50 protein-coding genes, 1 tRNA gene and 1 pseudogene (2 of these 52 only partly in view) are annotated in these 56,419 nt (G+C 68.2%); 27 read left to right on the forward strand and 25 right to left on the reverse strand.

Annotated features, from left to right (window positions below; all coding sequences use genetic code 11):
- A protein-coding gene (locus MYA_RS10520; RefSeq protein WP_014723428.1) for a chromate transporter crosses the window boundary here: on the forward strand, positions 1-554 show its final stretch. It extends 655 nt beyond the left edge of the window; the window shows 554 of its 1,209 coding nt (coding positions 656-1,209); its start codon lies beyond the left edge, outside the window; its stop codon occupies positions 552-554.
- A 43-nt stretch (positions 555-597) separates the two neighbouring features.
- Here the strand turns inward: MYA_RS10520 and MYA_RS10525 are convergent, their stop codons facing one another.
- Positions 598-1,044, reverse strand: a complete 447-nt coding sequence (locus MYA_RS10525) for a multidrug/biocide efflux PACE transporter (RefSeq protein WP_011885638.1) — start codon at positions 1,042-1,044, stop codon at positions 598-600.
- Between the two features lie 113 nt (positions 1,045-1,157).
- Here MYA_RS10525 and MYA_RS10530 point away from each other — a divergent pair, with 113 nt between their 5' ends.
- Positions 1,158-2,042, forward strand: a complete 885-nt coding sequence (locus tag MYA_RS10530; RefSeq protein WP_014723430.1) for a LysR family transcriptional regulator — start codon at positions 1,158-1,160, stop codon at positions 2,040-2,042.
- Positions 2,043-2,117: 75 nt separating this feature from the next.
- On the opposite strand, the gene MYA_RS10535 is transcribed toward MYA_RS10530, so the two are convergent.
- From MYA_RS10535 to MYA_RS10555, 5 genes are all read right to left on the reverse strand, one after another.
- Positions 2,118-2,576, reverse strand: a complete 459-nt coding sequence (locus tag MYA_RS10535) for a CopD family protein (protein WP_011885640.1) — start codon at positions 2,574-2,576, stop codon at positions 2,118-2,120.
- Between the two features lie 259 nt (positions 2,577-2,835).
- Positions 2,836-5,157, reverse strand: coding sequence for a DNA topoisomerase IV subunit A (parC, locus tag MYA_RS10540; protein ID WP_014723431.1), 2,322 nt, complete (start codon positions 5,155-5,157; stop codon positions 2,836-2,838).
- Positions 5,158-5,225: 68 nt separating this feature from the next.
- Positions 5,226-7,208 carry a DNA topoisomerase IV subunit B gene (locus tag MYA_RS10545; RefSeq protein WP_011885642.1) on the reverse strand — a complete coding sequence of 661 codons (1,983 nt, stop codon included), beginning with the start codon at positions 7,206-7,208 and terminating at the stop codon, positions 5,226-5,228.
- 238 nt (positions 7,209-7,446) lie between these two features.
- Positions 7,447-9,396, reverse strand: coding sequence for an ATP-binding cassette domain-containing protein (locus tag MYA_RS10550; protein WP_041493872.1), 1,950 nt, complete (start codon positions 9,394-9,396; stop codon positions 7,447-7,449).
- A 245-nt stretch (positions 9,397-9,641) separates the two neighbouring features.
- Positions 9,642-10,046, reverse strand: coding sequence for a DUF4399 domain-containing protein (locus MYA_RS10555; RefSeq protein ID WP_011885644.1), 405 nt, complete (start codon positions 10,044-10,046; stop codon positions 9,642-9,644).
- Between the two features lie 195 nt (positions 10,047-10,241).
- Here MYA_RS10555 and MYA_RS10560 point away from each other — a divergent pair, with 195 nt between their 5' ends.
- The 3 genes and pseudogenes from MYA_RS10560 to MYA_RS10570 form a co-directional block, all read left to right on the forward strand.
- Positions 10,242-10,424 carry a rubredoxin gene (locus MYA_RS10560; RefSeq protein ID WP_011885645.1) on the forward strand — a complete coding sequence of 61 codons (183 nt, stop codon included), beginning with the start codon at positions 10,242-10,244 and terminating at the stop codon, positions 10,422-10,424.
- A 150-nt stretch (positions 10,425-10,574) separates the two neighbouring features.
- Positions 10,575-10,649: transfer RNA gene (locus MYA_RS10565), tRNA-Arg, on the forward strand.
- 165 nt (positions 10,650-10,814) lie between these two features.
- Positions 10,815-10,976 (forward strand): annotated as a pseudogene (locus MYA_RS10570) (Arm DNA-binding domain-containing protein); the annotation flags it as partial.
- A 1,215-nt stretch (positions 10,977-12,191) separates the two neighbouring features.
- On the opposite strand, the gene eco reads toward MYA_RS10570, so the two are convergent.
- Positions 12,192-12,692 (reverse strand): serine protease inhibitor ecotin, encoded by a 501-nt coding sequence (eco, locus tag MYA_RS10580; RefSeq protein WP_014723434.1) that lies wholly within the window; start codon positions 12,690-12,692, stop codon positions 12,192-12,194.
- Positions 12,693-12,835: 143 nt separating this feature from the next.
- Between eco and MYA_RS10585 the strand changes: the two genes are divergently transcribed.
- Positions 12,836-13,165, forward strand: coding sequence for a hypothetical protein (locus tag MYA_RS10585; protein WP_011885670.1), 330 nt, complete (start codon positions 12,836-12,838; stop codon positions 13,163-13,165).
- A gap of 172 nt (positions 13,166-13,337) precedes the next feature.
- Here the strand turns inward: MYA_RS10585 and MYA_RS10590 are convergent, their stop codons facing one another.
- Positions 13,338-13,739 carry a hypothetical protein gene (locus MYA_RS10590; RefSeq protein WP_011885671.1) on the reverse strand — a complete coding sequence of 134 codons (402 nt, stop codon included), beginning with the start codon at positions 13,737-13,739 and terminating at the stop codon, positions 13,338-13,340.
- 118 nt (positions 13,740-13,857) lie between these two features.
- On the opposite strand from MYA_RS10590, the gene MYA_RS10595 reads away from it, so the two are divergent.
- Together MYA_RS10595 and MYA_RS10600 are read left to right on the forward strand one after the other, a co-directional pair.
- Complete coding sequence (locus MYA_RS10595; RefSeq protein WP_014723435.1) at positions 13,858-14,238, forward strand: DUF5594 family protein; 381 nt, start codon at positions 13,858-13,860, stop codon at positions 14,236-14,238.
- Positions 14,239-14,423: 185 nt separating this feature from the next.
- Positions 14,424-15,791 (forward strand): MFS transporter, encoded by a 1,368-nt coding sequence (locus tag MYA_RS10600; RefSeq protein WP_041493874.1) that lies wholly within the window; start codon positions 14,424-14,426, stop codon positions 15,789-15,791.
- Positions 15,792-15,816: 25 nt separating this feature from the next.
- On the opposite strand, the gene MYA_RS10605 is transcribed toward MYA_RS10600, so the two are convergent.
- The 3 genes from MYA_RS10605 to MYA_RS10615 all read right to left on the reverse strand — a co-directional run bounded on the left by MYA_RS10605 (position 15,817) and on the right by MYA_RS10615 (position 18,142).
- Positions 15,817-16,395, reverse strand: coding sequence for an AAA family ATPase (locus MYA_RS10605; protein WP_014723437.1), 579 nt, complete (start codon positions 16,393-16,395; stop codon positions 15,817-15,819).
- Positions 16,388-17,809: an alpha,alpha-trehalose-phosphate synthase (UDP-forming) gene (gene otsA, locus MYA_RS10610; RefSeq protein WP_014723438.1), complete on the reverse strand. Its 1,422-nt coding sequence runs from the start codon at positions 17,807-17,809 to the stop codon at positions 16,388-16,390. Before otsA ends, MYA_RS10605 begins: the two co-directional genes overlap by 8 nt.
- 135 nt (positions 17,810-17,944) lie before the next feature.
- Entirely contained in the window at positions 17,945-18,142 is a 198-nt protein-coding gene (locus tag MYA_RS10615; RefSeq protein ID WP_014723439.1) for a hypothetical protein, read from the reverse strand.
- A gap of 248 nt (positions 18,143-18,390) precedes the next feature.
- Between MYA_RS10615 and MYA_RS10620 the strand changes: the two genes are divergently transcribed.
- Entirely contained in the window at positions 18,391-18,981 is a 591-nt protein-coding gene (locus MYA_RS10620; RefSeq protein WP_224020498.1) for a hypothetical protein, read from the forward strand.
- Positions 18,978-19,475, forward strand: a complete 498-nt coding sequence (locus tag MYA_RS10625) for a hypothetical protein (protein ID WP_011885677.1) — start codon at positions 18,978-18,980, stop codon at positions 19,473-19,475. Before MYA_RS10620 ends, MYA_RS10625 begins: the two co-directional genes overlap by 4 nt.
- A 70-nt stretch (positions 19,476-19,545) precedes the next feature.
- Here MYA_RS10625 and MYA_RS10630 read toward each other — a convergent pair whose 3' ends face one another.
- Both MYA_RS10630 and MYA_RS10635 read right to left on the reverse strand, forming a co-directional pair.
- On the reverse strand, positions 19,546-20,892 hold the full coding sequence (locus MYA_RS10630) for an ABC transporter ATP-binding protein (RefSeq protein ID WP_014723441.1): 1,347 nt from the start codon (positions 20,890-20,892) through the stop codon (positions 19,546-19,548).
- Positions 20,893-20,904: 12 nt separating this feature from the next.
- Complete coding sequence (locus MYA_RS10635; RefSeq protein ID WP_011885679.1) at positions 20,905-22,662, reverse strand: ABC transporter permease; 1,758 nt, start codon at positions 22,660-22,662, stop codon at positions 20,905-20,907.
- Positions 22,663-23,166: 504 nt separating this feature from the next.
- Here MYA_RS10635 and MYA_RS10640 point away from each other — a divergent pair.
- Positions 23,167-23,433: a double-stranded DNA-specific endonuclease gene (locus MYA_RS10640; protein ID WP_011885680.1), complete on the forward strand. Its 267-nt coding sequence runs from the start codon at positions 23,167-23,169 to the stop codon at positions 23,431-23,433.
- A 40-nt stretch (positions 23,434-23,473) separates the two neighbouring features.
- Here MYA_RS10640 and MYA_RS10645 read toward each other — a convergent pair whose 3' ends face one another.
- Both MYA_RS10645 and MYA_RS10650 read right to left on the reverse strand, forming a co-directional pair.
- Positions 23,474-24,790 (reverse strand): ATP-binding protein, encoded by a 1,317-nt coding sequence (locus MYA_RS10645; protein ID WP_011885681.1) that lies wholly within the window; start codon positions 24,788-24,790, stop codon positions 23,474-23,476.
- Positions 24,774-25,499, reverse strand: coding sequence for a response regulator (locus MYA_RS10650; RefSeq protein ID WP_009693256.1), 726 nt, complete (start codon positions 25,497-25,499; stop codon positions 24,774-24,776). The genes MYA_RS10645 and MYA_RS10650 overlap by 17 nt, the downstream gene beginning before the upstream one ends.
- Before the next feature lie 226 nt (positions 25,500-25,725).
- On the opposite strand from MYA_RS10650, the gene MYA_RS10655 reads away from it, so the two are divergent.
- The 5 genes from MYA_RS10655 (at position 25,726) to MYA_RS10675 (ending at position 29,979) form a co-directional block, all read left to right on the forward strand.
- Positions 25,726-26,274, forward strand: coding sequence for a periplasmic heavy metal sensor (locus tag MYA_RS10655; protein WP_011885682.1), 549 nt, complete (start codon positions 25,726-25,728; stop codon positions 26,272-26,274).
- 491 nt (positions 26,275-26,765) lie between these two features.
- Positions 26,766-27,542, forward strand: coding sequence for an ABC transporter substrate-binding protein (locus MYA_RS10660; protein WP_034192590.1), 777 nt, complete (start codon positions 26,766-26,768; stop codon positions 27,540-27,542).
- Between the two features lie 239 nt (positions 27,543-27,781).
- A complete protein-coding gene (locus tag MYA_RS10665; protein ID WP_014723444.1) occupies positions 27,782-28,471 on the forward strand; it encodes an ABC transporter permease in 690 nt (229 codons plus the stop codon).
- Complete coding sequence (locus MYA_RS10670) at positions 28,468-29,181, forward strand: ABC transporter permease (RefSeq protein ID WP_011885685.1); 714 nt, start codon at positions 28,468-28,470, stop codon at positions 29,179-29,181. The genes MYA_RS10665 and MYA_RS10670 overlap by 4 nt, the downstream gene beginning before the upstream one ends.
- 18 nt (positions 29,182-29,199) lie before the next feature.
- Complete coding sequence (locus MYA_RS10675) at positions 29,200-29,979, forward strand: ABC transporter ATP-binding protein (protein WP_011885686.1); 780 nt, start codon at positions 29,200-29,202, stop codon at positions 29,977-29,979.
- Positions 29,980-30,036: 57 nt separating this feature from the next.
- On the opposite strand, the gene MYA_RS10680 is transcribed toward MYA_RS10675, so the two are convergent.
- On the reverse strand, positions 30,037-30,534 hold the full coding sequence (locus MYA_RS10680) for a GNAT family N-acetyltransferase (RefSeq protein ID WP_014723445.1): 498 nt from the start codon (positions 30,532-30,534) through the stop codon (positions 30,037-30,039).
- A 136-nt stretch (positions 30,535-30,670) separates the two neighbouring features.
- Between MYA_RS10680 and MYA_RS10685 the strand changes: the two genes are divergently transcribed.
- Both MYA_RS10685 and MYA_RS10690 read left to right on the forward strand, forming a co-directional pair.
- Entirely contained in the window at positions 30,671-31,597 is a 927-nt protein-coding gene (locus MYA_RS10685; protein WP_041493980.1) for a LysR family transcriptional regulator, read from the forward strand.
- A 583-nt stretch (positions 31,598-32,180) separates the two neighbouring features.
- Entirely contained in the window at positions 32,181-33,266 is a 1,086-nt protein-coding gene (locus MYA_RS10690) for a porin (protein ID WP_011885689.1), read from the forward strand.
- Positions 33,267-33,426: 160 nt separating this feature from the next.
- On the opposite strand, the gene MYA_RS10695 is transcribed toward MYA_RS10690, so the two are convergent.
- The gene (locus tag MYA_RS10695) at positions 33,427-33,765 is read right to left on the reverse strand and encodes a P-II family nitrogen regulator (RefSeq protein ID WP_006398637.1); all 339 of its coding nucleotides are present in this window, start codon (positions 33,763-33,765) and stop codon (positions 33,427-33,429) included.
- A gap of 105 nt (positions 33,766-33,870) precedes the next feature.
- Positions 33,871-35,583 (reverse strand): NAD+ synthase, encoded by a 1,713-nt coding sequence (locus tag MYA_RS10700; protein WP_014723447.1) that lies wholly within the window; start codon positions 35,581-35,583, stop codon positions 33,871-33,873.
- Between the two features lie 108 nt (positions 35,584-35,691).
- Here MYA_RS10700 and MYA_RS10705 point away from each other — a divergent pair, with 108 nt between their 5' ends.
- A complete protein-coding gene (locus tag MYA_RS10705; protein WP_011885691.1) occupies positions 35,692-36,870 on the forward strand; it encodes a GNAT family N-acetyltransferase in 1,179 nt (392 codons plus the stop codon).
- 80 nt (positions 36,871-36,950) lie between these two features.
- Entirely contained in the window at positions 36,951-37,736 is a 786-nt protein-coding gene (locus MYA_RS29640) for a GIY-YIG nuclease family protein (protein ID WP_014723449.1), read from the forward strand.
- 56 nt (positions 37,737-37,792) lie between these two features.
- Here MYA_RS29640 and ppa read toward each other — a convergent pair whose 3' ends face one another.
- Positions 37,793-38,320, reverse strand: coding sequence for an inorganic diphosphatase (gene ppa / locus MYA_RS10715; protein ID WP_011885693.1), 528 nt, complete (start codon positions 38,318-38,320; stop codon positions 37,793-37,795).
- A 239-nt stretch (positions 38,321-38,559) separates the two neighbouring features.
- On the opposite strand from ppa, the gene MYA_RS10720 reads away from it, so the two are divergent.
- The 3 genes from MYA_RS10720 to MYA_RS10730 all read left to right on the forward strand — a co-directional run bounded on the left by MYA_RS10720 (position 38,560) and on the right by MYA_RS10730 (position 42,274).
- The gene (locus MYA_RS10720; protein WP_011885694.1) at positions 38,560-39,999 is read left to right on the forward strand and encodes an aldehyde dehydrogenase family protein; all 1,440 of its coding nucleotides are present in this window, start codon (positions 38,560-38,562) and stop codon (positions 39,997-39,999) included.
- 69 nt (positions 40,000-40,068) lie between these two features.
- Positions 40,069-40,827, forward strand: coding sequence for an SDR family oxidoreductase (locus MYA_RS10725; protein WP_014723451.1), 759 nt, complete (start codon positions 40,069-40,071; stop codon positions 40,825-40,827).
- A gap of 142 nt (positions 40,828-40,969) precedes the next feature.
- Entirely contained in the window at positions 40,970-42,274 is a 1,305-nt protein-coding gene (locus MYA_RS10730) for an MFS transporter (protein ID WP_014723453.1), read from the forward strand.
- A gap of 117 nt (positions 42,275-42,391) precedes the next feature.
- On the opposite strand, the gene MYA_RS10735 is transcribed toward MYA_RS10730, so the two are convergent.
- The 3 genes from MYA_RS10735 to hemC are packed head-to-tail and all read right to left on the reverse strand — an operon-like array spanning position 42,392 to position 46,580.
- Complete coding sequence (locus MYA_RS10735) at positions 42,392-43,579, reverse strand: heme biosynthesis protein HemY (RefSeq protein WP_014723454.1); 1,188 nt, start codon at positions 43,577-43,579, stop codon at positions 42,392-42,394.
- A 2-nt stretch (positions 43,580-43,581) separates the two neighbouring features.
- A complete protein-coding gene (gene hemDX, locus MYA_RS10740) occupies positions 43,582-45,579 on the reverse strand; it encodes a fused uroporphyrinogen-III synthase HemD/membrane protein HemX (RefSeq protein WP_014723455.1) in 1,998 nt (665 codons plus the stop codon).
- Complete coding sequence (hemC, locus tag MYA_RS10745; RefSeq protein ID WP_011885699.1) at positions 45,579-46,580, reverse strand: hydroxymethylbilane synthase; 1,002 nt, start codon at positions 46,578-46,580, stop codon at positions 45,579-45,581. The genes hemDX and hemC overlap by 1 nt, the downstream gene beginning before the upstream one ends.
- Positions 46,581-46,781: 201 nt before the next feature.
- Between hemC and ppc the strand changes: the two genes are divergently transcribed.
- Entirely contained in the window at positions 46,782-49,775 is a 2,994-nt protein-coding gene (gene ppc / locus MYA_RS10750) for a phosphoenolpyruvate carboxylase (RefSeq protein WP_014723456.1), read from the forward strand.
- A gap of 220 nt (positions 49,776-49,995) precedes the next feature.
- On the opposite strand, the gene MYA_RS10755 is transcribed toward ppc, so the two are convergent.
- Entirely contained in the window at positions 49,996-50,748 is a 753-nt protein-coding gene (locus tag MYA_RS10755; RefSeq protein ID WP_011885701.1) for a class I SAM-dependent methyltransferase, read from the reverse strand.
- Between the two features lie 185 nt (positions 50,749-50,933).
- Here MYA_RS10755 and MYA_RS10760 point away from each other — a divergent pair, with 185 nt between their 5' ends.
- The 3 genes from MYA_RS10760 (at position 50,934) to MYA_RS10770 (ending at position 54,282) form a co-directional block, all read left to right on the forward strand.
- The gene (locus MYA_RS10760) at positions 50,934-51,743 is read left to right on the forward strand and encodes a helix-turn-helix transcriptional regulator (RefSeq protein ID WP_011885702.1); all 810 of its coding nucleotides are present in this window, start codon (positions 50,934-50,936) and stop codon (positions 51,741-51,743) included.
- A 342-nt stretch (positions 51,744-52,085) separates the two neighbouring features.
- Positions 52,086-53,495, forward strand: coding sequence for an argininosuccinate lyase (gene argH, locus MYA_RS10765; protein WP_014723457.1), 1,410 nt, complete (start codon positions 52,086-52,088; stop codon positions 53,493-53,495).
- A 103-nt stretch (positions 53,496-53,598) separates the two neighbouring features.
- Positions 53,599-54,282 (forward strand): HAD family hydrolase, encoded by a 684-nt coding sequence (locus MYA_RS10770; RefSeq protein ID WP_014723458.1) that lies wholly within the window; start codon positions 53,599-53,601, stop codon positions 54,280-54,282.
- Positions 54,283-54,385: 103 nt separating this feature from the next.
- On the opposite strand, the gene MYA_RS10775 is transcribed toward MYA_RS10770, so the two are convergent.
- Positions 54,386-55,204: a lysozyme inhibitor LprI family protein gene (locus tag MYA_RS10775; protein ID WP_041493875.1), complete on the reverse strand. Its 819-nt coding sequence runs from the start codon at positions 55,202-55,204 to the stop codon at positions 54,386-54,388.
- Positions 55,204-56,419 carry the 3' portion of an arginine/lysine/ornithine decarboxylase gene (locus tag MYA_RS10780; RefSeq protein ID WP_011885706.1) on the reverse strand. Its footprint extends 1,064 nt past the window's final position, so the window shows 1,216 of its 2,280 coding nt (coding positions 1,065-2,280); its start codon lies beyond the right edge, outside the window; it ends in the stop codon at positions 55,204-55,206. Before MYA_RS10780 ends, MYA_RS10775 begins: the two co-directional genes overlap by 1 nt.

Raw genomic sequence — 56,419 nt, forward strand, 5'->3', positions numbered from 1 at the left:
TCGCCGTGCCGCTGCCGGGCGACTACCAGGCGACGCTGTTGTGGCCGCGGCTCGCCGGCGCCGGCATGACGCTGTTCGGCGGCGGCTTCTCCGCGCTGCCGGTGCTCAAGACGCTGTTCGTGTCGCCCGCGACCGGCATCTCCGATCACGACTTCACGCTCGCGTTCGCGCTGTCGCCGGTCTCGCCCGGCCCGTTGCTGAACGTCGTGCCGTTTCTCGGCTATCTGACCGACGGCTGGCTCGGCGCGCTGCTCGCGACGACCGCGCTGTTCGTGCCGTCCGGGTGTCTGGTCGTGTTCGCGCAGAACCACCTGTCGCGGCTCAAGCGCCATTCGCGCTTCGAGCACGGAATGCGGCTGCTGCGTGCGGCAACCACCGGCTTTCTCGTCGTCGCCGTCGTCAAGATCCTGCATCGCGAGCCGGCCGATCCCGTTTATTGGCTCACCGGCGCGTTCGCGACGCTGTGCTTCGCGCGCTTCAAGGCGCCCGTGTATGCGGTGTACGGGGCGGTCGCGATCGCGTGCGGCGCGTGGCTGTGGGCCGCCGCGCACTGACTTACTGACGCCGCGCCGTGCGCCGTGCGCCGCCGGCGCTCGGTCAGCCCGCCTGCGCGGCGACGCGGCGCGCGACGATGCGGGCGCGCAGCGCGTCGTACGCGAGGTTGAAGCCGAACGTGTACGGCAGAAAGAACAGCACGATGCCGAGATCCAGCAGCAGCGCGTCGACGATGCCGACGTTCAGCCACCATGCGGCGAGCGGCACCACCATCGCGACGAGGCCGAGCTCGAACGCCACCGCATGCACGACGCGCATGCGCAGCGTACGCGCGACGCGCGCCCGGCGCTCGAAGCGGTCGAACAGCGCGTTGAACGCGATGTTCCACGCCATCGCGATCAACGACACCATCACCGTCAACGCGCCCACGTGCGACACCGGCATGTCGAGCAGCCACGCGCCGAGCGGCGCGCACAGCGCGATCGCCACGAGTTCGAACGTCAGCGCGTGAACGAAGCGCTCCATCAGCGTCTTGCTGGTCTGTTGCATGATTCCCTCCGATGCGTTGGTTTCAACCGATGCGGCCATTCTGATCGGTCCGACGACGCTCATCCAGTTTGATACCATCGGTTTTGCCGATATAACGAGATGAGACCCGCCGCATGCGCCACGCTCCCGAAGCCCTGCTCGCCTTTGCCGAAGCCGCCCAGCTCGGCTCGTTCTCGGCCGCCGCGCGCAAGCTCGGAAAGCGCCAGTCGACGGTATCCGAAGCGATCGCGAACCTCGAGATCGACCTCGGCGTGCGGCTGTTCGACCGAGCGACGCGCACGCCGACGCTGACCGATGCCGGCCGCGCGCTGCTGCCGCAGGTGCAGCGCGCGCTGGAGGCCGGCGCGGCGATCGACCGCATCGCCGCGCGGCTCGCGCACGGCGAGGAAGCGCGCCTGACGCTGGTCGTGTCGGACACCTACCAGTCGAAGCGTTACGAGGAAACCTTGATGGCGCTCGAGCGGCGTTTTCCGGCGCTCGAGCTCGAATGCCAGATCGCCGAGCACGACGACGTGCTCGACCTGATCCAGCAAGGCCGCGCGCAGCTCGGGCTGATGGCGGCGCGGGCCGTCTACCCGGCCGATATCGGCGCGGCGACGGTCGCGGAGGAATCGGAGATCGGCCTGTTCGTCGGGCGCATGCATGCATTGGCCGCCTACGGCGACGTCGAGGTGCCGCATGCGGCGCTGCGCGACGCGCGCGAGTTGCGCCTGAACACGTACGTGAAACCGGAGGACCAGCGCGCGGAGGACCGGATCGTCGTCGGCACGCAGCGCTGGCTCGCGCCGAGCTACCTGATGCTGCTGGAAATGGCGGTGCTGGGGTTCGGCTGGGCCGAACTGCCGCGCTGGATGGTCGAGCACTTCGCGCGCGACCGGCTGTGTGAATTGCGTGCGCGCGGCTGGCCACGCCGGGTCCGCGTCGATGCGGTGTGGTCGCGCAACCGGCCGCTCGGCCCGGCCGGCGCGTGGCTGCTCGATGCGATGCTGGCCGCGTAGCGGCGCGCCGCTCTGCCCGCGTCGGCGCCAGCGCCGGGCCGCGCCGAGCGGCACGAACCCGTCAGCCGGCCCCGCTCAGAAGCCGCGCGCCAACACGGCCACGCCGATCGTCACGACGCCGAGCACCAGGTTGACGACGACCAGCAGCCGCACCGCATTCACCGCGCGCGCGCCGTCCGGCCAGTTCTGCGCCTGCACCGCGCGGCGGATACGGGGAAACAGCGCGAAGCGGATGTGACCGAAGATCAGCATCATCACGACGCCAAGCCCGGCCATCGCATGCAGCGGCCAGGTCGCGTGCGCGCCGCCGAACGCCGTGAGCAGGAAGCCGCCCGACAGCAGGATCACGAGCACCGCGCCCGACACCCAGTTGAAAAACCGGCCGAACACGCCCTCGATCAACGGCAGCCGCAACTGCGGCGTCAGATCGGACAGCGCCGGGCGCAGGCAGAAGTGCGCGAACACCATTCCGCCCACCCACACGGCGACGGCCAGCAGATGAAGAAACAGGGCGACGGCAACGGCGTGGGACATGGTGACGATCCTGGGGTAGCGGGTTCAGTGCAACGAACGACCGCATCACACGCGGTCTCGAGCGACGTTCGACCTGCCGACCAGCGCTCGGTTCAGGCGCATGGCCGCATTTGACAATATTTTGCAACTTCCGCGCGACGACGCCAGCGCCGCGCCGTCGCCCATTCTTCGCACATTCGTCGCCACAAAAGCACGGGCCGCACCGGCGCCGAAGCGCGGGTGCGGCCCGTCGTGCCGGCTCGCGCCGGCGGATGCGTCGTCAGCCGAGCAGCGGGCGCAGCTCGTTGACGACCTTCAGCTTCGTGTCGGGCGCGCGGCCCTTGCGTGCGCGCTTGCCGACGTGCGGCGCGAGCCCCGCGTACGACAGCGTTTCGTCCTGCACCTTGCCGCCGCGGCCGGTGCCGATCAGCACGACGCCGGCCGGGTCGATCGCGAGCGCCTGCACGAGCGTTTCCTTGTCGTCGAGCGCCATCAGCGTCACGCCGCGGCCGCCGCCGGACAGCGTCTTCATCTCGTCCATCGCGAACACCAGCAGCCGGCCGCCGCTCGACAGACACGCGACCTGCGTCGCGTTCGGCAGCACGGGCATCGGCGCGAGCGGCACCGCGCCTGCGTCGATCGTCATGAACGACTTGCCGGCCTTCACGCGGCTCACCATGTCGCCGACCTTCGCGAGGAAGCCGAAGCCGTTGCTCGACGCCAGCAGCAGTTGCTGATCGGCCGGCGCGGCGTAGTAGTGCATCAGATGCGAGCCCGATTCGAGCTCGATCAGCGACGTGACCGGCACGCCGTCGCCGCGTCCGCCCGGCAGCACCGACACGTCGACCGAATAGACGCGTCCGCTGCTGCCCCAGGCGATCAGCCGATCGGGCGTGCGGCACTGGAACGCCGCGTACAGGCCGTCGCCGGCCTTGAACGAGAAGCCGGCCGGGTCGAGCCCGTGGCCCTTAAGCGCACGCACCCAGCCCTTTTGCGAGACGACCACCGTCACCGGCTCGTCGACGACCTTCGCCTCGAACGTCGCGCGCTTTTCCTGCTGGATCAGCGTGCGGCGATCGTCGCCGTACTGCTTCGCGTCGGCTTCGATCTCCTTGATCATCAGCCGCTTCATCGCGCTTTCGTTCGCGAGCAGCTCCTCGAGCTTCGCCTTCTCGTCGCGCAGCGCGTCGAGTTCCTTCTCGATCTTGATCTTCTCGAGCCGCGCGAGCTGACGCAGGCGGATCTCGAGGATGTCTTCCGCCTGGCGCTCGGTCAGGCCGAACGCGCTCATCAGCGCGCTCTTCGGCTCGTCCGACTCGCGGATGATGCGAATCACCTCGTCGATGTTCAGGAAGACGATCATCCGCCCTTCGAGGATGTGGATGCGGTCGTCGACCTTCGCGAGACGATGGCGGCAGCGCCGCGTCATCGTCGACTGGCGGTACTTCACCCATTCATCGAGGATCGTCAGCAGGCCCTTCTGGCCCGGCCGGCCGTCGGCGCCGATCATCACGAGGTTCAGCGTCGCGTTCGATTCGAGGCTCGTGTAGGCGAGCAGCGTGTTGACGAATTCCGTCTGGTCGATCGTGCGCGACTTCGGCTCGAACACGAGCCGCACCGCCGCTTCCTTGCCCGACTCGTCGCGCACCGCGTCGAGCAGGTCGAGCATCGCCTTCTTCGTGTTGAGCTGCTCGGGCGTGAGCGTCTTCTTGCCGAGCTTGAGCTTCGGGTTGGTCAGCTCCTCGATTTCCTCGAGCACCTTCTGGCCCGACGTGTTCGGCGGCAGCTCGGTGACGACCAGCTGCCACTGGCCGCGCGCCAGATCCTCGATCTTCCACTTCGCGCGCACCTTCAGGCTGCCGCGGCCGGTTTCGTACGCCGCCGAGATTTCAGCGTCGCTCGAGATGATCTGACCGCCGCCGGGGAAGTCCGGGCCGGGGATCAGGTTCATCAGCTCCGCGTGCGTGAGCTTCGGATTGCGGATCAACGCGACCGCGGCGGCCGCGACTTCGCGCAGGTTGTGCGACGGGATTTCCGTCGCGAGGCCCACCGCGATGCCCGACGCGCCGTTCAGCAGCACGAACGGCATGCGGCTCGGCAGCGTCTTCGGCTCCTCGAACGAGCCGTCGTAGTTCGGCATGAAGTCGACCGTGCCCTGGTCGATCTCGTCGAGCAGCAGCTTCGAGATCGGCGTGAGGCGCGCTTCGGTGTACCGCATCGCCGCCGCGCCGTCGCCGTCGCGCGAGCCGAAGTTGCCCTGCCCGTCGATCAGCGGATAGCGCAGCGAGAAATCCTGCGCGAGGCGCACGAGCGCGTCGTACGCCGACTGGTCGCCGTGCGGGTGGTATTTACCGAGCACGTCGCCCACCACGCGCGCCGACTTCACCGGCTTCGCGTCGGGACCGAGACCCATTTCGTTCATCGCGAACAGGATGCGGCGCTGCACCGGCTTCTGGCCGTCGCAGACGTCCGGCAGCGCGCGGCTCTTCACGACGCTGACCGCGTAGCTGAGGTACGCCTGCTCGGCGTAGTTGCCGAGCGTCAGCGCATCGGTATCCGGTGCGTCGGGGCCGGCAAAGAGATCGGCAGTGTTGTCGTCCATCTGAATTCCGTATTCTTAACTGACATGAGGCGGGCCGGGCGCGCGGCCCGGCCGTGCGGATGCCCGGCTTAGATATCCGCTTCGACGTCGTTGCCCTTTTCCTCGAGCCAGCCGCGCCGCGCGGCTGCCTCGCCCTTGCCCATCAGCATCGTCATCCGCGCGACGGTCGCCTCGTAGTCGAGCTCGCCGAGCTTGACCGGCATCAGGCGGCGCGTGTCGGGGTTCATCGTCGTGTCCCACAGCTGCTCGGCGCTCATTTCGCCGAGGCCCTTGAAGCGGCTGATGCTCCACTGCGTGTCGCGCACGCCGTCCTTGCGCAGCTTGTCGAGCGTCGCTTCGAGCTCCCCTTCGTCGAGCGCGTAGAGCTTCTGCGCGGGCTTCTTGCCGCGCGCCGGCGCGTCGACGCGGAACAGCGGCGGGCGCGCGACGTACACGTGGCCGCGCTCGATCAGCTGCGGGAAGTGCTTGAAGAACAGCGTGAGCAGCAGCACCTGGATGTGCGAGCCGTCGACGTCCGCGTCCGACAGGATGCAGATCTTGCCGTAGCGCAGGTTCGACAGGTCGACGGTATCGTCCGGGCTGTGCGGATCGACGCCGATCGCGACCGAGATGTCGTGCACCTCGTTGTTCGCGAACAGGCGGTCGCGCTCGGTTTCCCACGTGTTCAGCACCTTGCCGCGCAGCGGCAGGATCGCCTGGTATTCCTTGTCGCGGCCCATCTTCGCGGAGCCGCCCGCCGAGTCGCCCTCGACGAGGAACAGCTCGTTGCGCGCGATGTCTTCCGTCTCGCAGTCGGTCAGCTTGCCCGGCAGCACCGCGACGCCCGAGCTCTTGCGCTTCTCGACCTTCTGGCCGGCGCGCGTGCGCGCCTGCGCCTGCTTGATCACGAGCTCGGCGAGCTTCTTGCCGTGCTCGACGTGCTGGTTCAGCCACAGTTCGAGCGCCGGACGCGAGAACGACGACACCAGCTTGACCGCGTCGCGGCTGTTCAGCCGCTCCTTGATCTGCCCCTGGAACTGCGGATCGAGCACCTTCGCGGACAGCACGAACGATACGCGCGCGAACACGTCTTCCGCCAGCAGCTTCACGCCCTTCGGCTGCAGGTTGTGCAGTTCGACGAAGCTCTTCACCGCCTGGTAGAGCCCGTCGCGCAGGCCCGACTCGTGCGTGCCGCCGGCCGGCGTCGGGATCAGGTTCACGTACGATTCGCGCACGAGCGAGCCTTCCTCGCTCCATGCGACGACCCACGACGCGCCCTCGCCTTCGGCGAAGGTGTCGTCGGTCGAACGCGCATCGGCGAAACGCTCGCCTTCGAACAGCGGAATCAGCAGCTCGCTGCCGTTCATCTCGTCGAGCAGGTAGCCGCGCAGGCCGTCTTCGTATTTCCACGCCTGGCGCTCGCCCGTCTTCTCGTTGACGAGCACGACCTCGACGCCCGGCAGCAGCACGGCCTTCGAGCGCAGCAGGCGCTGCAGCTCGCCGAGCGGCAGGTTCGGCGAATCGAAGTACTTCGGATTCGGCCACACCTGCACGCGCGTGCCGGACTTCTTCTCGCCGCGGCCGGCCGCCTGCGTCGCGAGCGGCTTCACCACGTCGCCGTCGGCGAAGCCGAGGCTGGCGATCTTGCCTTCGCGCCAGACCGTCACGTCCAGACGCGTCGCGAGCGCGTTGGTCACCGACACGCCGACGCCGTGCAGACCGCCCGAGAACGTGTATGCGCCGCCGGCGGCCTTGTCGAACTTGCCGCCCGCGTGCAGGCGCGTGAACACGATCTCGACGACCGGCACGCGTTCTTCCGGGTGCATCCCGAACGGAATGCCGCGGCCGTCGTCCTCGACCGACACCGACTGATCGGCGTGCAGCGTGACCGTGATCTGCTTGCCGTAGCCGCCGAGCGCTTCGTCGGACGCGTTGTCGATCACTTCCTGGATGATGTGCAGCGGATTTTCGGTACGGGTGTACATGCCGGGCCGCTGCTTGACCGGCTCGAGACCCTTGAGCACCTTGATCGATGCTTCGCTATAGGCCGCGCTGGGCTTCTTCGTTGACATAGATGCTGAATTTCGTCATTCATCGGGACGTTGTCCACATCTCGTGTGGATAACGTCGTGGACAAAACGTTGAGTTCCGTAAAAAAGCGAATCGAAACAACGGTGTGCTCGGACTGCTCCGAAAGCGGGCGCGACATGCGCGGCCCGGGACGCGCGGTATTTTACTGGTTCCGCGCGACGGCCCGGTTGCGATGACGGCGGCCGGCCGATGCCGGCCGCGGCGCGCCGCGGCGGCCCGTCACACCGGCTTGCGCTTCGCCTCGAGCGTTTCCCACCGCTCGAGCGCGGCGAGGAGTTCATCGTCGATCGCCGCGAACCGCTCGGTCAGGCGCGTGCCTTCCTGCGGATCCTTCGCGAAGATCGAGCCGTCCTCGAGCTGCGCATTGATCGTTTTCTGTTCCGCTTCGAGCGCCGCGATTTTTTCCGGCAGCGCATCGAGCTCGCGCTGCTCGTTGAACGACAGCTTCACCGTGCGTTGCGCATTACGGCCGGCCGCGCTCTTTGCCGCATCCTCCTTGAGCGGCGCGGCCTCCTTCACCGCGCGCTTCGCCGCTTCCTGTTGCGCCAGTTGCTGAGAGCGCTCGCTCTGGATCTGCCAGTCGGTGAAGCCGCCGACGTATTCGCGCCACTTTCCGTCGCCCTCGGCCGCGATCACCGACGTCACGACGTTGTCGAGGAACGCGCGATCGTGGCTGACCAGCAGCACCGTGCCGTCGTAATCGGCCAGCAGTTCTTCGAGCAGTTCGAGCGTCGGGATGTCGAGGTCGTTGGTCGGTTCGTCGAGCACCAGCACGTTCGCCGGACGCGCGAACAGGCGCGCGAGCAGCAGCCGGTTGCGTTCGCCGCCCGACAGCGACTTCACCGGCGAGCGGGCGCGCTCCGGCGCGAACAGGAAGTCGCCGAGATAGCTCATCACGTGCTTGCGCACGCCGCCGATCTCGATCCATTCGCTGCCCGGGCTGATCGTGTCGGCAAGGCTCTTTTCCTGGTCGAGCTGCGCGCGCATCTGGTCGAAGTACGCGACCTGCAGGTTCGTGCCGATGCGCACCGTGCCGCCGTCGGGCTTCAGCTCGCCGAGGATCAGCTTGAGCAGCGTCGTCTTGCCGGCGCCGTTCGGACCGACGAAACCGATCTTGTCGCCGCGCATGACCGTCGTCGAGAACCTGTCGACGACCGTGCGTTCGCCGTAGCGCTTCGTCACGTCGGTCAGCTCCGCGACGATCTTGCCGGACTTCTCGCCCTGCGCGACGTCGAGCTTCACGTTGCCCTGCGCGTTGCGACGCTCGGCGCGTTCGTTGCGCATCTGCACGAGCCGCGCGACGCGGCCCACGCTGCGCGTGCGGCGCGCCTCGACGCCCTTGCGGATCCACACTTCTTCCTGCGCGAGCAGCTTGTCGAACTTCTCGTTTTCCACGCGCTCGACTTCGAGCTGCTGCGCCTTGCGCGTCTGGTAGGCCGAGAAATTGCCCGGATAGGACAGCAGCCGGCCGCGATCGAGCTCGACGATGCGCGTGGCGACACGGTCGAGGAACGCGCGATCGTGCGTGATGAACAGCAGGCCGGCGCGCTGCGCGACGAGCAGCTCTTCCAGCCAGCGGATGCCGTCGAAGTCGAGATGGTTGGTCGGCTCGTCGAGCAGCAGCACGTCCGGCTGCAGCACCAGCGCGCGCGCCAGCGCGACGCGTTTTTGCATGCCGCCCGAGAGCGCGTCGACGGGCGCGTCGCCGTCGGTCAGGCCGATCTGCGCGAGCGTCATCGATACGCGCGTGCGCCAGTTCCATGCGTCGTGCGTATCGAGCGACGACTGCAGCGCGTTCATCCGCGCGAGCAGCGCGTCGTGCTTGGCGCCTTCGGGCGTTTCAGCGAGGCGGTGGGCGATCGAATCGTATTCTTCGAGCACTTCGCGCGTGTGCGTGAGCCCCGACGCGACGGCATCGAATACGGTCGCGCCCGGCTCGAATTCGGGCTCCTGCGGCACGTAGACGGTCACGAGCTCCTGCTGGCGCGTGATCAGCCCGTCGTCCGGCTTCGCGAGCCCCGCGACGATCTTCAGCAGCGACGACTTGCCCGCACCGTTGCGACCGATCAGACCGACGCGCTCGCCGGCCTCCAGCGAGAAGTCCGCGTGATCGAGCAACGCGACGTGACCGAACGCGAGTTGCGCACCGGTAATGGAATAAAGCGACATGGGCAGACGGCGAAGAGAGAAATCGGAAGCGCCCATTGTACCGGTGGCGCACGCGTGCGCCGGGATGGCCGGATGGACGATGGCGGTGAGCGGCTTTTTGGGTATCGGCCGGCGCTGACGGCGGCAGCGTGTCGGCACGCCGCGGCGCCGGCACCGTGCGAACGATGCGGCGGGCGGCCGGCCGCCGCTTGACGGCCGCTTCCTGGTAGCCGCTTAGCAGCCGGGCGCCCGCTTGTGGGACGCGTTTACTTCACGTTGATCGTGATCGTCGAGCTCATCTCCGGCCCGTACGAGCGGTGCGCACCGTCGCCGAGTTGCAGCGTCAGCGTGTGCTGGCCGGACGGCAGCTTGACGTCGGTTTCGGTCTGGCCCTTGCCGAAGTGCAGCGAATGGTCGGTGGCGGGAATCACGTCGCCTTTCGGCACCGGCTTGCCGTCGATCAGCAGGTGATGGTGGCCGGTGTCGGGCGTCATGTCGCCGGCCGGCTTCAGGTCCATGCCTTCGAGACCGAACTTGACGTGCACCGGGCTCGATACCGTCGCGCCGTCCTGCGGCTCGACGAAGAACACGCGCGCCTCGGCCCGCGCGAGCGTCGACACGGCCAGTGCCGCGACACAAACCGCACCCGCGATCCACTTCTTGTTGAGCATGTTTTCTCCTTCGGATTGAAAGGTTCACGAAGCATACACTGCGCGTCCCGGCCGCGCGACGGCGGACGTGGTTCGCGATGTGCACGCTTGAACGACGTTGCGCGGGCGTTCGGCGGAATTCCGGTACCATTGCGCCTCTCGTCCGCTGGCCGCGCCGCGGACGACATCAGCGACTTTCATCCTCCCGAGCACCACATGAGCGAAGTAACCGAATACCAGAGCTGGGTCTGCCTGATTTGCGGGTGGGTCTACAACGAAGCGGAAGGCCTGCCGGACGACGGCATCCCCGCCGGCACGCGTTTCGCCGATATCCCCGCCGACTGGCGATGCCCGCTGTGCGATGTGGGCAAGGAAGATTTCGTGGTTGTCGATTTCTGAGGCGGGGTTTCTGAGGCGCAGCTTCTGACGCGATCGCGCGGAGCGAATCGTATTCGCTCCGCCGGCGCGCCGCGCGTTTGCTATACTCTGCGCGCTGTCCACCTTGCCGTCCCGGTCGCGTCTTGAGCACGCGATATCGCGGACATGGCCCTCCCCGTAGTTCAATGGATAGAACAAGCGCCTCCTAAGCGCTAGATACAGGTTCGATTCCTGTCGGGGGGACCAGTCGACTTCAAACCATTCCCAAGATTCACAAGAAGTCCATCGCTCAAGCCCGTCTGGCGGACCTCCAGCTCCCATCGTTACCCAACGTTGCTCAGTAACAGCCGGAGAAAGTGTTGGTATCTGTGTTGTTGGTATCAGCAGATACCAACAACACAGATACCAACGATGCCTCTCACTGACATACAGGTACGGAACGCGAAGGCCGGCGCGGCCCCGTACAAACTCACGGACGGCAATGGAATGTCCTTGCTCGTCCACCCGAACGGCGCGAAGTTCTGGCGCTTCTCATACCGCTTCCTTGGCAAGCAGAAGACGCTCGCCCCCGGGGCCGAGATAGTCCATATCGCGTAAGCCGATAGCGACTCCGCTCCATCAAGGCATCAATAAGTTGGCCATCCGTTAAACCGCGGTTGGAGGAGCGGTGTAAGCGTGCGCGATGTCGCCGTTCACAATCCTCGCGAGTACGCCAATTATTTTCTCGTATCCGAGGAATTGGACTTCGCCGGATTGTGGGGTGCCCCGGAGCAGCATCCCAGCGAACCACTGTTTTCCCTCTTGCGTATGATCCGCCGACACTTGAAACACCGGTGCCCCGCTCATTCCGTCAAAAGACTCTATCTGGCTCGCGCAGTGGACTCGGAGTCGGTGCATCTCTGCAGTCTTGCAAGGACCTACGTACTCTGCGTCCATTAGCATTGCGCTAGAGATGATGGACTCGCATTCTGTATCGCACTCGAACTCCCGTAAGTGCGTCGGATACCCTTGGATAGCAAAGATTGAATCCCTGCCAAAAGCCGGCCGCGCACCTAAGTCGGGCAAACTGTAAGGGAGATAGTTTCCGAACAGCGATGAGTCCAACCGCGCACCGTCGGCTCCATGAACGACGATATCGTACTGGTCTGTATCGGACGCGCTGCCGCCGTGAATAACGTACCAGTGCGATGTCACAATAACTTCTGGTGCGTTGGGATGATATTGGACGCGCGTATCAGCAAGATTAAAGTTGGCACCTGCATGACGACTCGTTATTGCGAATAATCTATCGCAGTAGCGAACGACGAAGCCCGACCCACAAACGGAGAATGGAAAGCTAGGGTGACCGGTCCGAAATAGTATTGGTCGAGCGCAGCGGAACATCGACGCTGTCACCACGGGTTTGACCATCGCTGCCTCACCGCAATTTGGAAAGTTATTCTGATCGAGCGAGATCCTCTCAGCAACTCGCGCGTCTACGGAAGGTCGACAATGGGTCATTAGCGACGTCCGCATCTGAGTAGTCTGTTTCAGGCAACCTCACCCGATGAACGCGAGGCTTGGGCCGCGATTCAGTATGAAGAGGTCGAGAACTGCCTTAGGCAGAGCGCTCCGACACGGTGCGGCAAACGGTAATCGCAATGCGCGAGTAGCCGATTGCCTCGCTACGTCCCCGGCTCGGCGACGGCATAGTGCCCCTCGCATTCTCCGCCCACGCGGACCTCATCAATGCCTGAGGCCCCATGCGCAAGCCCATCACCGCGCAGAACACGGCCGCGCATCATCGCCTCACTGCATCCCAGCCTGCCCCACATCCTTCGCCGCATGCCAGACGCGATACCGCACCTCAAACCCTTCCGGCACATACACGACCAACGGCAACCGGCTGTTGTACCGCAGCAGCTGACCATCGCCGCGCACCTGCACGAAGTGTTGCTGCGGCGCTTGAGCCGGGCATGCCATCAGCGTCGACGCCGGTCCCTTCACGTCGGTGAGCCGATAGTAGGTATAGCCCCAGCCCTTCACGTCCTCGGCGGTAAGCTCGCCGCCGAACCACTGCTGATTGCAGTCGGTCGGCAGTGTCTTGCCGATCATCAGCTCGACGCGCGCGTCGGCCTCGTTGTCGAGCGCGGGCAGCGCGATCACCGCGCGCTGCTGGCCGGCGGCCAGTTGCGGGAACATCTTGATCGACTCGGCCGACACGGCAGGCGCCGATGCCGGCCCCGCCGCCCACGCACCGGCGGTCGTCACGCAAAAGGCGGCCAAAGCGGCCCGGATCGCGTATTTCATCGATGTGCTCCTGTCTGACAAATAGGCTCCCGATGCTAACGCTTTCACCTCAAGACCTTACGGCACCGTAATTTCGCGACACAATTGCAAACAGCCGCCGATCTCCGCCCGCGGTATTCATAGCGGAACCAACGGAGATCATCATGCTGAAGCTCATTGCCACCGCCAGCGTCGCCACGCTGCTCGCCGGTTGCGTCGTCGCCCCGGACGCCGGATACAGCTACGGGCAGCCGTACTATTCCGATCCCGGCTATGCCTACGGGCCGGCCTACGGCGCCGCGCCGGTCTACGGCACCGTCAATATCTGGGGCGGCGGCGGCGACTGGGATCGCGGACACCGCGACAACCGCCACTGGGACCGCGACCGCGGCGGCTGGGGCAACCGTGGCGGCTGGGGCCGCGGCGGCGGACGTCGGGGCGACTGGAACGACGGCGGACGCGGTCCCGGCGACGGCGGCGGCCACCGCCACTGATCGTCGCGCCGCGCAATTGCAACCGTTTGTATCCTCACACCGGCCGCCCGCGCTCCTCCAGCCCCCCATCAAATGACGAAAGGCCCTCGCATCGTGCGAGGGCCTTTCGCCTTCCGTGACGTGATGCTGCACGCCGCGCCCCGCTCGGCGCCGCGTGCAGCGGTGAAATCGCTCACCATCCGCCCGGCTGCGCATACCCGCCCGACACCGGCGCGCCGCACACATACGCGCGCTGATACCGGTCGTAGCAATAGTTCGGTCCGTCGTCCTGATACTGCGCCTGCTGATAGGCCGGATAAGCGGGCTGTTGATACGCCGGCGCCTGGTAGTAGGTCGGCGGCTGGTAAGCCGGCGCCTGATACACGGGCGCCTGATACGCGACGGGCGGATTCATCGCCGACGTCACGATCGCCCCGAGCACCGCGCCGCCGATCAACGCGCCGATCACTGCACCGCCGTCGCGGCCGTGCGCGGAGGCCGGCCCCGCCGCGACGAGCGAACCGGCGAGCACACATACTGCGGCAATCTTCTTCATGATGGACTCCCACGCGAAGTGGTACTGAATGCGATGCATTGTGGCTGCGCCCGCCCGTAATAGATGCAGCAAGTGGTAACGCGCGATTACCGGGCACGCGCCCAGCGAAACGCTGCGCTGCCGTGCTACGATTTTCGGCATACAGGAGACGCCCCGCATGCAGCCCGAAACCGCCCGCCGTTTCGATACCGAATTCGCGCCGCGCATCGCGCACGCGATCGCCGCTTTCTTCGCCGAACACGTGCACGCCGACGTCGTCCCGTATGGCGGCCACGGCCAACCGACCCGCGTACACATCAGCAGCGCACCGCACGAGCACGTCAGCGGCTTCGCCTATCCGCTGAACCTCGAACTGACCTGGGACACCGACGAAATCGAACGGCTGATGGAGCCCGACGGCGCGGCGCGCTTCGAACATTACCTGAGCGCGCTGCCGAAGAAGCTGAATGCCTGGGAAAGCGCACGCGACATCGATCTCGCGTCGCGCACGCAGGCGGAACCGCTGGTACGGCTCGGCGGGCTCGACTTCGAAGGCTGAGTGCGCGCGCCGGCAAGCGGCTCGGTACGCCGGCGTCGCGCAACGCGGCCCGGTGATACACTCGACCGGCCCCGCTTCGGCGCCGTCGTGCCGGCCGGGTCATTCCCCATCGCCAGCGCCCGCGAGCATGGTTGCGCACGCAACCGGCGCCCGGGCGCGCGGACAACCACGCTTTCGCTCCCGACATGAACGCCGATACCGGCCTGCCGCTTCCGCAACGCTACTGGGCGATCGTCTGCGTCGCACTGGGCATCACGCTCGCCGTGCTCGACGGCGCGATCGCGAACGTCGCGCTGCCGACGATCGCGCGCGACCTGCACGCCTCCGACGCCGCATCGATCTGGATCGTCAACGCCTATCAGCTCGCCGTCACGATCACGCTGCTGCCGCTCGCGTCGCTGGGCGAGCGCATCGGTTATCGCCGCGTCTACATCTCCGGGCTGGCGGTTTTCACCGCGGCGTCGCTCGGCTGCGCGCTGTCCGGCTCGCTGCCGACGCTCGCCGTGATGCGCGTGATCCAGGGCTTCGGTGCGGCCGGCATCATGAGCGTGAACGCGGCGCTCGTGCGGATGATCTACCCGTCGTCGATGCTCGGACGCGGGCTCTCGATCAACGCGATGGTGGTCGCGCTGTCGTCGGCGATCGGGCCGACGGTCGCCTCCGCAATCCTGTCGTTCGCGTCGTGGCCGTGGCTGTTCGCGGTCAACGTGCCGATCGGCATCGCGGCAGTGTTCGGCAGCGTGCGCGCGTTGCCGGCGAACCCGCTACACGACGCACCGTACGACTTTGCGAGCGCGCTGATGAACGCGTGCGTGTTCGGGCTGCTGATCATGGCCGTCGACGGGCTCGGCCACGGCGAAAGCCGCGCATACGTCGCGGCCGAACTCGCGGTCGCGCTCGGCATCGGCTACTTCTTCGTGAAGCGCCAGTTGTCGCAGCCGGCGCCGCTGCTGCCGGTCGACCTGATGCGCATTCCGATGTTCGCGCTGTCGATCGGCACGTCGGTCGCATCCTTCACGTCGCAGATGCTCGCGTTCGTCGCGCTGCCGTTCTGGCTGCAGCATTCGCTCGGCTTCTCGCAGGTCGAAACCGGGCTGTACATGACACCGTGGCCGCTCGTGATCGTGTTCGCCGCGCCGCTCGCGGGCGTGCTGTCCGATCGCTACTCGGCCGGCATCCTCGGCGGCATCGGGCTCGCGCTGTTCGCGGCCGGCCTGCTGTCGCTGGCGACGATCGGCGCGCATCCGGGCACCGTCGACATCGTGTGGCGGATGGCGCTGTGCGGCGCGGGCTTCGGGCTGTTCCAGTCGCCGAACAATCGCGCGATGCTGTCGTCGGCGCCGCGCGAGCGCAGCGGCGGCGCAGGCGGGATGCTCAGTACCGCACGGCTGACCGGCCAGACGCTCGGCGCCGCGCTGGTCGCATTGATTTTCGGCGTGGCGCCGCAGCACGGGCCGACCATCGCGCTCTATGCCGCGGCGGCCTTCGCAGCCGTCGCCGCGGTGGTCAGCACGCTACGCATCGCGTCGCCGCGGGCCGATACCGCGGCGTGACGCCGCCGCTCGCCGCTCGCGCCGCTCACGCGGCGTCGAGCGCGTCCATCACGAACCGCACGCGCGCCTTCACGCTCGCGCGCGGCAGCTCGATCGGCCGATAGCCATACGCCGTATAGCAGGCGACCATCACGTCGAAGGTGCGCACGGCCTCGTCGAAATCCTGCCGCCGTTCGGCGTCCTGCGTGTAGATCTCGCGCCACGGCGGCGCGACGAACACGCGCCGGTGATAGCGAAACCGCCGCGCCGCGGCCTCCGCGTGCGCGGGCACCGCGAGGCCCGTCAGCCGCAGGTAGCCGAGCACGTCCGGCACGCCGCGATCGAAGAACACCGGCCCGCGTGCGCGTCGCGCAAGATCGTACGAACGCAGCTCCCAGTTCAGCATCAACTCGGCGAACGCGGCGCGGTCGCGCCACGGCAGCGCCGGGCCGTCGATCGCCATCTGGTCGCGAATCACGCCGCGCCCGGCCTCGTGCGAGCGCGCGAAGCCGCTGCGCTCCAGCGCATCGAGCAAGGTGGTCTTGCCGGAGCCCGGGCCGCCCGTGACGACGAAGAAGCGCGCGCACGCCTGGTCGAGGCTTTCGCCGTCGACGCGCTCAGACATGCGCGGTCCGCCGGCCCGCGCGCTGGGTGACCGAGGCGGCGGCTGCAACGCTGCGCAGATCGGCGACGAACGTGTCGCGCCACACCGACAGGTCGTTGTTGCGCAGCTGGGCGAGGTTCTCCTCATGGCGCGCCTGCCGCTCGGCGAGCGGCATCGCCAGCGCGCGCGCGAGCGCATCGGCCATCTGCGCGTGGTCGTACGGATTGACGAGCAACGCGCCGCCCAGCTCGGCGGCCGCGCCGGCGAATTCCGACAGCACGAGTACGCCGGGATCGGCCGGGTCCTGCGATGCGACGTATTCCTTCGCGACCAGGTTCATCCCGTCGCGCAGCGGCGTCACGTAGCCGACCTGCGACATCCGGAAGAACGCCATCAGCAGATTGCGTTCGTACTTGCGGTTCAGATACTGGATCGGCGTCCAGTCGAGTTGCGCGAAGCGTCCGTTGATGCGGCCGGCCTCGCGTTCGAGCGTCTCGCGAATGCGCTGGTAGGTCTGCACGTCGGAGCGCGTCGGCGGCGCGATCTGCACGAACGACACGCGCCCCTGCCAGTCCGGCGCGCCGGCGAGCATACGCTCGAACGACTGGAAACGTTCGACCAGCCCCTTCGAATAGTCGAGCCGGTCGACGCTCATCACGAGCTTGCGGCCGCCGAGCGCATCGCGCAGCATCTTCACCGGCTTGCGGCCGCCGTACTGGACGGCCGCCTCGGCAATCGCGTCCGGATACACGCCGATCGGATAGGCCGCGACCTTCACGACCCGGCCGTGCGCATGCAGCATCCCGTCGTCGCTCGCCGTGCCGATCCCGCGCCGCTCGATGTAGTCGGTGAACGCGCGCTTGTCGGCGTCGGTCTGGAACCCCGCGATGTCGTACGCGCACATGAACTTCACCAGCTCGTCGTGCGGCGGCACGACGCGCAGCATGTCGGGCGACGGAAACGGGATGTGCAGGAAGAAGCCGATCGGGTTCTTCACGCCGAGCTCGCGCAGGCAATGCGCGAACGGCAGCAGATGATAGTCGTGCACCCAGATCAGATCGTCGGGCCGCAACAGCGCGGCGAGCTGCCGGGCGAGCATCGCGTTCACGCGCAGATAGCCCGCGTACTCCTGCCGGTCGAAGCGCGCGAGATCGCTTCGGTAGTGGAATACCGGCCACAGCGTCGCGTTCGAGAAGCCGCGATAGTACTGATCGTAGTCGCGCCGGGTGAGGCCGAGCGTCGCATACGTGACGTTGCCGTCGCGCCGCACCGCGGGCGCGGCGTCGGGCGTCCCGACGATCTCGCCGTTCCAGCCGAACCACACGCCGCCGGTTTGCTTCAGCGCGTCCATCACGCCGACCGCCAGGCCGCCGGCGCTCGGGCGCGTGTCCTCGCCGGCGGCGACACGGTTCGATACCACGATCAATCTGCTCATGCGACTTCCCTCCTCGATTCGATAGGTCGCCGCGCAGCGCAAGCCGCGGCGGACGCCGGCCGCCCGCAGGCGGACGCGCGGCGATTCAGTTGCGGGAAATGCCGGGAACTACGGCAGTGGAATGCGCCGACGAAATCAAGCGTCCTGCTCGTGGCCGAGGTCGCGCTGATAGTCGAGCCCTTCCGGGCGGGCGCCGCCCTGGTTGTGATCGCCGTCGGTGGGCGCATCGTCGGGCGCGCCGGCCGGCGGCGCCGCTGGCCCGTCCGGCTGCGGCGGCGGGCGCTCGGCGCCCGTATCGGACGACCGAGGTGAAAACCGTTTCGAACGGTGCATGGCTGGGTGTCTCATGGTCGGCGCGGCTCGAAGCCGTCGTTGAAACATTCCACAGACAATGAGTCTAGGTCGCTTCATTGCGAGCGAAGGTAACAATTACCTTCAATTTGTAACGATTCGACCCTGCGCCGGCGGCCTGTCCGACAATAGCGCCGCGCGTCCGCGCGCGAGCCGTCGCACCGCGATTTGTCAAAGCTTTGCAGTTTTCGTATGACAATTGCGAAACAATGATGCGGCACGGGGCGCGCATGCGGCGCCGCCCATCCAGACAGGACTTGCACTCAGGGATGAAGATTCGTTTCGAACCGCGGCGCCCGGTCATGCCGGCGCGCGTCGCACTGGCCGCGCTCGCCGCGGCCGCACTACTGTCCGGCTGCAACTCGCTGTACAGCGAAGGCGCGACGGCCAGCGCCGGTATCGCGGGCGCCGCAATCGCGTCCAAGGTCACCAACAACGCGGCCGTCGCGACGGGCATCGGCCTCGGCGCCGTGGCCGGCGCGCGTGCGGGCGTGCAGTACACGCAGCGCGTCGCGCACCGCTACACGCAGGAGCAGATCGCGAAGGCTGCCGGCCCGCTCGAGGTCGGCGGCGTCGCGCCATGGTCGACGCACCATTCGTTTCCGATCGAAGACGACGAACAAGGCCGCGTGACGGTCAGCCGGATGATCAGCGTCGGCCCGCTCGACTGCAAGGAGATCGTGTTCGCCGTCGACACGCCGGCCAAGGCCGACAAGGCTGCGCAATCGGCGTTCTACGTCGCCACGATCTGCCGCGACGGGCCGGTGTGGAAATGGGCGTCGGCGGAGCCCGCCACCGGACGCTGGGGCGCGCTGCAATGAGCGTCCCGATCCGTATCGCGGCGCTCGGCCTGCTGTGCGCGGCGGCGAGCGCGGCGTTGTCGGGCTGCGGCTCGGTCGGCGCGGCGAGCGGCGCGCTCGCCGGTGCGGCCACGGGCCTCGTGACCGCGAACCCGGCCGTCGGCATCGGCGTCGGCATCGCGGTGCAGGCGGCGACCGACGAAGCCGTCAATCGCACGATGAAGCAGCTTCATCAGAACCAGCAGGACGCGATCGCGAACGCGGCCGGCAGCCTGGCCGTCGGCGAAGCGAAGCCGTGGAAGGTCAGCAACACGCTGCCGCTCGAGAACGGCGAAGGCGAAGTGCGCGTGACGCGCGCCTATTCGACGGCGCTCGCGCTGTGCAAGGAGTTCGCGTTCTCGGTGAAGGATGGCGACAAGGCCGACTGGTATTTCGCGAACGCGTGCCAGCAAGGCAAGCAATGGAAATGGGCGTCGGCCGAACCGGCCGTGGACCGCTGGGGCGCGCTGCAGTGATGCTGCGCGGCGCGGCGGTCGGACGCCGCCGCGCGGCGGTGTGCCGGGCCGCGCGGCCCGGCCTGGCGAATCAGGACTCGACGTCCTCGAGACTGAAGATTTCGGTCTGGTCGTTGTACGAGAAGATCTCGCCGTAACGCCCCCAGTCGATCACCGCGTCGAGCGTTTCCTCGGCCGCGCCGTCGGACAGGAAATCCTCCAGCTCCTGCTCGAAGCGCACGCGCGGCGCGCGATGGCCCGGCCGTTCGTTCAGCACCTTCTTGATCCGCGCGGCGAGCGGCACGTGCTTGAGCAAATGATCGGCGAACATCAGCTTGCGTTCCTGTGTGCCGAATTCGGCGAACACGCGGCCCGGCGGCGTCAGGAACACGTCGCCTTCGCGCACGTCGGCAAAGCCGAGGTACTGCAGCACTTCGGCGATCGGGAACAGATCGTCGACCTCCAGATGCAGCGTGCGCGCGATTTCGGGCATGTCGGCGCGGCCGTGGTACGGCGCCATCGCGAGCGTTTCGATCAAACCGGCCATCAGGTTGGTCGACACCTGCGGCAGCCAGCTGCCGAGCTCGAGCCCCTTCTTGGTCGCCTCGCCGGTCTGGCGCGCGGTCATCTTCGCGTAGATGTCGTCGACCAGCTTGCGGAACGCCGGGTCCAGCCGGTTGCGCGGATGCTTGAACGGCACCTTGATCTCGGCGATCACGCGTCCCGGATTCGACGACAGCACCAGAATCCGGTCGCACATGAACACCGCTTCCTCGATGTTGTGCGTGACGATCAGCACCGACTTGATCGGCATGCGGCCTTGCGTCCACAGGTCGAGCAGGTCGGTACGCAGCGTCTCGGCCGTCAGCACGTCGAGCGCGGAGAACGGCTCGTCCATCAGCAGGATGGTCGGATCGACGACGAGCGCGCGCGCGAAGCCCACGCGCTGACGCATGCCGCCCGACAGCTCGCGCGGGTACGCGTTTTCGAAGCCGTCCAGGCCGATCAGGTCGATCGCGGCCAGCGCGCGCTCGCGACGCTCGCGCGCGCCCACGCCGAGCGCTTCGAGGCCGGCCTCGACGTTCTGCAGCACGGTCAGCCACGGGAACAGCGCGAAGGTCTGGAACACCATCGCGACGCCCTCGGCCGGTCCGGTCAGCGGCTTGCCGAGATAGGTCACTTCGCCGCCGGTCGGCTCGATCAGCCCGGCGATGATCCGCAGCAACGTGGACTTGCCCGAGCCCGAACGGCCGAGCAGCCCGACGATTTCGCCTTCACGCAGCGACAGGTTCGCGTCGTCGAGCACGAGCAATTCGCCCTGCGTCTTGTTGAAGCCGCGGCTCACGTGGTCGACGCGCAGGATTTCGGCGCCGGGCCGCGGCGGCTGAAGCGGCTGGGACGTCTGGACGGGGGCGTTTACAGCATTCGGATTGTGCATCGCGTTTCGCTCTCAATCGAGCCGCAGCTTCGCTTCGGCAAAGGCATACAGCGGGCGCCACAGCAGGCGGTTGAACAGGGTAACGAACAGGGACATCACGGCGATACCCAGGATGATCTTCGGAAAGTCGCCCGCGGCGGTGGTCTGCGCGATGTACGCGCCGAGGCCGTGCGCCTCGATCCTCGTCGTGCCCCACTGCACCGCTTCGGACACGATGCTCGCGTTCCACGCGCCGCCCGAGGCCGTGATCGCGCCCGTCACGTAGTACGGGAAGATGCCGGGCAGAATGGCCTGGCGCCACCACTGCCAGCCGCGGATGCGGAAATTCGTCGCGGCTTCGCGATAGTCGTTCGGATAGGACGTCGCGCCCGCGATCACGTTGAACAGGATATACCACTGCGTGCCGAGCACGATCAGCGGCGACAGCCAGATGTCGGGGTTCAGGTGAAAGCGCGCGATCACGATCACGAACACCGGGAACAGCAGGTTGGCCGGGAACGCGGCGAGGAACTGCGCGAGCGGCTGCAGCTTCTCGGCGAGCTTCGGGCGCAGCCCGACCAGCACGCCGATCGGCACCCACACCACCGACGCGATCGAGATCAGCACGACCACCCGCAGCAGCGTGATGAGCCCGAGCACGATCACGTGGCCGACTTCGGCCAGCGTGACGCCGGTCGCCACGAAGCTGACGACGCGCCACACGATGTACGCGGTGGCGAGCACCACGAGCACGGCCCACGCGATGTCGACGGTGCGCGACGCCTTCTTCTCGACTTTCGGCAGCGAGAAGCGCATCGCGCCGGACACCGGCAGGCGCAGCGGAATCCGCGCGGCCTTCGCGAAGAACCAGCCGGCCGGCACCAGCAGCTGATGGATCAGCCGCGTGCGGCGCACGAGGTCGAGCAGCCAGGATTGCGGCGCGTCGCCAGACGCGGTGTTCTCCATCCGGAACTTGTCGGCCCACGCGATCAGCGGCCGGAACAGCAACTGGTCGTAAGCGAGGATCACGACGGTCATCGTCAGGATCACCCAGCCGATCGCGCCGAGGTTCTTGTCCGAGATCGCCTGCGCGAGATACGCGCCGATACCGGGCAGCGTGATCGTCTGGTTGCCGACGGTGATCGCCTCCGACGCGACGACGAAGAACCAGCCGCCCGACATCGACATCATCATGTTCCAGATCAGCCCCGGCATCGAGAACGGCACCTCGAGCTTCCAGAAGCGCTGCCACGACGTCAGATGGAAGCCGCGCGAGACTTCGTCGAGGTCGCGCGGCACGGTGCGCAGCGACTGATAGAAGCTGAAGGTCATGTTCCACGCCTGGCTCGTGAAGATCGCGAAGATCGCGGCGAGCTCCGCGCCGAGCACGCGGCTCGGGAACAGCGCGAGGAAGAACGTGACCGTAAACGAGATGAAGCCCAGCACCGGCACCGACTGCAGGATGTCGAGGATCGGAATCAGCACCATGCCCGCGCGCCGGCTCTTCGCGGCCAGCGTGCCGTAGATGAGCGTGAACGCGAGCGACGCGACCATCGCGGCGAGCATCCGCAGCGTGGTGCGCAACGCGTATTCGGGCAGGTTCGACGGGTCGAGCGAGATCTTCTGCGTCTGCAGCGTCGCGATCGGCGCCATCGTTTCGTGGAAGCCGACGACCGCCATCGCGATCAGACAGATGATCAGCGGGAACGCGATGAAGTCCCATCGGTTCGGCAAGACGCGCCACGCGGACGCGTTGGCGGTCCGGTTCGGATTGAAGAATCCGACGTCCATCAGGCGCCCTCCCCGGTAAGGCCGAACGAAGCCGGCAGACGATGTTGATTCATGGCAAAGCGCACGGGCGCGGTAATTCGACGCGGTAATTCGATTGATTCACGATCTCACGCCGGCGCGATGCGCCGTGCGTGCACGCTGCGCCCCGGCGGAGCCGAGTCGGGCCGCGACGGCACGACACTACACCAACCTGTATTTCAGGTACAACCGTGCGGGAGCGGCACGGCGCCGCGCGGGCAGCGCACGGTGCGTGCCCGGCGCGCACGCGGCACCGTATGCGGCGGCCCCGCGGCGCGAGGCAGCGCGGCCGCAGTCTTTCAGCCAGCATGCAGGCCCGAATTATGCCGTGATCCGGGCCGGGCGGGAACCCGCCCGCCGCACTCGGCCGCAAACAGCGTCGGGCGTCACGGGCGATCGCGACGAAGCGGGTATGATCGGGGCTGGCCCCCGGGCGTCGGTCGTCCGACCGCTGCCGGGGATCGACCGACCAGCGGGAGGAAGGGAATGGCAGGAAACTTGGTGATCGTCTGCCGCGATCAGGACGCCGATGCGTTCTACGAGCTGATGCAGGAATACGGGTCGTTCCAGACCCGGCTGTCGTCGACGGCGTGGTACCTGAACATGAACGTCGTACCGGAATCGCTCCAGGAGGAAATCCTGGAGCGCCTCGGCCGCTATACGACCGTCTATATCTTCGAGGCCACGAGCGTGACCTACAACACGATCGACAGCAACGCCGCCGAAACGCTCGGCTCACTGTTCGGCGAATGATGCCGCGCGGCGCCTGCCGGGCAGGCGCCGCATCGGGCGCTTACGCGCCTGGTGCGCGCAGATCGTCCTTCGGCACCGCGTCGAACGGGAACGTCATCGCCACGCGCAGGCCACCCTCCGGGCGGTTGCCGATCTCGCACGCTCCACCCAGCCTCAGCACGAGCCGCTCGACGATCGCGAGCCCGAGCCCGCTGTGGCCGTTCCCGCCGCGCGCCGGGTCCAGCCGCACGAACGGCCGCGTCGCAACCGCGAGGTCGCGCGGCGCGATCCCGCCGCCGCTGTCGCTGACCGACAACAGATACCCCGCCTGAGTCCGCGCCGTCTCGATCAATACGGGCGGCGCACCATACGCATGCGCATTGTCGAGCAGGTTCGACAGAATCCGGTCGAGCGTCGCGGTCGGCAGCAGGAAGCCTGCGCCGGCCGTCAGACGGGTCTGGACCGGCGGTGCGTTCGGCGCGACCGCGCGATAGCTGCGCGCCATCCGCTCGCATGCCTCGTCGACCGGCACGGGCTCGCTGCGGTCCGCGCCGCCGTGCGCGAACACCAGGAACTGATCGACGACGTGCGACATCGAGTCGACATCGCGCACCACGCCGTCGCGCAGCCGCGCGTCGTCCATCATTTCCGCGCGCAGGCGCATCCGCGCGAGCGGCGTGCGCAGATCGTGCGCGACGCCGGCCAGCATCACCGCGCGGTCGTTCTCCGCCTGCGACACCTGTTCCACCATCTGATTGAAGCCGTGCGTGAGCTGGCGCAGCTCGCGCGGGCCGCGCTCGCGCAGCGGCGGCACCGGCTGGCCGCGGCCGAAGCGTGCGACCGCACGCGCCAGCGAACGCAGCGGCTGCTGCAGCTGCCACGCGGCGAACAGCGCGGCGATCACGCCGGCCGAGAAGATCGTGCCGAGCCACAGCAGCATGCGGTCGAGCGAGCGCGGCGGGCGCAACGGCTGCACCGGCACGACGATCCAGTTGCGGTCGGTCGGCTCCTTGACCCACAGCACCGGCGGATGGCCCGGCGCGCCGATCTCGACCTGCGTGCCGCGCGGCATCCGCTCGCTCACGTCGTCGCGGAAACGCTTGAGCGGCACCGGCAGATTCGAATCGTCGGTCTTCGGCACGTCGGGGCTGTCGGGCGCCACCAGCCGCACGCGCGACGGCAGCGGCTGGTCGGGCGTGCGCTGGATGTGCTGGCGCACTGCATCGACGAGGAACGCGGCCTCCTCGACCGCATAACGCGTCTGCATCTGGCTGCGTTCGAGCCGGATCGCGAAGAACCACGCGAAGTGCGACAACAGCAGCACGCCGATCACGAGCAGCGCGAGCCGCCCGAACAGCGAATCAATGGGTTTGCGCATGGGCCTCGCCGTCGGGCACGAACACGTAGCCGCGCCCGCGGACGGTCTGGATGAAACGCGGCGTCGACGGATCCGTTTCGAGGATGCGCCGCAGGCGCCACACCTGGACGTCGATGCCGCGGTCGGTGCCGTCGTACTCGGGCCCGTGCAGCAGCTCGAGCAGCCGCTCGCGCGTGAGCGTGCGCAGCGCATGGTTCACGAAGATCTTGAGCAGCGCGAATTCGCTGCTCGACAGCGTGGCCGGCTTGCCGTCGACCGACAGCGTGCGCGCCTGGAAGTCGAGCACGAAGCGGCCGAAGGCGAACGGCTCGCGCTGTTCGGGCGCCGCCGCCGACGGCGTCGCGCGGCGCCGGCGCAGCACCGCCTGCACGCGCGCGAGCAGTTCGCGCGGGTTGAACGGCTTGCCGAGATAGTCGTCGGCGCCGAGCTCGAGGCCGACGATGCGATCGACGTCGTCCGCGCGTGCGGTGAGCATGATCACGGGGATGTCGTCGCCGGCCGCGCGCAGCTGGCGCAGCGCGGTCAGGCCGTCCACGCCGGGCATCATCAGGTCCAGCACGATCAGGTCGGGGCGCTCGCGCTCGAGGCGCTTTTCGAGCGTCGCCGCGTCGTGCAGCACGGACACTTCCATCCCCTGCCGCACGAGATAGTCGCGCAGCAGGTCTCGGAGTTCTTGGTCGTCGTCGACGATGAGGATCTGGGTAGTCATGGCCGCAAGTTTAGCGCGCGAGCGCGGCATGAAAGAACGGGACAAACGCGCGAAAGGGTTACTGCGGGTTACCGCGCAAGCCAACTGTAATGCGCGGTAACCCGCCAACCTCCCCGCGTAACACCGGCCTGCGGACGCCCCGCTAACCTGCGTCTTACCGGATGCGGCACGCGGGCCACCCCGCGCAGCGCATCGCCGGACCCGTTCGATTCAAGGAGTTTCCGAAATGTACAAGACTTCCCGCGCGGCCCTCGCAGCCGCCACCGTGCTCGCTCTCGCCTTCGGCACCGCGCATGCCGCGCCGCCCGCCGACATGCCGCCGCCCGGCGGCCCCGGCATGCACATGATGCATGGCGGTCACGACGGCGGCCCGTTCGGCGCGATCATGAAGCTGCACGATCAACTCAAGCTCAACGCGTCGCAGGAACAGCAGTGGCAAGCGGCCGTCAACACGATGAAGCAGAACCACGAGGCGATGCGCAAGAGCCACGAGCAATTGCGCGAGCAGTTCAGCGCGCAGCAGAACCAGCCGATTCTCGACCTGAACGCGATGCACGCGGCCCGCCAGCAGGCCGAGCAGCAGAACGCGCAGCTGCGCGAGCAGAGCGCCGCCGCATGGCTCGCCTTCTACAACGGGCTGAACGACCAGCAGAAGACCACCGTCAGCACGGCGCTCAAGCAGCAATTCGCGCGGATGGAGCAGCGTCACGAGAAGATGAAGCAGCGCTGGGAGCAGCACCGCGCGGCGAAGGCCGCGTCGGCACCGGCGCAGTAAGCCGGCCCGCAGTAAGTCGGCCGCTCGCCGGCGGCATTGCAGGAGACGCGTGGCTTCGTGCCCGCGTCTCCTGTTTCATTTCAGGCAGCGTCGAACCGGCCAAGTCCGAACGCGTCTCGGTCCGGAGCGGGCTTCGCGCGCGTTTCGCCCGCCCTGCCCGCCCTGCCGTCGCCCTCCTTGCCCCCGGGGTTTACGTGGAGCCCACGAGCGCCGCGCTCGAATCGTTGCACTGACGAGCCCAATCGACGCGCCGGCTGTTATCAATACATCGATTGCCGCAACAGCCGGTTCGAAGAATCCGTCGATCGAGCCGGATTGCCGTTTTCCGGCTTTCGCGTTCGGGTAAAATACCGCCCTTTTGGCGTTCGCCCGTGCGGCGAGCGCCGATGTCAGCGCGCCGAAACACGAATTTTGGCCGTCTAGAATACGCCGCGGCGCCCGGCACGACCGGCCGCGAGCGTCACCCGGAAGTGAGCGACAAAAGGATGGAAATGAAGAAGGCCGCCCTGTGCGCCGCCCTCGCCCTCGTGGCGGGAAGCGCCTTCGCGAAAGAGTGGAAGACCGTGCGGATCGGTGTCGATGCCAGCTACCCGCCGTTCGAGTCGACCGCGCCGAGCGGCGAGATCGTCGGTTTCGACGTCGACCTCACGAAGGAAATCTGCAAGCGGATCAACGTGAAGTGCGTGTGGGTCGCGCAGGATCTCGACGGGATCATTCCGGCGCTGAAGGCGAAGAAGTACGACGTGATCGTGTCGTCGCTGACCGTCACCGACAAGCGCCGCGAGCAGATCGACTTCTCGGACAAGGTCTACGACGCGCCCGCGCGAATGATCGCGAAGGCCGGCTCGCCGCTGCAGCCGACGGTCGCATCGCTGAAGGGCAAGCGCGTCGGCGTCGAACAGGGTTCGACGCAGGAAAGCTACGCGAAGGCCTACTGGGAACCGCAAGGCGTGACGGTCATTCCTTACCAGAACCAGGACCAGGTCTATACCGACCTCGGCTCGGGCCGCCTCGACGCGACGCTGCAGGACGAGCTGCAGGCCGACTACGGTTTCCTGCGCACGCCGCGCGGCAAGGGCTTCGCGTTCGCCGGGCCGGAAGTGAAGGATCCGAAGACGATCGGCGACGGCACCGCGATCGGCCTGCGCAAGCAGGACACCGACCTGAAGCTGAAGATCAACAACGCGCTGGCCGACATGCACAAGGACGGCACCTTCGACCGGCTGTCGCACAAGTATTTTTCGTTCAGCGTCTATTCGGCTCGCTGAGCCCGGACAATGACGGGAAGCGGATGCGGGGGCGGCCCCGCATCCGCGCAACACAGGCAGTCGACCACGCGCCGCCCGCCTCCACCGCCTGCCGCCCGTCATGGGTCGCGGCAGGCCGGCCCGGCATCGCTGCCGGGGGCGGACGGTCATGATATGCACGGGGCGTTCCGCGCAGCTTGGCGGGCGCGTCTTTCGCGGCGCACGACGTGCGCCTTCTGGGACCACACCAGGGACCACATATGTTTCTACAAGGTTACGGCCCGCTGATCCTCGCGGGCACCTGGCAAACCATCAAACTGTCGGTGCTGTCGCTCGCGCTGTCGTTCCTGCTGGGCTTGCTCGGCGCGGGCGCGAAGCTGTCGAGCAACCGCCTGACGAACGGCATCGGCACCGTCTACACGACGCTGATTCGCGGCGTCCCCGACCTCGTGCTGATGCTGCTGCTGTTCTACAGCCTGCAGATCTGGCTGAACATGGCGACCGACGCGCTCGGCTGGGACCAGATCGACATCGATCCGTTTCTCGCCGGCGTGCTGGTGCTCGGCTTCATCTACGGCGCCTACTTCACCGAGACCTTCCGCGGCGCGTTCCTGTCGGTGCCGCGCGGCCAGCTCGAGGCCGGCAGCGCGTACGGGATGACGAACTGGCAGGTGTTCACGCGGATCATGTTCCCGCAGATGATGCGCTTCGCGTTGCCGGGCATCGGCAACAACTGGCAGGTGCTCGTGAAATCGACGGCGCTCGTGTCGATCATCGGCCTCGCCGACGTCGTCAAGGCGTCGCAGGACGCCGGCAAGGGCACGCTGCGGTTCTTCTTCTTCACGCTGATCGCCGGCGCGGTGTATCTCGCGATCACGACGATGTCGAACTTCGTGCTGATGTGGCTCGAAAAGCGCTACTCGACCGGTGTCCGCAAGGCTGACCTATGATCGAACTCATCCAAGAATACTGGCGCAACTACCTCTATACCGACGGCTTCCGCACCACCGGCGTCGCGATCACGCTGTGGCTGCTGGTCGTGTCGATCGGCCTCGGCTTCTGCCTGTCGGTGCCGCTCGCGGTCGCCCGCGTGTCGAAGCGCAAGTGGCTGTCGGGCGCGGTGTGGCTCTACACCTACGTGTTCCGCGGCACGCCGCTGTACGTGCAGCTGCTGCTCTGCTACACGGGCCTCTACAGCCTGCAGATCGTGCGCGGCACGCCGCTGCTCGATGCGTTCTTCCGCGACGGGATGCGCTGCACGCTGCTCGCGTTCACGCTGAACACCTGCGCGTACACCACGGAGATCTTCGCCGGCGCGATCAAGGCGACGTCGTACGGCGAGATCGAAGCGGCGCGCGCGTACGGGATGTCCACCTTCACGATGTACCGTCGCGTGATCCTGCCGTCGGCGCTGCGGCGCGCGCTGCCGCTGTACAGCAACGAAGTGATCCTGATGCTGCACGCCACCACCGTCGCGTTCACCGCGACCGTGCCGGACATCCTGAAGATCGCGCGCGACGTCAACTCGGCGACCTACATGTCGTTCCATGCATTCGGCATCGCCGCCCTGCTCTATCTCGTGATCTCGTTCACGCTCGTGTGGCTGTTCCGCCAGGCCGAGCGCCGCTGGCTCGCGTATCTGCGCCCGCAAGGCAAGTAAGTTTTCGCAGGACTATTGATGAATTCCCAGACTCAGAAGCTTTTCGTCGACGATCTGCACAAGCGGTACGGCGACAACGAGGTGCTCAAGGGCGTGTCGCTGAAGGCGAACTCCGGCGACGTGATCAGCGTGATCGGCTCGTCCGGCTCCGGCAAGAGCACGATGCTGCGCTGTATCAACTTCCTCGAGCAGCCGAACGCGGGCCGCATCGTCGTCGACGGCGAGGAAGTGCGCACCACGCCCGACAAGACCGGCGCGCTGCGCGCGGCCGATGCGAAGCAGTTGCAGCGCGTGCGCACCAAGCTGGCGATGGTGTTCCAGCACTTCAACCTGTGGTCGCACATGAACGTCCTCGAGAACGTGATGGAAGCGCCCGTGAACGTGCTCGGCATCCCGAAGAAGGAAGCCGAGGACCGCGCGCGCGAATACCTCGAGAAGGTCGGCCTCGCGCCGCGCGTCGAGAAGCAGTATCCGTCGCATCTGTCCGGCGGCCAGCAGCAGCGCGTCGCGATCGCGCGCGCGCTCGCGATGCATCCGGACGTGATGCTGTTCGACGAGCCGACCTCGGCGCTCGATCCGGAGCTCGTCGGCGAAGTGCTGAAGGTGATGCAGAAGCTCGCCGAGGAAGGCCGCACGATGATCGTCGTCACGCACGAGATGGGTTTCGCGCGCAACGTGTCGAACCACGTGATGTTCCTGCACCAGGGGCGCGTCGAGGAACAAGGCGTGCCGGCCGACGTGTTCGCTAGCCCGAAGAGCGAGCGACTGCGCGCGTTCCTGTCGGGCAGCCTCAAGTAAGGCCGCCACGCGCGGCGTAAACCCGAAGCGGGCGCCCACGCGGCGCCCGTTTTGCGTTTACGCGACGTCGACCGGCGCGCCGTCGGCGAACGCGCGCAGCGCGTCGCCTGCGAGGCGGTAGCGCACCCATTCGTCCTGCGGCGCCGCGCCGACGCTCTCGTAGAAACGGATCGCCGGCTCGTTCCAGTCGAGCACGCTCCATTCGAACCGCCCGCAGCCGGTGTCCACGGCGATCCGCGCGAGCGCCTTGAGCAGCCGCCGGCCGGCGCCCGCGCCGCGAAAGCGCGGCGACACGTACAGATCCTCCAGATACAGCCCCTGCCGGCCGAGCCACGTCGAGTACGAGAAGAAATACACGGCGAAGCCGGCCGGTTCGCCGTCGACGTCGCAGATCAATGCGTGCGCGGGCGAGCCTTCGCCGAACAGGCTGCGCTCGAGCGACGCGGGCGTCGCGACCACTTCATGCTCGGCCTTCTCGTAGACGGCCAGTTCGGTGATGAAACGCAGGATTTGCGGCACGTCGGCGACGGTCGCGGAACGGATGTCGATTTGCACGGCGGGGAGCCCTCCTTCGGCCCGGATTGACGGCGGATTGCAGCGAGCGCGCGGTTGCACGTGGCGCTGCGCGTAGCGACATGCTACGGTCGCGGCACTGCTGCAGGAAGTGCAGTTTCTTCATCCGGATCTGAACATGATGCATCCCGACCTGCGCCGTCTCGATCTGAACCTGCTGCTCGCGTTCGACGCGCTGTACCGCCACCGCTCGGTCGCCGCTGCCGCGCACGAACTCGCGATGAGCCCGTCGGCGCTGAGCCACGCGCTCGCGCGGCTGCGCGACGCGATCGGCGACGCGCTGTTCGTGCGGCTCGGCAACGAGATGCAGCCGACCGTGCGCGCCGACGATATCGCCGGCTGGGCCGCCGAGGCGCTCGACACGATGTCGAAGGGGCTCGCCCGCGCGCGTCGCTTCGATCCCGCGGAGAGTGACCGCACGTTCGTGCTCGCCGCCAGCGACTACACGGCGTTCGCCGTGCTGCCGGCGCTGCTCGCGCGCATCGAGCGCGTCGCGCCGCATCTGCGCTTCCGCATCGTTCACTCCGACCGCAAGATCGCGATCGACGAGCTGGCGGCAGGCCGGATCGACTTCGCGCTCGGCTATCACGAGGAATCGGTCGCCGCCGCGCCGGGCATCGAGGACTTCGACTGGTTCTCCGACGACTACGTGGTGATCGCAAGCGCGACGCACCCGGACGTGGGCAGCCGGCTGACGCTCGATCAGTACCTCGCAGCCCGCCACGTGGTCGTCACGCCGTGGAACGAGCCGCGCGGCGTGGTCGACTACGTGCTCGACCGGCTCGGCCTTGCCCGGCAGGTGGCCATGCAGTTGCCGAGCGTGCTGGCCGCGCCGTTCGTGATCGCCGGGTCGACGCTGCTGATGACGGTGCCGAACCGCGCCGCGCAGGTGCTGCAGTACGCGGCGCCGATCCGCATCTACGCCGCGCCGTTCGACATCCCGCGCTACACGGTGAAGATCTACTCGCACGCGAAGCACGCGCGCACCGACGCGCATCGCTGGCTTCGCGCGCAACTGCTCGCCGCGCGGCCGGCGCCCGACTGACCCGACACGCACCCAAGCCCCGCCTCGCGCGCCGCCGACGGGCGCCGACGGCCGTGCGCGGCCGCGTCGACACGACGTCGAAGCGCCGCCAACTTATTACGAATTACTTACCAATCCTGCCTTCCCGCCGCTTACGCCGACACCCGCGGCGTCGTCAATAGTGGCAATCCTTGACCCATGTCTGGAGAATCCATGTATCCCTTGCAGGACAAGGGTTTTCCGGCGATCGACGGTAGTCCTTGCCACCGTGACGACCCGTGTTGCATGGCAATTTGGCGACATGCGCTAGTCAAACAACGATTTCCATCGCCACAAAATTGTATTTTTGCTAAATTAGTAACCAAAGTAGCAAAACGAAGTTCGTGAAATGTAGTTTAGCTTCACGACACAACAAGGAGACCCCGCAAGCCCACCCGGCCGCGCGGGACCGCTCAACGGTTTTCCGTCTGCTTGCCCGCGTGCGGCGCCGAACCGGCCTTGCACGAGGTCTCCCTGGTTATCCCGCTTTTCGCTTTTGCCCGGCGCTCGCTGCTACGGGCATCTCGTGCAGTCTGGGTTGACTTTTTGACAGGGTATGGAGGAGATGATGAAGAAAGCTTTGGTCGCGGCCGCGCTGATGGCTGCTGGGGTGGTGACGGCGCACGCGCAGAGCAGCGTGACGCTGTATGGTCGCCTGGATGCCGGCATTGAGTACCTGAACGGCCTTCAGAACGGCCACCAAGTGCGCGCGGAAAGCGGCGACTGGGGCACGAGCCTGTGGGGCTTGAAGGGTAGCGAGGACATCGGCGGCGGCAACAAGGTCCTGTTCCACCTCGAAGGCGCGTTCAACACGATGAACGGCGGCCTGGGCACGAGCGGCTCGATCTGGGATCGTTTCGCGACGGTCGGGATCTCGAACGATCGCTACGGTACGCTGCTGTTGGGTCGCGAACTCGCGATCGCGAACGGCGTGTGGGACTTCGACCCGTTCGGCCAGTCGGCCTGGTCGACGGCATCGCTGGTGCGCGGCCGCAACTGGAACAAGACCAGCAACAACGTGTCGTACCAGTCGCCGTCGCTCTACGGCCTCGACTTCTACGGCCAGTTCTCGTTCTCGAACTCGACCAGCTTCAACGGCAACACGACGGCCGGCCAACCGGGTCGTGCAATGGGCGGTCAGGTCACCTACACGAACTCGCTGTTCCAGTTGCGCGGCATCTACGACGAAACGCGCGACAGCAACGGCCGCTTCTCGGACGTGTTCAACTACTCGCGTGAATACTTCGCGGGCGTGAACGTGTTCCTCGGCCAGTTCAAGGTTCAGGCGGCCTACCAGGCCTCGCGCGCCGACGGCAGCGGCGGCCCGGCAGTCAACGCCGGCGTGACGGGTACGCAACAGGTGTGGGGCGGCGTGACGTGGCAGGCCACGCCGGCAGCGGCGCTGATCGCGGCCGTGTATCACGTGAACGCGAACCACGGCGGCGGCAACGCGAACATCTACACGATCGGCGGTTCGTACAACATCTCGAAGCGCACGCTGTTCGACCTGCAGGCCGCGACGGTGCGCAACAGCTCGACGGCCAACTTCGGTCTGAACGCGAACGGTGCAGGCACCGCCGTGTCGACCGGCAACCCGCATCCGGGCGGCAGCCAGACCGGCGTCTACGCCGGCATCCAGCACCTGTTCTGATCGGGCGCCGTCAAAGAACGAATCGACAACACTTTCCACGCTGCTGCGAGAGGCGCGTATCGGTGCGGTACCCAACCGGGTATCCGCACCGTTTTTTATTTGGCGGCCCGCAATCGTGCGCCCCGCTGCGCGGTACGACCGCGCGGGCCGGCGGCGACGCTCAGACCGCCGCTTCGTTCTCTTCGCCGGTGCGGATGCGGATCACGCGTTCGACGTCGGACACGAAGATCTTGCCGTCGCCGATCTTGCCCGTGCGCGCGGCGCCGATCACCGCATCGATCACCTGATCGACCTGCGCTTCCGCGACGACCACCTCGATCTTCATCTTCGGCAGGAAGTCGACGACGTATTCGGCGCCGCGGTACAGCTCGGTGTGGCCCTTCTGGCGGCCGAAGCCCTTCACTTCCGTCACCGTCAGGCCGGTGAGGCCCACTTCGGCGAGCGCTTCGCGGACTTCGTCCAGCTTGAACGGCTTGATGATGGCGGTGATGCGTTTCATGATGGTTGTCCCTCAATGCTCGTTTGGATGCAGAATCGCGATCCCGAATCGCGATCCCGATTGTAAGCGCTAGTAGGCGCTAATCAGGGCTAAGCCGGGCGCCGGTCAGTCGACCCGCTCGGTGAAGCGCGACGTGATCGGATAGCGCCAGTCGCGTCCGAATGCCCGGTGCGTGACGCGAATGCCGATCGGCGCCTGGCGGCGCTTGTATTCATTGATCTTGATGAGCCGCGTCACCCGCGCGACGTCGGCCTCGGCGTAGCCGGCCGCGACGATCTCGCCGAGCGGCCGGTCCTCTTCCATGTACATCCGCATGATCGCGTCCAGCACGTCGTACGGCGGCAGGCTGTCCTGGTCGGTCTGGTTCTCGCGCAGCTCGGCCGACGGCGCGCGCGTCAGGATCCGTTCGGGGATCACGTCGCGCGTGCCGTAATCGGGCGTCGCGTTGCGGTAGCGGCACAGCTGGTACACCTGCGTCTTCGCGATGTCCTTGATCACCGCGAAGCCGCCGGCCATGTCGCCGTACAGCGTGCAGTAGCCGACCGCCATCTCGCTCTTGTTGCCGGTCGTCAGCACGATCGAGCCGAACTTGTTCGACAGCGCCATCAGCAGCGTGCCGCGAATGCGCGCCTGGATGTTCTCCTCCGTCGCGTCCTCCGCGCGGCCGGCGAACTCGCCCGCGAGCGCCGCGCGGAACGCGTCGAACATCGGCGCGATCGCAATCTCGTCGTAGCGCACGCCCACGCGCCGCGCCATCTCCGCCGCGTCGGTCGTCGAAATGTCGGCCGTGTAGCGCGACGGCATCATCACCGCGCGCACGCGCTCGGGGCCGAGCGCATCGCATGCGACGGCCAGCACCAGCGCCGAATCGACGCCGCCCGACAACCCGATCAGCACGCCGGGAAAACCGTTCTTGCCGATGTAGTCGCGCACGCCGGTCACGAGCGCGCGATAAACCTGCGCGTCGACCGGCAACTCGGGGGCGATCGCGCCCGGCAGCGGCCGTGCGCCGTCGAATTCGACGATCGCGTGGCCTTCGTCGAACAACGGCATCTTCGCGACCAGCACACCGTCGCCGTCCAGCACGAACGAGCCGCCGTCGAACACGAGCTCGTCCTGGCCGCCGACCAGGTTCACGTACACCATCGGCAAGCCGGTCTCGCGGATCCGCGCGCGCAGGATGTCGATGCGCAGCGCCTCCTTGTTCATGTGATACGGCGAGCCGTTCGGGATCAGCAACACTTGCGCGCCGGCGGCCTTGGCGATCTGCGCGGCCGATGCGTGCCACGCGTCCTCGCAGATGATCACGCCGTATTTCACGCCGTTCAGCTCGAACACGAGCGGCTCGGTGTCGGTCGCGAAGTAGCGCTTCTCGTCGAACACGTCGGCGTTCGGCAGATCCTGCTTGCGGTAGGTGCCGACGATCTTGCCGCCGACGATCAGCGACGCCGCGTTGTACGTGTCGACCGGCGGCACGCCGCGCTCGATCGGGCGGTTTGCATTACCATCGACGGCGGGCTCGCCGCCGGCCGCCTCGCCCGCCGCGCTGCGCAGCGGATGGCCGACCAGCACCGCGAGCCCGTCGAACTCGCGCAATGCGTCGGCGAGCGCCTCGAGCGCGGCGGCGGCCGCCGTGTAGAACGCGGGCCGCAGCAGCAGGTCTTCGGGCGGATAGCCCGACAGCGCGAGTTCGGGCGCGATCATCAGATGCGCACCATCGTCGTGCGCTGCGTGGGCGGCCGCGACGATCCGCGCGACGTTGCCGGCGAAATCGCCGACGGTGACGTTGATCTGGGCAAGAGCGAGTCGGGTCTTCATGACGGCATCGGCGCAGCCGGGCGGCGCGCGCTGAACGGTTGACGAAACGCCCCGGACGCGAGCCACCGCGGCACGCTTCCGGCGGCATCCAACAGTACGGATTCACGCTTGAAACACGAACGCATCGATTATCGCACGGGCATCCTGTCGTCTCCCGCGGAGGTGCCGGCCGACGAATGGAACGCGCTGCTCGAACGCGACGCGCAGCCGACGCCGTTCCTGCGCCACGAGTTCCTCGACGCGCTGCACGTCGCGCGCTGCGCAGTGGACGACACCGGCTGGTCGCCGCACTTCGTCACACTCACCGACGCGCACACGGGCCGCCTCGCGGCCGCCGCGCCCGTCTACGCGAAGCAGCATTCGTACGGCGAATACGTGTTCGACTGGGCATGGGCCGACGCGTACCAGCGCAACGACCTGCCCTACTACCCGAAGCTGCTGTGCGCGGTGCCGTTCACGCCGGTGCAGGGCACGCGCCTGCTCGCCGCCGACGAAGACGCGCGCCGCCGCCTCGCGGCCACGCTGCTCGCGTTCGCGGAGCAGAGCGACGTGTCGTCGCTGCACGTGCTGTTTCCGACCGGCGACGAGGCCCGCCTGCTCGAATCGATGGGCATGATGCTGCGCGAGGGCGTGCAGTTCCACTGGCTCAACGACGGCTATCGCGACTTCGACGACTTCCTCGGCACGCTCGAGCAGAAGAAGCGCAAGAACATCCGCGCGGAACGGCGCAAGGTGCGCGACGCCGGCATCACGTTCCGGCGGCTCGCCGGCGAGCAGATCACCGAGGCCGACTGGCGCTTCTTCACGCGCTGCTACCGGCAGACCTATCGCGAGCACTATTCGAGCCCGTACCTGAACCTCGAGTTTTTCCGCACGATCGGCGCGACGATGCCCGAGAATCTGCTGCTGGTCATCGCCGAAGCGGACGGGCGGCCGATCGCGAGCTCGCTCGCCGTGTACCGGCGCGGCGCCGACGGCCGCGGCGGCACGCTGTACGGCCGCTACTGGGGCGCGCTCGAACACGTGCCGTGCCTCCATTTCGAGACGGCGTACTACCAACTGCTCGAGTTCTGCATCGAGGCCGGGCTCGATACCTTCGAGGGCGGCGCGCAAGGCGAGCACAAACTCGCGCGCGGTTTTCTGCCGACCGTCACGCATTCCGCGCACTGGCTCGCGCATCCGGCGTTCTCCGATGCGGTCGCGCGCTTTCTGGAGCGCGAGACCGAGCATATCCACGCCTACGTCGACGAATTGCGCGAACACGATCCGTTCCGCCGCGGCACGTGACAACGCTCGCGCCACGCGTGTTTCGCGGCGGCCGCCTTCATTTCTGAGACACTGACGGCTTCGCAGCCTGCCGCGTTCCCATGTCCTGGTTTCTGTATCTGATCGAGTGCGCCGACGACAGCGTCTACACGGGCATCACGACCGACGTCGCCGCCCGCTTCGACGAGCACGCGTCCGGCAAGGGCGCCCGCTACACGCGCTCGCGCAAGCCGCGCGCGGTGCTCGCGTCGTTCCCGTTGCCCGACCGGTCGAGCGCATCGCGCGCCGAGTATTGGGTGAAACGCCTCACGGCCGCGCAGAAACGGGAGCTGGCGGCTGGCGGGCGGACGCTCGCTTCGGTATTGCCGGATGGGATATCGAGCGACGGAGGCGCCGTGGCAAGCGTCGCGTCGGGCGGCGCGAAGAACGCGAAAGAAAGCGCGGTGTCGGCCGGCGACGCGCGGAAGTCGCGAGCGAAGTCCGGGGTGAGGCGCGGTGCCAAGTCAGATGCGAAGCCCGACGCCAAGTCCGACAAGAAGTCCGATGCGAGGCCCGGTTCGAAGCCCGCCGCTAAGCCGCAGGCCAAGTCCGACGCCAAGCCCGGTGTGAAGTCCGGCAGGAGGCCAGGTGCGAGGCCCGCTGCCAAGCCGCAGGCCAACTCCGACGCAAAGCTCCGAGCGAAATCCGACGAGAAGTCCGGCGCAAGGTCGGGTGCGAAGCCCGACGCCAAACCCGCTGCGAAGGACGCCGCAACCCCACCCGTCACCACCGCCCCCCGCCGCACGACCGCCGCGAAACGCGCGCAATCCGCACCGCCCTCCGCCGCACCGCGCCCGCCCGGCGCCCGCGGCAAACCGCACACAAAACAAAACCGCGCGGCCTCCTGACGAGACACGCGCGGTTTGCGATGCGAGCGAACCGGCCGCGAAGTCGGCCATTCGGCTTACTTCTTGTAGTTCGCAGCGCCGTCGGCGATTTCCTTGTGCGCGGCGTCGATGCCGGCCCAGCCTTCGACCTTCACCCACTTGCCCTTCTCGAGCGCCTTGTATTGCTCGAAGAAGTGCTTGATCTGGTCCTTCAGATACTCGGGCACGTCGTCGATCGACTTCAGGTTCGCCGTCATCGGGCAGACCTTGTCGTGCGGCACCGCGACGAGCTTCGCGTCGACGCCCGACTCGTCGGTCATCTGCAGCATGCCGAGCACGCGCGAACGCACGATCGAGCCGGCCAGCAGCGGGAACGGCGTGATCACCAGCACGTCCACCGGATCGCCGTCGCCCGACAGCGTCTGCGGGATGTAGCCGTAGTTCACCGGATAACGCATGCCAGTACCGATGAAGCGGTCGACGACGAGGAGGCCCAGCTCCTTGTCGGCTTCGTACTTCACCGGATCGCTTTGCGCGGGGATCTCGATGATCACGTTGAAATCGTGCGGCAGGTCCTTGCCGGCCGGAACATGATTGAAGCTCATAGCGCTCTCTGTTGGTCGATGGGAATGCGGCGCAGGGTGCCTCGACCGGTGCGCGGCCGCGGGCCTCCCCGCAGGGAATGCGCCATTATAGCCAATCGACCGGTGGCGTCCGGATGACGATCGGCGTGATAATCGGTCCGGACGTTCTGCCACTGACCGCGAGCGATGCCGCACGGCGGCCGCGATGCACGGCCGCCGCGGCACCCGCGGTACGCGCCCACCCGGAGACAGGAGCACGCATGGAACAGGCGAAGCACTTCATCGCAGGCGAATGGACGCTGCCCGCGCAGCTGGAGCCGATTGCCGTCGTCGACCCGTCCGACGGCCGGCCGTTCGCGACGATCGCGCGCGGCACGGCGCCGGACATCGAGCGCGCCGTCGCCGCGGCGCGCGACGCCTTCGCGGGCCCGTGGGGCGCGGCGAGCGCCGCCGAGCGCGGCCGCGTGCTGATGCGGCTGTCCGCGCGCGTCACCGATTGCATCGAAGAACTCGCGACGATCGAGGCGCGCGATACCGGCAAGCCGCTGAAGCAGGCGCGCGCGGACGCCGCCGCGCTCGCGCGCTATTTCGAGTTCTACGCGGGCGCCGCCGACAAGCTGCACGGCGAGACGCTTCCCTACCAAGCCGGCTACACGGTGCTGACGGTGCGTGAGCCGCATGGCGTCACCGGCCACATCGTGCCGTGGAATTACCCGATGCAGATCTTCGGGCGCAGCGTCGGCGCGGCGCTGGCCGCCGGCAACGCGTGCGTCGTGAAACCGGCCGAGGACGCATGCCTGTCGGTGCTGCGCGTCGCCGAGCTGGCTATCGAGGCCGGGCTGCCGGCCGGTGCGCTGAACGTCGTCACCGGCTACGGTCACGAAGCCGGTGCCGCGCTCGCGCGCCACCCCGGCATCGACCACATCTCGTTCACCGGCTCGCCCGCGACCGGCAAGCTGGTCGCCCAGATGGCCGCCGAGAATCACGTGCCCGTCACGCTCGAGCTCGGCGGCAAATCGCCCCAGATCGTGTTCGCCGACGCCGACCTCGACGCCGCGCTGCCGGTGCTCGTGTCGGCGATCGTGCAGAACGGCGGGCAGACCTGCTCGGCCGGCAGCCGCGTGCTGATCGAGCATGCGGCCTACGAGCCGCTGGTCGAGCGGCTCGCCACCGCGTTCAACGCGCTGCGCGTCGGCCCGAGCCGCGCGGACCTCGACTGCGGCCCGCTGATCAACGCGAAGCAGCAGCAGCGCGTCTGGGATTTCCTGTCCGATGCGCAGCACGACGGCATTCCGATGGCCGCGCAAGGCCAGGTCGTCGCCGACGCGCCGGAAAGCGGCTTCTACCAGGCGCCCGCGCTGCTGCGCGACGTCCCGCCGTCGCATCGGCTCGCGCAGGAGGAAGTATTCGGCCCGGTGCTCGCGGCGATGCGCTTCGTCGACGAGGAAGAAGCCGTCGCGCTCGCGAACGGCACGCCGTACGGGCTCGTCGCCGGCATCTGGACGCGCGACGGCGCGCGCCAGCTGCGCCTCGCGCGGCGCGTGCGCGCGGGCCAGGTGTTCATCAACAACTACGGCGCGGGCGGCGGCGTCGAGCTGCCGTTCGGCGGCGTCGGCCATTCGGGCCACGGGCGCGAGAAAGGCTTCGAGGCGCTGTACGGCTTCACCGCGCTGAAGACGATCGCGATCCGGCACGGCTGAACCGCGCCGCGCGGGCGGAAGCAGCCGGCAGCGGCGCACCCTGCACTCTTCCAACACAGGAGACAAACCATGCGGTTGAGCGGCAAGACGGCCGTCGTCACGGGCGGCGGCTCGGGCTTCGGCGAAGGGATCGCGAAGACGTATGCGCGCGAAGGCGCGAACGTCGTCGTCAACGACCTGAACGGCGCGGCGGCCGAGCGCGTGGCGAGCGAGATCGCGCTGGCCGGCGGCAAGGCGATCGCATTCGCCGGCGACGTGTCGCGCGACGCCGACTGGCGTGCGCTGCTGCAGGCCGCGCTCGACGATTTCCATGCGGTGCAGATCGTCGTCAACAACGCGGGCACCACGCACCGCAACAAGCCGGTGCTCGACGTGACGGAAGCCGAATTCGATCGCGTGTACGCGGTGAACATGAAGAGCCTGTTCTGGAGCGTGCAGACCTTCGTCCCGTACTTCCGCGCGCAGGGCGGCGGCGTGTTCGTCAACGTCGCATCGACGGCCGGCGTGCGGCCGCGCTCCGGCCTCGTCTGGTACAACAGCACGAAGGGCGCGATGATCACCGCCAGCAAGTCGCTCGCAGCCGAGCTCGGCCCCGACCGGATTCGCGTGAACTGCATCAACCCGGTGCTCGGCGAAACGGGCCTGATGACCGAGTTCATGGGCTGCGAGGACACGCCCGAAAACCGCCGCCGGTTCCTGTCGACGATTCCGCTCGGCCGCTTCTCGACGCCGCAGGACATCGCGAACGCCGCGCTCTACCTTGCATCCGACGAAGCCGAGTTCATCACGGGCGTCTGCCTCGAAGTCGACGGCGGCCGCTGCATCTAGCACGACGGCAACGGCGCCGCGCCGCCGCTGCCGGCCGGCGCCGGCGTCACGCACCGGCCATGCTTCGCACGACACCGGATCGCGCGCCCGCGCGCCCGATCCGGCCCATCACGACCCACGACAAGAAAGGACAGGAGACAACATGGCAACATCGACGCATTCGCTGCCGGGCTCGTCCGGCGCATTCGAGGAAGCGACCTACCGCAAGGTGTCGTGGCGGCTCACGCCGCTCCTGCTGCTGTGCTACGTGGTCGCGTATCTCGATCGCGTCAACGTCGGTTTCGCGAAGCTGCAGATGGCGAGCGACCTGAATCTGAGCGATACCGTCTACGGGCTCGGCGCCGGGATCTTCTTCTTCGGCTACTTCCTGTTCGAGGTGCCGAGCAACATCATCCTGCACAAGGTCGGCGCGCGCGTGTGGATCGCACGCATCATGGCCACGTGGGGCGTGATCTCGATCCTGACGATGTTCGTCACGACACCCGCGATGTTCTACGTGATGCGCTTCCTGCTCGGCGTCGCCGAGGCCGGCTTCTTCCCCGGCGTGATCCTGTACCTCACGTACTGGTATCCCGCGCACCGGCGCGGCCGGATGACCACCTTCTTCATGACGGCCGTCGCGCTGTCCGGCGTGATCGGCGGGCCGATCTCCGGCTTCATCCTGAAGGCGTTCAACGGCGTGAGCGGCTGGCACGGCTGGCAATGGCTGTTCCTGCTCGAAGGGATTCCGTCGGTGCTGGCCGGCGTGCTCGTGTTCTTCGCGCTCGACGACCGCATCGCGCGCGCGGCGTGGCTCACCGACGAGGAAAAGGCGCTGCTCGCGCGCAACGTCGACGCGGAGGAAGCGACCAAGCAAGACCTCGCGCTCGGCGCGGTGATGTCGAGCCCGCGCGTGTGGCTGATGGCGCTGATCTACTTCTCGTTTGTGATGGGGCTGTACGGCGTGGGCTTCTGGCTGCCGACGATCATCAAGGCGACTGGCGTGACCGACACGCTGAAGATCGGCCTGCTGTCCGCGATTCCGTATGCGGCGGCGGTGGTCGCGATGATCCTGATCGCACGCAGCGCGGACAAGCGGCGCGAGCGGCGCTGGCACCTCGCGATCCCGGCCGCGATCGGCGCACTCGGGCTCGTGCTGTCGGTGATGTGGGCACACGAGACGGCGCTGGCGATGCTCGGCCTCACGCTCGCGACGATCGGCATCCTCACGACGCTGCCGCTGTTCTGGAGCCTGCCGACGGCGTTCCTCGGCGGCGCGGCGGCCGCGGCCGGCATCGCGATGATCAACTCGATCGGCAACCTCGCGGGCTTCCTGAGCCCATACATGATGGGCTGGCTCAAGCAGGCGACGGGCGCCAACGATGCGGGCATGTATCTGCTCGCCGCGTTCCTCGTGCTCGGCGGCCTGCTCGCGCTGTCGGTGCCGAAGCGGCTCGTCGACAAATGAGGCGCGCGGCGTGACGCCGCGGCCGGCCGCCGCCCCGCCGCGCACACGCGCAAAAAAGCCCCGAAGCCGGAAGGCGTTCGGGGCTTTTGATCGTGCGGCGAACGCGCGCCGCGCGCGTCACACCGTCGTGATCGCGAGCGCGCTTTCGCGATAGTGCTTCGCGGCCTTGTCGGTTTCGCCGAGATGCTCGAACAGGCGGGCCAGCGCGCGATGCGTGCGCACCTTCAGCGCGTCGTTGTCGGCCTGCTTCAGCGCGGCCTCCAGGAACGACTGCGCCTTGCCCCACAGCTGCTGTTGCTGGCACAGCCGGCCGAGCGCGAACAGCAGGTCGGCATCGTCCGGATGATCCTTCTTCCAGCCCTCGGCCTTCTGGATCAGCGGCAGCGCGTCGTTGCCGGCCGTGTCCGGATAGCGGCGCAACAGCCGCGCATCCCAGTTGTGCGCGAGCGCATCCTCGACGATGCGGCGCGCCTCCGTGCGGCGCTCCAGCGACACCAGCAGCTCGGCCGCGAGATCGGCGAGGCGCGGCGACTGGCGCTCGAGCGCCGACAGCGACTGCCACACTTCGAGCAGCGCGTCCGCGTCGTGCCGACGCTCGCGCAGCAGATTCTCGGCCGCCTGCTGGCGCAGCCGGACCGCCGCGGCCGGATGCAGCGCGTCGCGCTTCTCGAGCGCCTTCGCCAGCTTCAGCACCTCGGCCCAGTTCTTCAGCTGCTGCTGCGCACGCAGCGCGACCTGCTGCGCGTGGATGCGCTTGCCGCCCGCCTGCAAATCGGCCAGCGCGGCGAGCGCACCGTCGGCGTCGCGTGCATCGGCGCGCATGTCGGCCGTCGCGAGCAGCCGCGCGTCCTGCCATTCGGGCGCGTCGACCTTCGACAGCCAATCGTCGCGACGCGTGTACTCGTGCATGCGGTGCGCGGCGGTCGCGGCGACGAGACTCGCCGCACCCTGGTTCGCGTCGACCGCCATCGCATCGCGCGCGGCCTTCTCGGCGCGCGAGAAGCGGCCCGCGTACAGATTCGCGATCGCATCGCGCAGCGACGACTGCGCCTTCTCGTTGCGCGCACGCGCACGATACGCGGCGACGCGCCGCGGCATCAGCCAGATGTTGCGCACGATGCGCATCAGCGCATAGACGACGATGAACAGCACGACGATGCCGATCACGAACAGGTTCAGCGACACGTCGACACGGTACGGCGGATAGACGAGCAGCACCTGCCCCGCGTCGAAGCGGCCGACGGTGGCGAGTGCCGCGGCGATCGCGAACAGGATCGCGAGCCAGACGATTCCTCGAAGCGTCATCGTTACCCCCGGCTCTTGAACTGCTGAACGGCGTTCAGGCTCGTGTTCAGGTTCGGCACCGCGACCGTCAGCGATGCGCCGTCGACCTGCTTGAGCAGATCTTCGACCGATTGCGTGTCCTTCGAGGCCTGATCGAAATACTTGCCGAGCGACGCCTGCGCAGCATGCAGGTCGGACTTCATCGCCGCGTCGTTGCGCGCGAGCAGCGACAGCCGCGCGGTGAGCAGGCGCAGCTTCACGTTCTCGCGCACGAAGTAGCCCTGGTCGGGCGACGCGAGCATCGCGTCCGCGTTGTCGATGCGGCGCACCTGCACGAGGCCCTTCAACTGCTGGCCGAGGCCCGCCGAGAAATCGTGCCACCACACCTTCCAGCGCGGCTCGCCGGCCACGGCGGCGGGCGCAGCGGACGACGCGGCGGCGGACGGTGCGGCGGCGGACGGTGCGGCCTTCGGCGCCGCGTGTGCGACGATCGCCTCGCCCGACAGCGGCAGCGCGTCGATTTTCGCGATCGCGTCGTCGAGCTTGATCGCGAGGCCCGTGAGGTCGGCCGACGGCGCGGCCTTCAGCTTCTCGATGTCCTGCGCGAGCGCCTTGCGCACGGTGACGGCCTGGGCGCTCTGCGACGTCGCGAGGCGCGCGTCGGCATTCTGCAGCGCGATCAGCGCGAGCTGCGTGTTGCCGGTCAGCTGCAGCTGCTGGCTCGCGCTCGACAGCATCTGGTCGACTTCCTCGAGCATCCATGCGTCGCGGTTGCGCGACAGGTCCTGGTATTGCTGCTGCAGCGCCTGCTGGGCGCTCTGCGCGTCGGCGAGCTTGCCGTCGAGCTGCGCGAGCTGCGTGTCGACCTGGTGCGTGCCCGTGAGCGCCTGTTCGGTCTTCGTCCGCAGCTCGGCCGTCTGCGCGTCGAGCGACTTCTGGCGTGCGACGAACGAAGCGTCGAGCCGGTCGACTTTGCGGTTCAGCGCATAGCCGCCGACGCCCGCCGCGCAGCCGAGCACGACGATGACGAACCACAGCGCCGCGCTGCCGCCGCGGCGCGCGGGCGGTTCGGACGCAACGTAAGAGGGACTGCGCGGCGGCGCGGAGGCAGCGGCCGGCTGGGAAGCGACGCTTTTGGAATCGTTGGTATCTGTCATGCGTTTAGTCACCGGTGCGGCTGTCGCCGGTTGGACGGCCTCGTCGGCCATCGTTCGAAACGCGCGGACGATGCGCTCATCGCCCGCGCCGGTCAGCGTAATCCTATCAAAACCGAGTGCGCGCGCGGTCTGCTCGATCCGCGGGTGCGGCGCGAGGAGCCGCGCATGCTTCAGGGCGTCGATCTCGGCGTCGTTCAAATGGGTCCGCGCGAGTTCGTGCAGGTTGCGCACGCCTTCGGAACTCGTGATGAGCCACGCGTGCGGTGCGCCGGCCAGCAGCGCATGCACGCGCTCCCACGCGCCGACCCGCGGCTCGGGCACGACGCGCCGGTATGCCGCGACCAGTGTGACTTCGGCGCCGGCTTCGCGCAGGCGCTCGGCGAGCCATTCGCGGCCGCCGTCGCCGCGCACGATCAGCACGCGCTTGCCTGCGAGCGCCTGCGCGCCGCCGAAGGCGGCCTCGATGCAGGCGAACAGGCTTTCCGAATCGTAGCGCGGCACGCCGCCGTCGGCGCCCGCCTGCGGCGCGATCACGCGATGCGCGGGCGCCGCGATCCCGTGACGCGCGAGCGCCGCGACGCTGCCGGGGCCGACGACGCCGACCGGCAGCGCATTCGGCCAGATCGCGCCGTAGTGCGCGAGCGCACGGTCGATCGCGTTCGGCGACACGAAGATCACGAGCGCGTAGTCGGCCAGCGTCGCGAACGCGGCGACGAGCGGCGCCGGATCGTCGAGCGGCGCGATGTCGATCAGCGGAAATTCGAGCACGTCGCAGCCGGCGTCGGCGAGCTGCGCCGCAAGGGCGGCCGACTGGCCGTCCGGGCGGGTCAGGACAGCGGTGAACGCGCGCGCGCCGCCCGCCATCAGGCGTCGCCCTTGCCGACCTGCGAGCCGGCGAGCAATGCATTGACGATGTCGCGCGCGCCCTGCGCGTCGAGCTCGTCGGACACCGCGCGGCCGAGCGCGAGCGCATCGGCGGCGGTCATGACCGCGCCGCACGCTTGCGCGCTCAGCACGCGCCGGCCGTCGGTGGTCGACACGCGGCCGGTCAGGTACAGCTCGCCGGCACGCCACACCGCATGCGCGGCGAGCGGCACTTCGCAGCTGCCGCCGAGCGCGCGCGACACCATCCGCTCCGCTTCGACCGCGAGCGCGGTGTGCGGGTCGTGCAGCGGCGCGAGCCATTGCGCGACGTCGCTGCGGTGCGCGGCGATCTCGATGCCGAGCGCACCCTGGCCGGCGGCCGGCAGGCTGTCTTCGACGTCGATCAGCGCGCGGATCCGCGCCTCGAGGCCGAGACGCTTCAGGCCGGCGGCCGCGAGGATGATCGCCGCGTAGTCGCCGCGGTCGAGCTTCGCGAGGCGCGTGTCGAGATTGCCGCGCAGCGGCAGCACGTTCAGATGCGGATAGCGGGCGCGCAGCATCGCTTCGCGGCGCAGGCTCGACGTGCCGACGACGGCGCCCGCCGGCAGCGCGTCGAGCGATGCGTAGTCGTTCGACACGAACGCGTCGCGCGCGTCCTCGCGCGCCATGATCGCGGCCAGCGCGAAGCCGTCGGGCAGCGCCATCGGCACGTCCTTCAGCGAATGCACGGCGAGATCGGCACGGCCGTCGGCGAGCGCATTCTCCAGCTCTTTCACGAACAGGCCCTTGCCGCCGACCTTCGACAGCGTGCGATCGAGAATCTGATCGCCGCGCGTCGTCATCCCGAGGATTTTCACGTCACAAGCTGGATATAATTTGCGCAGCGCATCACGCACGTGTTCGGCTTGCCACATCGCCAGGCGGCTCTCGCGCGACGCAATCGTCAACGTCGCGGGGGCTGGCGCCGATTTCGGCCCGGCCGAAAAGGTCTCGGAATTCATTGCTGGAACATCGAAGGACGGGATTGAAGACCGAACAATGGTAGCACGCAGGCCCCCGCCCGCCCGGGCGCGGCGCCTGCATCCGCGGCGCCACCGCGGCGCCACCAATGCGCGGATGTGCCGCACGTAGCTGGTTGCTTGATCGCAGTTCCGCAGTCCCCGCAGTCCCTTTTGACTCGAGCTTTCCCAAGGAAACCCATCGTGAAGTCTTCCGGATCGGCGCGTACGGCGCGCCGCAATGCTGCCCTGCCCTCCACCGACGCCCAGACGGGCGCCCTCGCCACCGTCGCGAACGGCCGTGCGAAACCGGCAACGAAACCGAAAGACTCGATACGTCAGACAAAACGCACGACGAAGGCGGCCGGCGCGTCGAAGCCCGCCGCGCGCACGCGCGAGGACAAGGACGGCCCGCTGTTCGAGGACATCCGCTTCCTCGGCCGCCTGCTCGGCGACGTCGTGCGAGAACAGGAAGGCGACACCGTGTTCGACGTCGTCGAAACGATTCGTCAGACCGCGGTGAAGTTTCGCCGCGAGGACGACAGCCAAGCCGCGCAGACGCTCGAGAAGAAGCTGCGCAAGCTGACGCCGGAGCAGACGGTGAGCGTGGTGCGCGCGTTCAGCTACTTCTCGCATCTCGCGAACATCGCGGAAGACCGCCATCACAACCGCCGCCGCCGCATTCACGCGCTCGCGGGCTCCGCGCCGCAACCGGGCACCGTCGCGTACGCGCTCGAACAGCTGAAGACGAGCGGCAACGCATCGAAGCGCGTGCTGCAGCGCTTCTTCGACGATGCGCTGATCGTGCCGGTGCTGACTGCGCACCCGACCGAGGTGCAGCGCAAGAGCATCCTCGACGCGCAGCACGACATCGCGCGCCTGCTCGCCGAACGCGACCAGCCGCTGACCGCGCGCGAACGCGCCTACAACGAATCGATGCTGCGCGCGCGCGTGACCGCGCTGTGGCAGACGCGCATGCTGCGCGACGCGCGCCTGACGGTCGGCGACGAGATCGAGAACGCGCTGTCGTACTACCGCGCCACCTTCCTCGACGAACTGCCCGCGCTGTACGGCGACATCGAAGCCGCGCTCGCCGAGCACGGCCTGCCCGCGCGCGTGCCCGCGTTCTTCCAGATGGGCAGCTGGATCGGCGGCGATCGCGACGGCAACCCGAACGTGACGGCCGCGACGCTCGACGAAGCGATCAACCGCCAGGCCGCGGTGATCCTCGAACACTATCTGGAGCAGGTGCACAAGCTCGGCGCCGAACTCTCCGTGTCGAACCTGCTGGTGGGCGCGAACGACGCGGTGAAGGCGCTCGCCGCCGCGTCGCCGGACCAGTCGCCGCACCGCGTCGACGAACCCTACCGCCGCGCGCTGATCGGCATCTACACGCGGCTCGCGGCGAGCGCGCGCGTGCGCCTCGGCGAGGGCACCGTGCCGGTGCGCAGCGCGGGCCGCGGCGCGCCGCCGGTGCGCGCGGTGCCGTACGCCGATTCCGAAGCGTTCGTCGCCGACCTGAAGGTGCTGACCGCGTCGCTCGAAGAACATCACGGCGCGTCGCTCGCCGCGCCGCGCCTCACGCCGCTGATGCGCGCGGCCGAGGTGTTCGGCTTCCACCTCGCGAGCATCGACCTGCGCCAGAGCTCCGACATCCACGAAGCGGTGGTCGCCGAGCTGTTCGCGCGCGCGGGCGTGCATGCCGACTACGCGTCGCTGTCCGAGGACGACAAGCTGATCGCGTTGCTGGCCGCGCTCGCCGATCCGCGCCCGCTGCGCTCGCCGTACATCGAATACTCGGCGCTCGCGCAAAGCGAGCTGGGCGTGTTCGAGAAGGCGCGCGAGGTACGCGCGCAGTTCGGACCGCGCGCGGTGCGCAACTACATCATCTCGCACACGGAGACGGTCAGCGACCTCGTCGAGGTGCTGCTGCTGCAGAAGGAAACGGGCCTGCTCGAAGGTGCGTTCGGCGCGGCGCACGACAGCGCGCGCAACGGCCTGATGGTGATCCCGCTGTTCGAGACCATTCCCGACCTGCGCGACGCCGCGCGCATCATGCGCGAATACTTCGCGCTGCCGGGCATCGAGGCGCTGATCGCGCATCAGGGCGCCGAGCAGGAAGTGATGCTCGGCTATTCGGACAGCAACAAGGACGGCGGCTTCCTGACGTCGAACTGGGAGCTGTATCGCGCGGAGCTCGCGCTCGTCGACCTGTTCCGCGACCGCAAGATCACGCTGCGCCTGTTCCACGGCCGCGGCGGCACGGTCGGCCGCGGCGGCGGCCCGACCTATCAGGCGATCCTGTCGCAGCCGCCGGGCACCGTGAACGGCCAGATCCGCCTCACCGAACAGGGCGAGGTGATCGCGAGCAAGTTCGCGAACCCGGAGATCGGCCGGCGCAACCTCGAAACCGTGGTGGCCGCGACGCTCGAGGCGTCGCTGCTGCCGCAGTCGAACGCGCCCGCGCAACTGCCCGCGTTCGAAGCCGCGATGCAGGCGCTGTCGGACGCGGCGATGGCGTCGTATCGCGCGCTCGTCTACGAAACGCCCGGCTTCACCGACTACTTCTTCGCGGCCACGCCGATCACCGAGATCGCCGAGCTGAACATCGGCAGCCGCCCGGCGTCGCGCAAGCTGCAGGACCCGAAGAACCGCCGGATCGAGGATCTGCGCGCGATTCCGTGGGGCTTCTCGTGGGGCCAGTGCCGCTTGCTGCTGACCGGCTGGTACGGCTTCGGCAGCGCGGTGAGCGCGTATCTCGACGGCGCGCCGGACGTGGCCGCGCGCACGAAGCGCGTCGCGCTGCTGAAGAAGATGAACAAGACCTGGCCGTTCTTCGCGAACCTGCTGTCGAACATGGACATGGTGCTCGCGAAGACCGATCTCGCGGTCGCGTCGCGCTACGCGCAGCTGGTCGCCGACCGCAAGCTGCGCAAGCACGTGTTCGAGCGGATCGTCGCCGAATGGGAGCGCACCGCGCAGGCGCTCGCGGAGATCACCGGGCACGAAGGGCGCCTCGCGACCAACCCGCTGCTCGCGCGCTCGATCAAGAACCGCTTCCCGTATCTCGATCCGCTGAACCACCTGCAGGTCGAGCTGATCAAGCGTCACCGCGCGGGCGACACGAACGCGCGTCTGCGCCGCGGGATTCATCTGACGATCAACGGGATCGCGGCCGGGCTGCGCAACACGGGCTGATCCGCATCCGGCGCGGTGGCTGGGGCGTGGCGCATGGCTTCGCGCCGGCTTCGCGCCACGGTCGCCACGGTCGCCACGGCCGCCGCGAACGGCAGCGGCCAAACGAAAGCCGCGATACGCGCTCTTGCGTATCGCGGCTTTTTTCATCGCGCGGCGCGGCGCGTTGCGCGCGCCGGTCGGTGCGGGCGTTGCTCAGTGGGCTTCGGTCACTGCGCGCCGATCAGCACGCTTCGATCAGCAGCGCATCGTGCTCGAACGAGCCGTCCGGCTGCACCGCGTAGTAGCCGCGCACTTCGTCCGGTGCATGCGCCCACAGCGCGCGGATGCCCGCGACGCTGTCGGCCGGCGTGCGGATCCGCTGCACCCACGTGTCGAAATCGATCGGCAAACGCCAGCGGCGTTGCACCTGCGCGTCGAACCCGGCGCCACGGAACATCGCGAGCCACTCGTCGGCGCGGTAATCGCGCACGTGGGACGCATCGCGCAGCACTTCGGCCGCCTGCAGATACGTGTCGAGCAACGGATGATCGTTGCCCGCGATGTCGATCATCAGCACGCGCCCGCCCGGCTTCAGCACGCGGCGCATGTCGGCGAGCGCCGCCGGCACGTCGTGCCAGTGATGCGCGCTCATCCGGCTGATCACCCAGTCGAAGCTGCCCGCCTCGAACGGCAGCCGCTCGGCCGGCCCCTGCTGCGTGCGGACGTTCGCGAGCCCGCGCTCGCGCGCGGCGGCGTCGACGGTCGCGAGCATCGGCGCCGCGAGATCGTACGCGACCACGTCGCGCACGTGCGGCGCCACCGCGAAGCTCGCATGGCCCGCGCCGCAGCCGAGATCGAGCACCGCGGCCGCCGGCGTCGCGCGCACGGCGGCCGCCAGCATGTCGAGATCGGCGCCCGTCGCGTGGACCGTGCTCGTCAGATAGGCGGCAGCCGTCGTGCCGAATGCGTCGGCGACCTGGTCGTGGTGTTTCATCGTTCGCTCCTTGGTTGGATGCGCCCGCTGCCTGCCAGCGCGCGAATCGCTACAATAGGGCCGCGTTGGTACCAGTACAAGTTAAGCGGTTATTCTGGTATTCGTCACACCTGCCTGGCGCTTGCCGCGCCCGGCGTGCCCTTTTACGTCGATCCGTTCGCACGAGTCGTTTCAGCCGCATTCGCATGAACCAGCCGTCCACTGCCCCTCACCCGCCGCTCGATGCCACGCCCGCCCGTGCGCTCGGCGAATTCATCCGCGCGCACCGCGAACGTCTGTCGCCGCAGGCCGTCGGCCTGCCGCCCGGCCCGCGCCGCCGCACGCCGGGGTTGCGGCGCGAGGAAGTCGCGCAGCTGTGCGGCGTCAGCCCGACCTGGTACACGTGGATCGAGCAGGGCCGGCCGGTGTCCGCGTCGGCCGACGCGCTCGCGCGCATCGCCGTCGCGCTGCAGCTGTCGAAGGCCGAGCGCGCGTACCTGTTCGAGCTGGCCGCGCAGCGCGACCCGGCCGAGCCCGACGTCGCGGCGGGCGACCTGCCGCCGACGCTCGCGGCGACCGTCGCCGCGATCGCCACGCCCGCGTACGTACTCGACCGGCAATGGAACGCGCTCGCGTGGAACGCGCCGGCCGCCGCGTTGTTTACCGGCTGGCTCGACGGCGAGCACGATCGCAATCTGCTGCGCTTCACGTTCATGGCGCCGTCCGCGCGTACGCTGATCGTCGACTGGGAGACGCGCGCGCGCCGGCTCGCGGCCGAATTCCGCGCGGACTCGATCCGCCACCTCGCCGATGCGCCGACCCGCGCGCTGATCGATGCGCTGATGGCCGGCAGCGAGGCGTTCGCGCAGTACTGGGCGTCGCAGGACGTGTTCGAGCGCGAGGGCGGTCGGCGCGAATTCGATCATCCGGCCGACGGCCGCGTCGTCTATCAGCAGATCACGCTGAAACCCGCGCACCGCGAAGATTTGAAGCTGGTCGTGCTCGTGCGCGACTGAGGCGGGGGAGGCGCGCGGGCGGCGGTGCTTGGTGCGCGATCTGCGATCTGCGGTCCGCGACTTGCGATCTGCGACACCGGCATCGGCGCCCGGGCCTGATATGTCAGCGCGGCAGGGCGCCCGACGCCTGAACCCCGGCGCGTCCGTACGCCTGCACTCCTGAGCGCGTCTGCACCTCTCTGGCGTCTGCGCATCTGCACGCTGGCCCGCTGCACGGCTGCACGTCCCGGCCTCCGCCCCACGCCGCCCCATGCCCCGCGCGGCCGCGCGAGTCACGAATGCTAGAATTGCGGGATTCCCTCGGCGGCATACGGCCGCCCAACTCCCCTTCGAAGAATCGCCATGACGTCCCAACTGCACAAAAAGGGCGAGGCCTGGTCGGCCCGCTTCTCGGAACCGATGTCGGAGCTGGTCAAGCGCTACACGTCGTCGGTGTTTTTCGACAAGCGCCTCGCGCTCGTCGACATCGCCGGCTCGCTCGCGCATGCGAGCATGCTCGCCGCGCAGAAGATCATCAGCGCCGACGACCTCGCCGCGATCGAACGCGGGATGGCGCAGATCAAGGGCGAGATCGAGCGCGGCGAATTCGAATGGCAGCTGGATCTCGAGGACGTCCACCTGAACATCGAGGCGCGCCTCACCGCGCTGATCGGCGACGCCGGCAAGCGTCTGCACACGGGCCGCTCGCGCAACGACCAGGTCGCGACCGACATCCGCTTGTGGCTGCGCGGCGAGATCGACCGGATCGGCGGGCTGCTCAACGACCTGCGCGGCGCGCTGCTCGATCTCGCGGAGCAGAACGCCGACACGATCATGCCGGGCTTCACGCACCTGCAGGTCGCGCAGCCGGTCACGTTCGGCCACCATCTGCTCGCCTATGTCGAGATGTTCACGCGCGACGCGCAGCGCATGCGCGACTGCCGCACGCGCGTGAACCGTCTGCCGCTCGGCGCGGCAGCGCTCGCCGGCACCAGCTATCCGATCGATCGTCATGCGGTCGCGAAGACGCTCGGCTTCGACGGCATCTGCGCGAATTCGCTCGACGCGGTGTCGGATCGCGACTTCGCGATCGAATTCACGGCCGCGTCCGCGCTCGTGATGACGCACGTGTCGCGCTTCTCGGAAGAGCTCGTGCTGTGGATGAGCCCGCGCGTCGGCTTCATCGACATCGCCGACCGCTTCTGCACCGGCAGCTCGATCATGCCGCAGAAGAAGAACCCCGACGTGCCCGAGCTCGCGCGCGGCAAGACGGGCCGCGTCAACGGCCACCTGATGGCGCTGCTCACGCTGATGAAGGGCCAGCCGCTCGCGTACAACAAGGACAACCAGGAAGACAAGGAGCCGCTGTTCGACACGGTCGACACCGTCGCCGACACGCTGCGGATCTTCGCCGAGATGGTCGCGGGCATCACCGTGAAGCCGGACGCGATGCGCGCGGCCGCGCTGCAGGGCTTCTCCACCGCGACCGACCTCGCCGATTACCTGGTGAAGCGCGGCCTGCCGTTCCGCGACGCGCACGAAGCCGTCGCGCACGCGGTGCGGATCTGCGACGATCGCGGCATCGATCTCGCCGACCTGACGCTCGACGAGATGAAGCAGGAACTGCCGAACGTCGCGCACCTGATCGGCGACGACGTGTTCGGCTACCTGACGCTCGAAGGTTCGGTCGCGAGCCGCAACCATCCGGGCGGCACCGCACCCGACCAGGTGCGTGCGGCGATCAAGGTCGCGCGCGCCGCCCTCGGCGAGTAAGCGGCCGTCGCGCACGGACGCTTCGGCGTCCCGTTCCCATGATCCGGGCGGCCGTCGCGCCGCCCGTTGCCTGCCCCGCTTCGCCGCTTCCCGGAAACCGCCGATGACCTTCTCCGCCGCGCTCTTCGACATGGATGGCCTGCTCGTCGATTCCGAGCGGACCATCATGAACACGTGGATCGACGTGTCGACCGCGCACGGCGTGGTGCTCACCGAGATCGACTACCTGCAGATCGTCGGCCGTTCGTTCGCCGAAGGCCAGGTGATCCTCGCGCGATTGATCGGCGACGCCGACACGTTCGACGCCGTACGCACCCGCGTGCGCGAGCAACTCGCCGCGCCCGAGCCGCATCCGAAGTTTCCGCTGAAGTCCGGTGCGCGCGCGCTGCTCGACACGCTCGCGCAGGCCGGCATTCCGTGCGCGGTCGCGTCGTCGTCCGCGCGCGACGTGATCCGTGCGCGCCTCGACGCCGTCGGCGTGCTGCCGTACTTCCACGCGATCGCGGGCGGCGACGAAGTCGCGCGCGGCAAGCCCGACCCGGCCGTCTACCGGCTCGCGGCCGAGCGCCTCGGCGTGCCCGCGCACGCGTGCGTCGCGTTCGAGGACAGCGACTTCGGCGCGCAGTCGGCGGCCGGCGCCGGCGCCGCGGTCGTCACGGTGCCCGACCTGAAGGCGCCCACGCCCGAGATCGTCGCGCTGAGCCTGCACGTGCTGGCGTCGCTCGACGACGCGCTCGCGCTCGTGCCGTCGTGGTTCGGCCGTCTGGACACGCACCAACCGGCTTGACGCCCGGCACCGCGCGGCTCGCGCGGTCCATATGCAAACGGGCACCCGCAGGTGCCCGTTCGTTCATGCGTGACGCGCGCGCCGGCCGGCTGCGCAACGCGCGTTACTTGTTCCCCGCCGTCTCCGACAGCCGCTTCATCGTCGCGATCCGCGCGCCGATCAGATCGACACGCCCTTCCTCGCCGACGAGCGGCGCGGTCGCGTCGCGGAACGCGACCCACGCGCGCTGCGCGCGCACCAGCGTCGCCGCCGAATGCGCGGGCATCTTGCGGCGCAGCTTCTGGTAATAGCGGTTCAGGTCGAACAGCGCGTGCTCGCACGAAGCATCCTGCGCGCACGGCCGCACGCGTGCGAGCGCGGCATCGCGCGGCGCCGCGTTCGCCGGCTTGCCGCCGGTTGCCGCGGCGGCCGTTGCCGCAGCGGCCACTGCCGCGCCGCTCGTGGCCGCGACCGGCACCGCCGCTGGCGGCGGCGCGTAGCGGTCGGCCGCCGCCCGCAGCGCCAGCGCGCGATCGCGCACCGGTTGCAGCTGCATGTCGGCGCTCGACATCGCATACGACGTGCCGCGCGTCGTGTCGTACACGGCCTTCAGCAGTTGAATCTCGTCCTTGCGCCACGTGACCCAGCGACGCTGGCTATCCTGCCAGCCGCGCTTCACGTCGGCCGGCGCGTCGTTCGACAGGCGCTGGTACGCGCCGTCCATCACCGTCTGCCACTGCCGTTGCGCTTCGCCCATGCACTGGATCTGGCCGGCCGTCGACGACCGGTCGCGCCGCGCGAGGCATTGCCGCATCGCGACGTCGATCGGGTCGGCGGCCGCGACTTCCGCGTGCGCGGCGCCCTGCCCGGCGATCCCCGCCGCCCAGACGACGAGCGCGGCCGCCGCCGCGCGCATCGTCCGGATTCGTCCGCGCGTCGCCATCAGTCGCGCACGCAATCGACGAAGTACTCGACGCGGCCGTTCACTTCTTCCGCGACGAGACCGTGGATGTCGGTATGGAAGCCGGGGAAGCGCTCGTTGAAGTCGCGCGCGAACCGCAGGTAGTTCACGATCGTCTTGTTGAAGCGCTCGCCCGGAATCAGCAGCGGGATGCCCGGCGGATACGGCGTGAGCAGGATGCTCGTCACGCGGCCTTCGAGCTCGTCGAGCGGCACGCGGTCGATCTTGCGGTGCGCGAGCTTCGCGAACGCGTCCGACGGCTTCATCGCCGGCTCCATGTCGGACAGGTACATCTCCGTCGTCAGGCGGGCGATGTCGTTCGCGCGGTACACGTCGTGGATCTGCGTGCACAGGTCGCGCAGGCCGACGCGCTCGTAGCGCGGATGCTGCGCGACGAACTCCGGCAGCACGCGCCACAGCGGCTGGTTGTTGTCGTAGTCGTCCTTGAACTGCTGCAACTCGGTGACCATCGAGTTCCAACGGCCCTTCGTGATGCCGATCGTGAACATGATGAAGAACGAGTACAGGCCCGTCTTCTCGACGATGATGCCGTGCTCGGCCAGATACTTCGTGACGATCGCGGCCGGGATGCCCGTGTCGCCGAACTCTCCGTCGACGTCGAGCCCCGGCGTGATGATCGTCGCCTTGATCGGGTCGAGCATGTTGAAGCCTTCGGCCAGCGAGCCGAAGCCGTGCCAGTGATCGTTCGGCTTGAGCATCCAGTCTTCGCGCGAGCCGATGCCCTCGGCCGACAGGTCGTCCGGGCCCCACACGCTGAAGAACCAGTCGTCGCCGTATTCGGCGTCGACCTTGCGCATCGCGCGGCGGAAGTCGATCGCCTCCGCGATCGATTCCTCGACGAGCGCGGTGCCGCCCGGCGGCTCCATCATCGCGGCCGCGACGTCGCACGACGCGATGATCGCGTACTGCGGGCTCGTCGACGTGTGCATCAGATACGCCTCGTTGAAGCGGTGCTTGTCGAACGTGCGATTCTCCGAATCCTGCACGACGATCTGCGACGCCTGCGAGATGCCGGCGAGCAGCTTGTGCGTCGAGTGCGTCGCGAACACCAGCGCGCCGGTGCGCGGCCGGCCGTCGCCGATCGCGTGCATGTCGCGGTAGAAGTCGTGGAAGGTCGCGTGCGGCAGCCACGCTTCGTCGAAGTGCAGCGTGTCGAGCAGGTCGCCGAGCAGGTCC

It is taken from the genome of Burkholderia sp. KJ006 (genome assembly GCF_000262695.1).
In the GTDB taxonomy this organism is placed as follows: domain Bacteria; phylum Pseudomonadota; class Gammaproteobacteria; order Burkholderiales; family Burkholderiaceae; genus Burkholderia; species Burkholderia vietnamiensis.

Excerpts from the sequence above, each read along its gene's own strand:
- MYA_RS10525 (WP_011885638.1), bottom strand. The coding sequence starts at position 1,044 with ATGCAACAGACCAGCAAGACGCTGATGGAGCGCTTCGTTCACGCGCTG.
- MYA_RS10530 (WP_014723430.1), top strand. The coding sequence starts at position 1,158 with ATGCGCCACGCTCCCGAAGCCCTGCTCGCCTTTGCCGAAGCCGCCCAG.
- MYA_RS10535 (WP_011885640.1), bottom strand. The coding sequence starts at position 2,576 with ATGTCCCACGCCGTTGCCGTCGCCCTGTTTCTTCATCTGCTGGCCGTC.
- parC (WP_014723431.1), bottom strand. The coding sequence starts at position 5,157 with ATGGACGACAACACTGCCGATCTCTTTGCCGGCCCCGACGCACCGGAT.
- MYA_RS10545 (WP_011885642.1), bottom strand. The coding sequence starts at position 7,208 with ATGTCAACGAAGAAGCCCAGCGCGGCCTATAGCGAAGCATCGATCAAG.
- MYA_RS10550 (WP_041493872.1), bottom strand. The coding sequence starts at position 9,396 with ATGTCGCTTTATTCCATTACCGGTGCGCAACTCGCGTTCGGTCACGTC.
- MYA_RS10555 (WP_011885644.1), bottom strand. The coding sequence starts at position 10,046 with ATGCTCAACAAGAAGTGGATCGCGGGTGCGGTTTGTGTCGCGGCACTG.
- MYA_RS10560 (WP_011885645.1), top strand. The coding sequence starts at position 10,242 with ATGAGCGAAGTAACCGAATACCAGAGCTGGGTCTGCCTGATTTGCGGG.
- eco (WP_014723434.1), bottom strand. The coding sequence starts at position 12,692 with ATGAAATACGCGATCCGGGCCGCTTTGGCCGCCTTTTGCGTGACGACC.
- MYA_RS10585 (WP_011885670.1), top strand. The coding sequence starts at position 12,836 with ATGCTGAAGCTCATTGCCACCGCCAGCGTCGCCACGCTGCTCGCCGGT.
- MYA_RS10590 (WP_011885671.1), bottom strand. The coding sequence starts at position 13,739 with ATGCATCGCATTCAGTACCACTTCGCGTGGGAGTCCATCATGAAGAAG.
- MYA_RS10595 (WP_014723435.1), top strand. The coding sequence starts at position 13,858 with ATGCAGCCCGAAACCGCCCGCCGTTTCGATACCGAATTCGCGCCGCGC.
- MYA_RS10600 (WP_041493874.1), top strand. The coding sequence starts at position 14,424 with ATGAACGCCGATACCGGCCTGCCGCTTCCGCAACGCTACTGGGCGATC.
- MYA_RS10605 (WP_014723437.1), bottom strand. The coding sequence starts at position 16,395 with ATGTCTGAGCGCGTCGACGGCGAAAGCCTCGACCAGGCGTGCGCGCGC.
- otsA (WP_014723438.1), bottom strand. The coding sequence starts at position 17,809 with ATGAGCAGATTGATCGTGGTATCGAACCGTGTCGCCGCCGGCGAGGAC.
- MYA_RS10615 (WP_014723439.1), bottom strand. The coding sequence starts at position 18,142 with ATGCACCGTTCGAAACGGTTTTCACCTCGGTCGTCCGATACGGGCGCC.
- MYA_RS10620 (WP_224020498.1), top strand. The coding sequence starts at position 18,391 with ATGCGGCGCCGCCCATCCAGACAGGACTTGCACTCAGGGATGAAGATT.
- MYA_RS10625 (WP_011885677.1), top strand. The coding sequence starts at position 18,978 with ATGAGCGTCCCGATCCGTATCGCGGCGCTCGGCCTGCTGTGCGCGGCG.
- MYA_RS10630 (WP_014723441.1), bottom strand. The coding sequence starts at position 20,892 with ATGCACAATCCGAATGCTGTAAACGCCCCCGTCCAGACGTCCCAGCCG.
- MYA_RS10635 (WP_011885679.1), bottom strand. The coding sequence starts at position 22,662 with ATGGACGTCGGATTCTTCAATCCGAACCGGACCGCCAACGCGTCCGCG.
- MYA_RS10640 (WP_011885680.1), top strand. The coding sequence starts at position 23,167 with ATGGCAGGAAACTTGGTGATCGTCTGCCGCGATCAGGACGCCGATGCG.
- MYA_RS10645 (WP_011885681.1), bottom strand. The coding sequence starts at position 24,790 with ATGCGCAAACCCATTGATTCGCTGTTCGGGCGGCTCGCGCTGCTCGTG.
- MYA_RS10650 (WP_009693256.1), bottom strand. The coding sequence starts at position 25,499 with ATGACTACCCAGATCCTCATCGTCGACGACGACCAAGAACTCCGAGAC.
- MYA_RS10655 (WP_011885682.1), top strand. The coding sequence starts at position 25,726 with ATGTACAAGACTTCCCGCGCGGCCCTCGCAGCCGCCACCGTGCTCGCT.
- MYA_RS10660 (WP_034192590.1), top strand. The coding sequence starts at position 26,766 with ATGAAGAAGGCCGCCCTGTGCGCCGCCCTCGCCCTCGTGGCGGGAAGC.
- MYA_RS10665 (WP_014723444.1), top strand. The coding sequence starts at position 27,782 with ATGTTTCTACAAGGTTACGGCCCGCTGATCCTCGCGGGCACCTGGCAA.
- MYA_RS10670 (WP_011885685.1), top strand. The coding sequence starts at position 28,468 with ATGATCGAACTCATCCAAGAATACTGGCGCAACTACCTCTATACCGAC.
- MYA_RS10675 (WP_011885686.1), top strand. The coding sequence starts at position 29,200 with ATGAATTCCCAGACTCAGAAGCTTTTCGTCGACGATCTGCACAAGCGG.
- MYA_RS10685 (WP_041493980.1), top strand. The coding sequence starts at position 30,671 with ATGATGCATCCCGACCTGCGCCGTCTCGATCTGAACCTGCTGCTCGCG.
- MYA_RS10690 (WP_011885689.1), top strand. The coding sequence starts at position 32,181 with ATGATGAAGAAAGCTTTGGTCGCGGCCGCGCTGATGGCTGCTGGGGTG.
- MYA_RS10695 (WP_006398637.1), bottom strand. The coding sequence starts at position 33,765 with ATGAAACGCATCACCGCCATCATCAAGCCGTTCAAGCTGGACGAAGTC.
- MYA_RS10700 (WP_014723447.1), bottom strand. The coding sequence starts at position 35,583 with ATGAAGACCCGACTCGCTCTTGCCCAGATCAACGTCACCGTCGGCGAT.
- MYA_RS29640 (WP_014723449.1), top strand. The coding sequence starts at position 36,951 with ATGTCCTGGTTTCTGTATCTGATCGAGTGCGCCGACGACAGCGTCTAC.
- ppa (WP_011885693.1), bottom strand. The coding sequence starts at position 38,320 with ATGAGCTTCAATCATGTTCCGGCCGGCAAGGACCTGCCGCACGATTTC.
- MYA_RS10720 (WP_011885694.1), top strand. The coding sequence starts at position 38,560 with ATGGAACAGGCGAAGCACTTCATCGCAGGCGAATGGACGCTGCCCGCG.
- MYA_RS10725 (WP_014723451.1), top strand. The coding sequence starts at position 40,069 with ATGCGGTTGAGCGGCAAGACGGCCGTCGTCACGGGCGGCGGCTCGGGC.
- MYA_RS10730 (WP_014723453.1), top strand. The coding sequence starts at position 40,970 with ATGGCAACATCGACGCATTCGCTGCCGGGCTCGTCCGGCGCATTCGAG.
- MYA_RS10735 (WP_014723454.1), bottom strand. The coding sequence starts at position 43,579 with ATGACGCTTCGAGGAATCGTCTGGCTCGCGATCCTGTTCGCGATCGCC.
- hemDX (WP_014723455.1), bottom strand. The coding sequence starts at position 45,579 with ATGGCGGGCGGCGCGCGCGCGTTCACCGCTGTCCTGACCCGCCCGGAC.
- hemC (WP_011885699.1), bottom strand. The coding sequence starts at position 46,580 with ATGAATTCCGAGACCTTTTCGGCCGGGCCGAAATCGGCGCCAGCCCCC.
- MYA_RS10755 (WP_011885701.1), bottom strand. The coding sequence starts at position 50,748 with ATGAAACACCACGACCAGGTCGCCGACGCATTCGGCACGACGGCTGCC.
- MYA_RS10760 (WP_011885702.1), top strand. The coding sequence starts at position 50,934 with ATGAACCAGCCGTCCACTGCCCCTCACCCGCCGCTCGATGCCACGCCC.
- argH (WP_014723457.1), top strand. The coding sequence starts at position 52,086 with ATGACGTCCCAACTGCACAAAAAGGGCGAGGCCTGGTCGGCCCGCTTC.
- MYA_RS10770 (WP_014723458.1), top strand. The coding sequence starts at position 53,599 with ATGACCTTCTCCGCCGCGCTCTTCGACATGGATGGCCTGCTCGTCGAT.
- MYA_RS10775 (WP_041493875.1), bottom strand. The coding sequence starts at position 55,204 with ATGGCGACGCGCGGACGAATCCGGACGATGCGCGCGGCGGCGGCCGCG.